At 42.1% G+C, this 57,671-nt stretch carries 56 protein-coding genes and 9 pseudogenes (2 of these 65 cut by a window edge); 18 read left to right on the top strand and 47 right to left on the bottom strand.

All coding sequences use genetic code 11. The features are described from left to right. On the bottom strand, positions 1–29 hold the start of the coding sequence (locus tag PVOR_RS06900; RefSeq protein ID WP_006208410.1) for a hypothetical protein. The gene continues 283 nt to the left of window position 1, outside the view; the window shows 29 of its 312 coding nt (coding positions 1–29); its start codon is at positions 27–29; its stop codon lies beyond the left edge, outside the window. A 449-nt stretch (positions 30–478) separates the two neighbouring features. Between PVOR_RS06900 and PVOR_RS06895 the strand changes: the two genes are divergently transcribed. After that, the gene (locus PVOR_RS06895; protein WP_006208409.1) at positions 479–1,327 is read left to right on the top strand and encodes a PucR family transcriptional regulator ligand-binding domain-containing protein; all 849 of its coding nucleotides are present in this window, start codon (positions 479–481) and stop codon (positions 1,325–1,327) included. A 287-nt stretch (positions 1,328–1,614) separates the two neighbouring features. Here PVOR_RS06895 and PVOR_RS06890 read toward each other — a convergent pair whose 3' ends face one another. The 6 genes and pseudogenes from PVOR_RS06890 to PVOR_RS06865 form a co-directional block, all read right to left on the bottom strand. Continuing rightward, a complete protein-coding gene (locus PVOR_RS06890) occupies positions 1,615–2,130 on the bottom strand; it encodes a DUF4241 domain-containing protein (protein WP_006208408.1) in 516 nt (171 codons plus the stop codon). 253 nt (positions 2,131–2,383) lie between these two features. Next, on the bottom strand, positions 2,384–2,725 hold the full coding sequence (gene mazF, locus PVOR_RS06885) for an endoribonuclease MazF (protein ID WP_006208407.1): 342 nt from the start codon (positions 2,723–2,725) through the stop codon (positions 2,384–2,386). Further along, the gene (locus tag PVOR_RS06880) at positions 2,719–2,949 is read right to left on the bottom strand and encodes an AbrB/MazE/SpoVT family DNA-binding domain-containing protein (protein ID WP_006208406.1); all 231 of its coding nucleotides are present in this window, start codon (positions 2,947–2,949) and stop codon (positions 2,719–2,721) included. Before PVOR_RS06880 ends, mazF begins: the two co-directional genes overlap by 7 nt. A gap of 234 nt (positions 2,950–3,183) precedes the next feature. Next, entirely contained in the window at positions 3,184–3,936 is a 753-nt protein-coding gene (locus tag PVOR_RS06875) for a superoxide dismutase family protein (protein ID WP_006208405.1), read from the bottom strand. Between the two features lie 195 nt (positions 3,937–4,131). Further along, entirely contained in the window at positions 4,132–4,572 is a 441-nt protein-coding gene (locus PVOR_RS06870; RefSeq protein ID WP_006208404.1) for a hypothetical protein, read from the bottom strand. 32 nt (positions 4,573–4,604) lie between these two features. Next, positions 4,605–5,268, bottom strand: a pseudogene (locus PVOR_RS06865) (hypothetical protein). A 202-nt stretch (positions 5,269–5,470) separates the two neighbouring features. Here PVOR_RS06865 and PVOR_RS06860 point away from each other — a divergent pair. From PVOR_RS06860 to PVOR_RS06850, 3 genes are all read left to right on the top strand, one after another. Then, positions 5,471–5,695 carry a hypothetical protein gene (locus PVOR_RS06860; RefSeq protein WP_006208402.1) on the top strand — a complete coding sequence of 75 codons (225 nt, stop codon included), beginning with the start codon at positions 5,471–5,473 and terminating at the stop codon, positions 5,693–5,695. A gap of 254 nt (positions 5,696–5,949) precedes the next feature. Continuing rightward, the gene (gene guaD / locus PVOR_RS06855) at positions 5,950–7,314 is read left to right on the top strand and encodes a guanine deaminase (RefSeq protein WP_006208401.1); all 1,365 of its coding nucleotides are present in this window, start codon (positions 5,950–5,952) and stop codon (positions 7,312–7,314) included. Positions 7,315–7,356: 42 nt separating this feature from the next. Beyond that, positions 7,357–8,709: a uracil-xanthine permease family protein gene (locus PVOR_RS06850; protein WP_006208400.1), complete on the top strand. Its 1,353-nt coding sequence runs from the start codon at positions 7,357–7,359 to the stop codon at positions 8,707–8,709. Between the two features lie 151 nt (positions 8,710–8,860). Here PVOR_RS06850 and PVOR_RS06845 read toward each other — a convergent pair whose 3' ends face one another. The 3 genes from PVOR_RS06845 to PVOR_RS31450 form a co-directional block, all read right to left on the bottom strand. Continuing rightward, positions 8,861–9,778: an EamA family transporter gene (locus PVOR_RS06845; RefSeq protein ID WP_040680296.1), complete on the bottom strand. Its 918-nt coding sequence runs from the start codon at positions 9,776–9,778 to the stop codon at positions 8,861–8,863. A 432-nt stretch (positions 9,779–10,210) separates the two neighbouring features. Beyond that, positions 10,211–10,639 carry a superoxide dismutase family protein gene (locus tag PVOR_RS31455; RefSeq protein ID WP_234972792.1) on the bottom strand — a complete coding sequence of 143 codons (429 nt, stop codon included), beginning with the start codon at positions 10,637–10,639 and terminating at the stop codon, positions 10,211–10,213. After that, positions 10,575–10,964 (bottom strand): hypothetical protein, encoded by a 390-nt coding sequence (locus PVOR_RS31450; RefSeq protein ID WP_006208397.1) that lies wholly within the window; start codon positions 10,962–10,964, stop codon positions 10,575–10,577. The genes PVOR_RS31455 and PVOR_RS31450 overlap by 65 nt, the downstream gene beginning before the upstream one ends. Before the next feature lie 603 nt (positions 10,965–11,567). Here PVOR_RS31450 and PVOR_RS06835 point away from each other — a divergent pair. Continuing rightward, positions 11,568–12,188, top strand: coding sequence for a hypothetical protein (locus PVOR_RS06835; protein ID WP_006208396.1), 621 nt, complete (start codon positions 11,568–11,570; stop codon positions 12,186–12,188). A 414-nt stretch (positions 12,189–12,602) separates the two neighbouring features. On the opposite strand, the gene PVOR_RS06830 is transcribed toward PVOR_RS06835, so the two are convergent. Then, positions 12,603–13,127 carry an SMI1/KNR4 family protein gene (locus PVOR_RS06830; protein ID WP_006208394.1) on the bottom strand — a complete coding sequence of 175 codons (525 nt, stop codon included), beginning with the start codon at positions 13,125–13,127 and terminating at the stop codon, positions 12,603–12,605. A 52-nt stretch (positions 13,128–13,179) separates the two neighbouring features. Then, a complete protein-coding gene (locus PVOR_RS06825) occupies positions 13,180–13,656 on the bottom strand; it encodes a hypothetical protein (RefSeq protein WP_006208393.1) in 477 nt (158 codons plus the stop codon). A 165-nt stretch (positions 13,657–13,821) separates the two neighbouring features. On the opposite strand from PVOR_RS06825, the gene PVOR_RS06820 reads away from it, so the two are divergent. Then, positions 13,822–14,070 carry a helix-turn-helix domain-containing protein gene (locus tag PVOR_RS06820; RefSeq protein WP_006208392.1) on the top strand — a complete coding sequence of 83 codons (249 nt, stop codon included), beginning with the start codon at positions 13,822–13,824 and terminating at the stop codon, positions 14,068–14,070. Between the two features lie 23 nt (positions 14,071–14,093). Here PVOR_RS06820 and PVOR_RS06815 read toward each other — a convergent pair whose 3' ends face one another. From PVOR_RS06815 to PVOR_RS06765, 10 genes and pseudogenes are all read right to left on the bottom strand, one after another. After that, on the bottom strand, positions 14,094–14,312 hold the full coding sequence (locus PVOR_RS06815) for a hypothetical protein (protein ID WP_006208391.1): 219 nt from the start codon (positions 14,310–14,312) through the stop codon (positions 14,094–14,096). Further along, on the bottom strand, positions 14,309–14,629 hold the full coding sequence (locus tag PVOR_RS30965) for a hypothetical protein (protein ID WP_200860823.1): 321 nt from the start codon (positions 14,627–14,629) through the stop codon (positions 14,309–14,311). The genes PVOR_RS06815 and PVOR_RS30965 overlap by 4 nt, the downstream gene beginning before the upstream one ends. A 41-nt stretch (positions 14,630–14,670) precedes the next feature. After that, positions 14,671–15,001, bottom strand: a pseudogene (locus PVOR_RS06805) (nucleoside triphosphate pyrophosphohydrolase). A 379-nt stretch (positions 15,002–15,380) separates the two neighbouring features. Continuing rightward, on the bottom strand, positions 15,381–15,578 hold the full coding sequence (locus PVOR_RS06800; RefSeq protein WP_006208388.1) for a hypothetical protein: 198 nt from the start codon (positions 15,576–15,578) through the stop codon (positions 15,381–15,383). Positions 15,579–15,910: 332 nt separating this feature from the next. Next, a complete protein-coding gene (locus PVOR_RS06795; RefSeq protein ID WP_040680281.1) occupies positions 15,911–16,915 on the bottom strand; it encodes a Gfo/Idh/MocA family protein in 1,005 nt (334 codons plus the stop codon). Positions 16,916–17,014: 99 nt separating this feature from the next. Continuing rightward, positions 17,015–19,342: an ABC transporter permease gene (locus tag PVOR_RS06790; RefSeq protein WP_006208386.1), complete on the bottom strand. Its 2,328-nt coding sequence runs from the start codon at positions 19,340–19,342 to the stop codon at positions 17,015–17,017. Beyond that, entirely contained in the window at positions 19,342–20,046 is a 705-nt protein-coding gene (locus PVOR_RS06785; protein ID WP_006208385.1) for an ABC transporter ATP-binding protein, read from the bottom strand. The genes PVOR_RS06790 and PVOR_RS06785 overlap by 1 nt, the downstream gene beginning before the upstream one ends. Positions 20,047–20,381: 335 nt before the next feature. Beyond that, complete coding sequence (locus tag PVOR_RS06780; protein WP_006208384.1) at positions 20,382–20,777, bottom strand: hypothetical protein; 396 nt, start codon at positions 20,775–20,777, stop codon at positions 20,382–20,384. An 84-nt stretch (positions 20,778–20,861) separates the two neighbouring features. Next, the gene (locus tag PVOR_RS06775) at positions 20,862–22,040 is read right to left on the bottom strand and encodes a DUF4317 domain-containing protein (RefSeq protein ID WP_006208383.1); all 1,179 of its coding nucleotides are present in this window, start codon (positions 22,038–22,040) and stop codon (positions 20,862–20,864) included. A 319-nt stretch (positions 22,041–22,359) separates the two neighbouring features. After that, positions 22,360–23,521: pseudogene (locus PVOR_RS06765) on the bottom strand (cobalamin-independent methionine synthase II family protein). Between the two features lie 1,072 nt (positions 23,522–24,593). On the opposite strand from PVOR_RS06765, the gene PVOR_RS06755 reads away from it, so the two are divergent. Beyond that, positions 24,594–25,037 (top strand): hypothetical protein, encoded by a 444-nt coding sequence (locus PVOR_RS06755; protein ID WP_138917774.1) that lies wholly within the window; start codon positions 24,594–24,596, stop codon positions 25,035–25,037. A 326-nt stretch (positions 25,038–25,363) separates the two neighbouring features. Here the strand turns inward: PVOR_RS06755 and PVOR_RS06750 are convergent, their stop codons facing one another. The 3 genes from PVOR_RS06750 to PVOR_RS30565 all read right to left on the bottom strand — a co-directional run bounded on the left by PVOR_RS06750 (position 25,364) and on the right by PVOR_RS30565 (position 26,851). After that, on the bottom strand, positions 25,364–25,861 hold the full coding sequence (locus PVOR_RS06750; RefSeq protein WP_006208378.1) for a hypothetical protein: 498 nt from the start codon (positions 25,859–25,861) through the stop codon (positions 25,364–25,366). Positions 25,862–25,941: 80 nt separating this feature from the next. Further along, positions 25,942–26,682, bottom strand: coding sequence for a hypothetical protein (locus PVOR_RS06745; RefSeq protein ID WP_138917773.1), 741 nt, complete (start codon positions 26,680–26,682; stop codon positions 25,942–25,944). A gap of 28 nt (positions 26,683–26,710) precedes the next feature. Beyond that, entirely contained in the window at positions 26,711–26,851 is a 141-nt protein-coding gene (locus PVOR_RS30565; protein WP_160163978.1) for a hypothetical protein, read from the bottom strand. 681 nt (positions 26,852–27,532) lie between these two features. On the opposite strand from PVOR_RS30565, the gene PVOR_RS06740 reads away from it, so the two are divergent. Together PVOR_RS06740 and PVOR_RS30325 are read left to right on the top strand one after the other, a co-directional pair. Next, complete coding sequence (locus PVOR_RS06740; RefSeq protein ID WP_006208376.1) at positions 27,533–27,715, top strand: hypothetical protein; 183 nt, start codon at positions 27,533–27,535, stop codon at positions 27,713–27,715. Between the two features lie 16 nt (positions 27,716–27,731). Next, the gene (locus PVOR_RS30325) at positions 27,732–27,935 is read left to right on the top strand and encodes a hypothetical protein (protein ID WP_138917772.1); all 204 of its coding nucleotides are present in this window, start codon (positions 27,732–27,734) and stop codon (positions 27,933–27,935) included. Positions 27,936–28,378: 443 nt separating this feature from the next. On the opposite strand, the pseudogene ltrA reads toward PVOR_RS30325, so the two are convergent. Further along, positions 28,379–29,771 (bottom strand): annotated as a pseudogene (gene ltrA, locus PVOR_RS06735) (group II intron reverse transcriptase/maturase). Positions 29,772–31,142: 1,371 nt separating this feature from the next. On the opposite strand from ltrA, the gene PVOR_RS06730 reads away from it, so the two are divergent. Both PVOR_RS06730 and PVOR_RS32975 read left to right on the top strand, forming a co-directional pair. Continuing rightward, positions 31,143–31,349 (top strand): hypothetical protein, encoded by a 207-nt coding sequence (locus PVOR_RS06730; protein ID WP_006208372.1) that lies wholly within the window; start codon positions 31,143–31,145, stop codon positions 31,347–31,349. Positions 31,350–31,579: 230 nt separating this feature from the next. Continuing rightward, positions 31,580–31,903 carry a DNA cytosine methyltransferase gene (locus PVOR_RS32975; RefSeq protein ID WP_082834299.1) on the top strand — a complete coding sequence of 108 codons (324 nt, stop codon included), beginning with the start codon at positions 31,580–31,582 and terminating at the stop codon, positions 31,901–31,903. Positions 31,904–32,194: 291 nt separating this feature from the next. Here PVOR_RS32975 and PVOR_RS33155 read toward each other — a convergent pair. From PVOR_RS33155 to PVOR_RS33150, 3 genes and pseudogenes are all read right to left on the bottom strand, one after another. Further along, positions 32,195–32,373 (bottom strand): annotated as a pseudogene (locus PVOR_RS33155) (SF0329 family protein); the annotation flags it as partial. A 381-nt stretch (positions 32,374–32,754) separates the two neighbouring features. Then, a complete protein-coding gene (locus PVOR_RS06720) occupies positions 32,755–33,744 on the bottom strand; it encodes a tRNA dihydrouridine synthase (RefSeq protein WP_006208370.1) in 990 nt (329 codons plus the stop codon). Between the two features lie 193 nt (positions 33,745–33,937). Then, positions 33,938–34,015, bottom strand: a pseudogene (locus PVOR_RS33150) (SF0329 family protein); the annotation flags it as partial. A 974-nt stretch (positions 34,016–34,989) separates the two neighbouring features. On the opposite strand from PVOR_RS33150, the gene PVOR_RS06715 reads away from it, so the two are divergent. The 4 genes and pseudogenes from PVOR_RS06715 to PVOR_RS31445 all read left to right on the top strand — a co-directional run. Next, positions 34,990–35,481 (top strand): hypothetical protein, encoded by a 492-nt coding sequence (locus PVOR_RS06715; protein WP_040680279.1) that lies wholly within the window; start codon positions 34,990–34,992, stop codon positions 35,479–35,481. Positions 35,482–35,522: 41 nt separating this feature from the next. Further along, positions 35,523–35,873: a hypothetical protein gene (locus tag PVOR_RS06710; RefSeq protein ID WP_006208367.1), complete on the top strand. Its 351-nt coding sequence runs from the start codon at positions 35,523–35,525 to the stop codon at positions 35,871–35,873. A gap of 176 nt (positions 35,874–36,049) precedes the next feature. Next, positions 36,050–36,172, top strand: a pseudogene (locus tag PVOR_RS32970) (IS3 family transposase); the annotation flags it as partial. 32 nt (positions 36,173–36,204) lie between these two features. After that, positions 36,205–36,249: pseudogene (locus tag PVOR_RS31445) on the top strand (hypothetical protein); the annotation flags it as partial. A gap of 13 nt (positions 36,250–36,262) precedes the next feature. Here PVOR_RS31445 and PVOR_RS06700 read toward each other — a convergent pair. The 4 genes and pseudogenes from PVOR_RS06700 to PVOR_RS06685 all read right to left on the bottom strand — a co-directional run bounded on the left by PVOR_RS06700 (position 36,263) and on the right by PVOR_RS06685 (position 38,506). Further along, positions 36,263–36,832 (bottom strand): annotated as a pseudogene (locus PVOR_RS06700) (SF0329 family protein). 420 nt (positions 36,833–37,252) lie between these two features. Then, complete coding sequence (locus tag PVOR_RS32465) at positions 37,253–37,408, bottom strand: type II toxin-antitoxin system PemK/MazF family toxin (RefSeq protein ID WP_231888107.1); 156 nt, start codon at positions 37,406–37,408, stop codon at positions 37,253–37,255. Between the two features lie 181 nt (positions 37,409–37,589). Next, complete coding sequence (locus PVOR_RS31440; RefSeq protein WP_006208365.1) at positions 37,590–37,892, bottom strand: hypothetical protein; 303 nt, start codon at positions 37,890–37,892, stop codon at positions 37,590–37,592. A gap of 254 nt (positions 37,893–38,146) precedes the next feature. Then, entirely contained in the window at positions 38,147–38,506 is a 360-nt protein-coding gene (locus tag PVOR_RS06685; protein ID WP_234972791.1) for a hypothetical protein, read from the bottom strand. A 261-nt stretch (positions 38,507–38,767) separates the two neighbouring features. On the opposite strand from PVOR_RS06685, the gene PVOR_RS06680 reads away from it, so the two are divergent. Further along, a complete protein-coding gene (locus PVOR_RS06680) occupies positions 38,768–39,841 on the top strand; it encodes an RHS repeat domain-containing protein (protein WP_052649261.1) in 1,074 nt (357 codons plus the stop codon). Positions 39,842–40,425: 584 nt separating this feature from the next. After that, positions 40,426–40,875: a hypothetical protein gene (locus PVOR_RS06675; RefSeq protein ID WP_234972790.1), complete on the top strand. Its 450-nt coding sequence runs from the start codon at positions 40,426–40,428 to the stop codon at positions 40,873–40,875. A 118-nt stretch (positions 40,876–40,993) separates the two neighbouring features. On the opposite strand, the gene PVOR_RS06670 is transcribed toward PVOR_RS06675, so the two are convergent. The 7 genes from PVOR_RS06670 to PVOR_RS31425 all read right to left on the bottom strand — a co-directional run bounded on the left by PVOR_RS06670 (position 40,994) and on the right by PVOR_RS31425 (position 45,461). Further along, positions 40,994–41,563: an SF0329 family protein gene (locus PVOR_RS06670; protein ID WP_006208361.1), complete on the bottom strand. Its 570-nt coding sequence runs from the start codon at positions 41,561–41,563 to the stop codon at positions 40,994–40,996. A 311-nt stretch (positions 41,564–41,874) separates the two neighbouring features. Next, positions 41,875–42,891 (bottom strand): carbohydrate-binding protein, encoded by a 1,017-nt coding sequence (locus PVOR_RS06665; RefSeq protein WP_040680275.1) that lies wholly within the window; start codon positions 42,889–42,891, stop codon positions 41,875–41,877. 341 nt (positions 42,892–43,232) lie between these two features. Beyond that, entirely contained in the window at positions 43,233–43,817 is a 585-nt protein-coding gene (locus PVOR_RS06660) for a hypothetical protein (RefSeq protein ID WP_006208359.1), read from the bottom strand. A gap of 745 nt (positions 43,818–44,562) precedes the next feature. Beyond that, complete coding sequence (locus PVOR_RS06655; protein ID WP_006208358.1) at positions 44,563–44,745, bottom strand: hypothetical protein; 183 nt, start codon at positions 44,743–44,745, stop codon at positions 44,563–44,565. 42 nt (positions 44,746–44,787) lie between these two features. Further along, positions 44,788–45,027, bottom strand: a complete 240-nt coding sequence (locus tag PVOR_RS31435) for a hypothetical protein (protein ID WP_234972789.1) — start codon at positions 45,025–45,027, stop codon at positions 44,788–44,790. A gap of 102 nt (positions 45,028–45,129) precedes the next feature. After that, positions 45,130–45,285: a nuclease-related domain-containing protein gene (locus PVOR_RS31430; protein ID WP_234972788.1), complete on the bottom strand. Its 156-nt coding sequence runs from the start codon at positions 45,283–45,285 to the stop codon at positions 45,130–45,132. Next, positions 45,285–45,461: a hypothetical protein gene (locus PVOR_RS31425; protein WP_006208355.1), complete on the bottom strand. Its 177-nt coding sequence runs from the start codon at positions 45,459–45,461 to the stop codon at positions 45,285–45,287. The genes PVOR_RS31430 and PVOR_RS31425 overlap by 1 nt, the downstream gene beginning before the upstream one ends. A 425-nt stretch (positions 45,462–45,886) precedes the next feature. Between PVOR_RS31425 and PVOR_RS06645 the strand changes: the two genes are divergently transcribed. Then, positions 45,887–47,293 carry a helix-turn-helix domain-containing protein gene (locus tag PVOR_RS06645; RefSeq protein WP_006208354.1) on the top strand — a complete coding sequence of 469 codons (1,407 nt, stop codon included), beginning with the start codon at positions 45,887–45,889 and terminating at the stop codon, positions 47,291–47,293. Positions 47,294–48,139: 846 nt separating this feature from the next. On the opposite strand, the gene PVOR_RS06640 is transcribed toward PVOR_RS06645, so the two are convergent. From PVOR_RS06640 to PVOR_RS06610, 7 genes are all read right to left on the bottom strand, one after another. Next, positions 48,140–48,448 carry an ATP-binding cassette domain-containing protein gene (locus PVOR_RS06640; protein WP_006208353.1) on the bottom strand — a complete coding sequence of 103 codons (309 nt, stop codon included), beginning with the start codon at positions 48,446–48,448 and terminating at the stop codon, positions 48,140–48,142. Further along, entirely contained in the window at positions 48,445–48,666 is a 222-nt protein-coding gene (locus PVOR_RS06635; protein WP_155984611.1) for a hypothetical protein, read from the bottom strand. The genes PVOR_RS06640 and PVOR_RS06635 overlap by 4 nt, the downstream gene beginning before the upstream one ends. 25 nt (positions 48,667–48,691) lie before the next feature. Further along, the gene (locus PVOR_RS06630) at positions 48,692–49,357 is read right to left on the bottom strand and encodes an HNH endonuclease (RefSeq protein WP_155984612.1); all 666 of its coding nucleotides are present in this window, start codon (positions 49,355–49,357) and stop codon (positions 48,692–48,694) included. 117 nt (positions 49,358–49,474) lie between these two features. Continuing rightward, positions 49,475–52,312, bottom strand: a complete 2,838-nt coding sequence (locus tag PVOR_RS06625) for a hypothetical protein (RefSeq protein WP_006208352.1) — start codon at positions 52,310–52,312, stop codon at positions 49,475–49,477. Next, positions 52,313–52,825 (bottom strand): phospholipase D-like domain-containing protein DpdK, encoded by a 513-nt coding sequence (dpdK, locus tag PVOR_RS06620; RefSeq protein ID WP_006208351.1) that lies wholly within the window; start codon positions 52,823–52,825, stop codon positions 52,313–52,315. Continuing rightward, the gene (dpdJ, locus tag PVOR_RS06615) at positions 52,822–57,393 is read right to left on the bottom strand and encodes a protein DpdJ (protein WP_006208350.1); all 4,572 of its coding nucleotides are present in this window, start codon (positions 57,391–57,393) and stop codon (positions 52,822–52,824) included. The genes dpdK and dpdJ overlap by 4 nt, the downstream gene beginning before the upstream one ends. A 46-nt stretch (positions 57,394–57,439) precedes the next feature. Next, positions 57,440–57,671, bottom strand: partial view of a hypothetical protein gene (locus PVOR_RS06610; protein ID WP_006208349.1) — the 3' portion only. It continues 473 nt past the right edge of the window; only the last 232 of its 705 coding nucleotides appear in the window; the start codon falls outside the window, past its right edge; the stop codon is at positions 57,440–57,442.

Genomic DNA, 57,671 nt, shown 5'->3' with positions numbered 1-57,671 from the left:
ATGGTGTGTACCGTCCCATAAAATTTCAAGCTTCTTATTTGTTGAAGGAATCCCGCATCGCAAGAGATGGCTGCGCTTACAACACAAACGGCTTCAGTACTGGTTTTCTTCCGCAGCTTCCCGTCATATCGCCTCCTTAGCTTACAAATGGACAAGTGCTGTCTTTTGTCAGGCTATCCCTTTGAATGTTTCATTCACCTTGGATCGGCCATGCCTTAGTTGTGGATAAATGACCTTAGAGCTATACTGAATTCAAAATTAGCCAATATATAAACGTCGAACATATAACAGGTGAATGACTTTCCACTGCCAAAAGGATATTTTGTGAATTATATCACAGTTGAAGTTACGAACCGCTCCTGACACCCTTATTGTAATCCAGGGCTACACTCCGGTCATTGTACAGCGAAACTAAAAACATCGCATATTCACTGTGCACATTGCACAATGAGAACAAAAACAAAGGTGTGTGTTAAGAATGCTTACCATCAGGGACATCCTTCAGATCAAAGCGATCGAAGGCATTAAACTCGTTGCAGGTTCGGCAGGAATTGATCACCAAATATCCATTGTGAATATTATTGAAAATCCGGATGTATTCGATTGGCTGGCTTCGAATGAGCTGCTCTTATCCACCGGATATATTTTTAAAGATAGCGAGGAGCTGCAGAATCGGGTCATTCATGAATTGGCCGAGAACAACTGCGCGGGCCTGTGCATCACAATGAAACGTTATTTTGACCGTATTCCGCAAAACATGATCGATCTGGCGAACAAGTATGGGCTTCCGCTGCTGGAGCTCCCTTTTGAATACACGCTGTCCAAGGTGATCGCGATCATTAATGAGAAGACCAATGCCGATTATGACGCGCTGAATCGCAGATCGCTCGACCTGCATAATACGCTGTTCAAAATTCCGCTGGAAGGGGGCGGTATCGAACAAATTTCGGCGGAGCTAGCCGACATCGTCCATAATCCGATCCTGATTCTTGATCAGGGTTGGAATTTGCTCTGCTATACAGATCATCCGGATAATAAGACGCCGCTGCATGAGTTCTTGTCGATCCAGAAGAACAGGCCCATCTTCCCGTCCGAGTTTACCGAGGCGATCCCGACATACGTAAGCGAAATCAAGAAATCGATCCAGCGCGACTACGATCACAAGCATCAAACCTTCAAATGCCGCATCATGCCGATCTCGGTGTCCAGCCATGTGTACGGATACATCGTCATCTTCCAAACCGTTCGCAAGCTGACCGAAGTCGATAATTTGGCGTTAGAGCACCCGACACCCGAATCAGTACCTCGGGCGGGACAAGTATTTTAGGCATTTGCATCCTCTCCAACGTTTCATTGGACCTTATTGTATCCGTCTTCCAGGATACGGAAAAGGTTCCAGAGTCCTTCATATCAAAAGGCGTTGGAGTATGCATTTTGGAAGAATCGGGCCTTTCATGCTCCAATATGGTACAGAAGCCCCGATATGCATTTTTTATCTCTAGCTTAGTGACAGCCTTAGTTGGTATTTTAGTGTTGTCCTAATAAAAACAGCCATAAAGGGATACCTTCCATGGCTGTTCGCGCTTGCTCATATTTCGTTTCACTGACCCTCAACTAGCTCTTAATAAACACAATTTTTACGCCAACCACCTGCTCCTGCCCATTCACGGCCTTATACACACCATATGCACCATCGCCCATGTCGGTACGAGATACGACGCCCCCATCCAGGACACCCGCTTCTTCTCCGCTCTCGGTGATGTCGCAGCAGGCATAATACCATTCCGTATCCGTATCCGAGCTGCCCGAGGTCGAATCCGCGTCAGGAATTCGGTACTTTTGAATATCAAAAATACCCGCCTGCCCGCTATCCACCCCAGCTACAAATGGACACTTGATCCACTCCAGGAATGCCCCCTGTTCAACTGCCGAGTGATGGTAAGCCGTTAGCTTGGCGTTGGCTTCGCCCCAATCCGGGATCTCCACCTTCTCCACTTCCCCTACCCACGTTCCATTCAATACGCCTTCCAACACGCCCATAATAATAATGTTCGTATCCAATTCATAACAAGGATCGGCCACAACCAATTGCCCGGAATTCACTTCAAAATCGCCCAGTTGAATGATCAATGAAGATACCTCCAATAACTCCGTATGATGGTTTTATTTTAGCACGTATGATGCGGAGAGTTTAAATGGGGTTCCTGCCTCTAATTTGACATGCCTCTCGAATCTTATTGCAAAGCTTCCGCAAGGATGACTTCCTTCGTGTGCTCCGCCTGGCTCAGGATGTTCGACTCGATGTATATCTTGATTTCGATTATAGAAAAACCGCTCCAATATAACCGAAACGAAGGAGCGGTTTGTATACAATAATTTTCAATTAATGAATCAATAAATCTACCTTAGACAAAACCTCATTCAAGGTCTCCTTAGGAACTCTGCAAATAAACTTGGCTTGGCGAGATTGCCAATCGAGACTCTTGATTTGATCAGAAAGAATAACCCCTTCTATCGGTAAATCCTGAGGAATAACAACCTCAAAGGGGTAGCCTTTAGCCTTGGAAGTAACCGGACAAAATAAGGCTAAACCGACCTTACCGTTATACGTTACAGGTGAGAGTACAAGAGCTGGCCGTTTCCCCGATTGCTCATGACCAGATTGAGGATTAAACTGAATCCATACCAAGTCGCCACGATCAGGAATGTATTGTTCTTTTACCATGACTCCCGTCCTTGCGGCTCACCCGTTTGAACCTCGGAATGGATATTATCAGGCGTTATTTTCGAAAGTAGATCTTCCAGTGTGTTGGTCCGTGGTTTGATGACGAGATGACCATCTTCAACGTCAAGATCGATTTCTGATCCCTCCTCAAGTCCTATCTCCATGGCCAGTGCCTTTGGGATGCGAATGCCTAAACTGTTTCCCCATTTTTGAACTTGCGACATGCTACCACCTCACACAAATGTTTATACAAAGTATAAACATTATTCGGAATGAAGTCAAATTATCGACCTTTAATAAATTATACAAGATCCTTTGATTACCTCCTGAAGGCAGGATTCGTTTTCTTCTTCTTCGTCCCGCTACACAATCACCACAAAAAACGCACCTCCCTATAGAGATGCGTTTTTCACTGGCTCTCATATGCTACAACCACATGTTACCTGTTGCTTGCAGGGTTACTCCGGGATATTCCCCCCGGCCACCCGGTCGCCGGAATTTCCGGATGGATCGGTTACTTCGTCATCCTCGCCGGCATGAATGATCAGCGAGCGTCCCAAAACGGAGTTCGGCTGGTTCTTTCCAAGAGTTCCATGCTGGATGATCATCTCCGCTTCCACGGTACCGTCTGCACCTACGACCAGATTCGGCATATCGCCAACATGGCTTCCTTGTGGATGCTTGAGGCCATGATGCTTGTCAGTCGGATTAAAATGCCCACCAGCAGATTTGAAATCTCTATCTTTGATCGTGTTCTCATGTACATGGAACCCATGTTTTCCTGGTGTGAGGCCAGATGCGGTAATCTTCACCTTTACCCCGTCATTGATCTGCTCCAAGGTAGCGGAGCCAACAGACTCTCCTGCCGCATTGTACAGCTTGACTACAAGATGCCCCAGAGTTTCCTCCCTGAAAGCCTGGTCCCAGAACACCGGTTGGTTAACCGGATCCGAAACCATGCGAGCGGGTACATCGCTGCTGCCGGTAGGAAACTTAGAATCCGAAGCCGCCGTTCCTTGTTTCGCAAACGGGCCGTCAGCGGTGAAGTTGTCCTTGCCGTTAACATAGTGGCTTATTTTAGACATCGAATGTTTTTTCGCATCTAAGGTTCCTTCGGGATTCGCAGCAGCGAACAAAATTCCTGTAAACAGCAGGGCTCCGGCCACAAATGCGCCAGCCATATATTTTAACTTGTTGGTCTTCTTTTTCACTTCATCGCCTCCTGAATAATGTTATTCATTCATCTCCCAATCCCCTGATTTTATACGTCTAAGTCGTTATTTTATGGGATGAGGCGTTCGGTAATAGTCATTAATTCCAAAGATATTTACAATCAATAAATAAACTCATACTTTCTATAATATCCAGATACTGAACAGAAAAAGAGAGGGGCTCCGATAACGGCTTTAACGCCCCTCTGGCAAAATGAGTTCTCTCATCCGATCCGTATGTTTGGCCGAAACCACATATACATCTTCTCCCCAATCCTTGAAACCGTAGCTGAACACACTTTCATGACCCTCTTCTCCCAACCACAGCTTGATGGCATGAATCGGAGATTGCTGGGCATAGATGACCATCACGTCGTAATCCGGGTCCGTTCGTTTGGCATCATCCGGCTGCTTGCGAGCGGCAAGGATCGCTTCCTCAAATGCGATTACAGCCTTCTCATCCTTGAAAGACAGCAGTGTATCCCCATTCATCTCGTCCCATGTCTCGAACGCTGAAATCCGGATTTCGGCAACCTGTTCGTCTAGAAGCTGCATCGTCTCCCAACCGGGTTCCTTATCGCAACCTACCAATAGAGCCGTTATGTAGAGCATCATGATCATTAATAAGCGCTTCATTAAACCGTCCTTCCTTATCTACGAAAATAACATTATTGGATGACCCCATGCAGCTTCAGCTTGTCCATCAGCATGGTTCTGTACGTCTCTTGATCATAAAGGGAGTTGTTGATTCGCTCCTTGTTCAGTCCGAGACTGTCCAAGATCCGGTGCTCCAGCTTGCGCCGGGCTTCCAATACTTCCAGCGTCCCTTCAACGCCCTCCAGCGCATCGTGCTTCACCATGCCGACGGTCACCGGATTCTGGATGAAGCAGCACTCAAAAATCATGACAACAGGTTCATCTAACGTCTGCTCCCCAAATGCCTCCCACCGCTCGGTGATGAGTCTCCTGTTGAGGTCCAGCGGAAGCTCGTAAACATCCTGCTTGGACAAGGAATGATATTTAGGTCATCCGGAAAAGAGGTACCGTATTCGTTCTTCAGCTTCTGGTAGGGCAGGAGATACCAGCGGCCTTTTGGGGCTTTGGGGCGGCTCGCTCGATCAATATTAAAGGCGCCTGCGGCTGCAGCAACTGCCCAAATTCTTCTTCAGTCACACACGCCGTTCCCTCATAATCCGCCGGATGGTCAACATCCCCTTCCAACACAAGCCGGGCCTCGATGTTTCTTTCGGTTAAAATATCATAAATCATACGGGACGTCGTCGATTTGCCGAATCCCGGCAGACCTTCGACCATGATCAATTTTGTCTTCATTACAATTCCTCTTCAAATCTCAAAAATAATGGCAGCTTCAAGTTATTCTGTGTGGGCCAGCTGATATCCTCTTGTTTATACAAAAAGACTCCGGACGTATTGCGTCCGCAGCCTTCTTTCATGAAGATCCACTCATCTCAATGGTTATCGGGCCGTAGATCACTCATTTAAATGCATATAAACAATTGCTGAAGCGCATACGGTGGAGACAGATATTGAGCAGGACGGAACCAATGAGATTGTTGCTACAGTTGGTACTGCTGCCCAAACATCAATTTACAAAATTAAGAATGCTCATATCGTAGCAACAAATCTAAACGAAACGCTGGAGGCACAGGAAGTGACATATGATAAAGAATCCAATACTTTTGTAAGCGGTGTGAAGATTTGGAGAGTCAAAGGTGAGGAATTAGTGAGTTCAAAATAATTCGAGCCTTGGCTCTTTTTTTTGACTAAAACATATTATCAATTACTTAAGTTTCATTAAACGTTGGATAAAACGAGAATCCTGAACTCCATACTCATCAGCCCCTATTTCTCTCCAAGGACAACCCTTCATACTTAGTGATCACCCTACCAGACCAGCGCTCATATCTATTCGCCTTTATACTATAGACATCTCTTTTTTAACGGACTATAATGACAAAAGCGCTCGAAAAAACGAACATTAAGGCGGTAAACATGAGTAAATATATGCAATTGTTTCAAGGGACTTCTTTTTCAAGCAAATCTCCCACCGAAATTCAAGTGTTAACAGACTGTCTATATTGCATCAATGCGGACGGAATGATTGAGCGAGTCGTGGCACCGGAAGACACCGAATATCAATCCTTGCTGGATTCGTATCAGGGCAGCGACAGCTTTCATCGATTAGAGGAGGGACAGTATTTCCTTCCGGGTTTTGTTGACTTGCATGTTCATGCCCCGCAGTGGGCTCAATCTGGAACCGCTTTGGACATTCCGCTCTATGACTGGCTCAACACCTATACCTTCCCGCTGGAATCGAAATTCTCCGATCTCGAGTTTGCGCAAAAGGTCTACGAGGATTTGGTAAGCACCCTGCTGGCCAACGGAACCACGACGGCGCTTTATTTTGCCACGGTGCATAAGGAAGCCAGCCTGCTGTTAGCCGAAATCTGTGCGGGCAAAGGCCAGCGTGGACTTGTTGGGAAGGTCGTCATGGACGATCCCGAGCAAAATCCGGATTACTACCGCGATGCAGACACATCCACAGCATTGGTGGATACGGAAGCATTTATTATCGCTGTTAAGGAACTCGCCAAGACCACGAAACAAGGCGTGTATCCCGTCGTCACCCCACGATTCATTCCAAGCTGTACCGATGCGGGGCTGAAGGGTTTGGGCGAGCTGGCAGCCAAATACGATACGTATGTGCAGTCCCACTGCAGCGAAAGCGATTGGGCACACGGTCATGTGAAGGATCGATTCCAGAAAAACGATGCGTTTGCCTTGCATGATTTTGGCCTGCTGCGTGATAAATCGGTCATGGCTCATTGTAATTTTCTCGATGATCAGGATGCCGAATTATTCGCTGACACCGGAACCGCTATCGCGCATTGCCCGATATCCAACGCCTATTTCGCCAATAGCGTCATCCCGGTTGCTCGCTTCCATGCCCACAATGTTGAGATTGGTTTGGGCTCTGATCTATCCGGCGGCTTCTCGCCCAGTCTCTTCGATAATATAAGACAAGCCGTGATGTCTTCGAGGATGCTGGAGGATGGCGTGAACACCTCCCTTCCGGCTGCCGAGCGCGGCGTACCCAAGTCGCGGATCACGGTCCATGAGGCATTCTATCTGGCTACGGCCGGAGGCGGTGAAAGCCTAAGCTTGCCGATTGGCCGTATTCAGGAAAACTACGTATGGGATGTGCAGGTGATCGATACGAGACTGCCGTCCGCGAAGCTGCCGATTTTTGATGAGTTGGAGGACGTACAAGATATTTTTCAGAAGATTATGTATCTCGCACGGCCTGAACATATTCGCGAGGTCTGGGTACAAGGAGAAAAGGTTCATTCACGCTAAGATATATCGCAATTAATCCAAACATTCGAGGTGTCCATCGGAGTGAAAACACAAGCAGACAAACAAGATAACACGCAAACGAACTCACAGCATTTAACGGTTCCGCCTGACGGTAAAATATCTGTCGGAAAATCCGCCATTCTCGGTTTACAGCATGTCGTCGCGATGGACGTTTATGTTGTTCCTTTCCTAATTGCCATGTTAATCGGCTTAGCGCCCAATCAATCCAGTGCATTAATTCAATCCACGTTTATTGCAGCCGGGGTTGCCACGATTGTGCAAACGTATTTCTGCATGAAGCTGCCGATGGCGCAAGGTCCATCCTATGTTCCTCTTGGTGCAATTGTTGCGATTTATGCCGCCAGCGGAGGCGGGGAGCTCGGTTGGAGCTCCGTGCTGGGTGCCAGCCTGGTGGGTGCAATCCTCGTGATGATTTTGGGGTATACGGGAGTTTTCAATAAAATCGTGAAATCCTTCATCCCGCCCATTGTCGGGGGCACCATCATCTTCATTGTAGGTCTGTCTTTATTGCCGGTTGCCATCCGGGACAATATTTACGGCGCCACGGACGCAACCATTAATCAAAACGTGCTGCTGGCCCTGATCTCAGCGGCTGCACTCATCCTGTTCGTGATCCTTGGATCCCTGTTCCGAACGCGAGGCGCGATATTCCGGGTTACGTCCGTCATGATCGCGTTAATTATCGGCTGTATCTCGGCCAACTTGATGGGTGTGCTGGATTTCAGCGCTGTCGCCAGCGCCAGCTGGTTCAGCATGCCGCAGATACCATTTAAGGATTTTGGCTTTTCGTTCGACTTGTCGGCGATTATCACCATGGTCATCATCTATCTCGTCCTGCTGGCGGAGACGACAGGTACATGGTTTGCCATCAGCAACGTCATTGATAAACCGTTAACGGATAAAAATATTAATCGGGGCGTCATCGGCGAAGGAATCAGCTGCCTGATTGCTTCAGGACTCGGCTCCACGCCGGTCACCGGTTACTCTACCAATGCAGGCATTATCTCCATCACGGGCGTGGCAAGCCGCCGAGTCTTTCTTGCGGTAGGCGGATGGTTTGTCCTCTTCGGTTGTTCAGGCAAACTGGCCGCTTTGATCTCCTCAATTCCAACCGCCGTCATCGGAGGCGTATTCGCCATCGTCTGCGGGATCATCTCGATTAACGGGATCCAGGTTATGAAGAACGAGAAAATCGGTGAAAAAGAAATGTACATTATCGCCATACCGATGATTTTGACGTTAGCGTTAGTACTCATTCCTAAAGACTTCTTATATACATTGCCTACATTCGTGCAGTATTTGTTCGGTTCACCCATACTAGCGGCTGCTCTTGCAGCGATTGTATTGAATAAATTGCTGCCTAGCGCGAAGTAAAATGGTAAGGCCATCGTAATCACACATGCTAAACACGACTGCCCCCAAAGGAACTACGTCAGCGTAGGCTTTAGGGGCAGTCTTTTACATATGAGCCTTGCGGTTGAGCGGGAATTACCGTCCCATGCAAAGCTACGATTCAGTTCGCAGTTTATAACTCTTCTACCTTGGGAAGTAGGGGGGTTGTGGATTTTTTCCGTATCCATATCGGCAGAAGCTGCGGCGTAGCAATGCCAAGCAGAACAACGATGATCCCAACCCATCGAAGCAACGACACCTCTTCATGCAAAATTAACACCGAAGCTACCACGGCTGCCGGAAGTTCCGCCGCACCCAGTATCGCGCCCAGACCTGAGCCCAGCTTCGGGACACCAATGGAAAAGAAAAGGACCGGAATCACGATGCCCAGCAGCCCTAAAGGAAGACCAAACTTCCAAAGTCCGTCTGGAATCGCACCATCATAAATGAAGGAAGGCGAGAAAACCATCAAAATAATGATCAGGGCACTAGTGGTCATATACAAGCTTTTATTCACCGCAGGCACTTGTGTAGCCACCCTCCCGCTTACGAATATATAGAAGGCAAACGACACGGCCGACATTAAGCCGAAAATAACACCTTTGGCCGTAATCCCACCAACACTTGGTTCAAGAATCCCCCCTGCTAAGATCGTACCGATAAGAAGGATGAGCATCGAAATGCATTTCTCGCGACTCGGGAACTTTCTATCAACGATAGCCTCCAGAATGACCCCAATCCAAGTAAATTGAAATAAAAGAACGATCGCAATCGAAGCAGGCAATTCCTCCACGGCAAATCCGTAGAATATGCCCGTCAAACTGATCGTGATGCCAGCAACTAATAACGAGAGGCCCAGCTTCATGCCCAGCTTTTTTCGCGAAAATAACAAGACCAACAGGAGCAGCATGACCCATCCAAAAAAGTACTGTGATCCTACCAGCTGCTGCATGCTGAATCCATCTTTCATTCCAAGCTTGATGATAGTAGAGAGCGATCCATAACTGCATGCCCCTAAAAAAACAAGTAAAGCATATTTCAGTAACCTCATATTCATGGTAAACCTCTTCCCTTTCTGGTCCATAACAACATAAAGCCCCTTGTCATTTCACTGACAAGGGGCGAATGAAACCAAAGAATATTTCTTTGACAAAGTTCCGCCACTCCATCCACAGGATAGAGTTTGGTTTATTCAATTCAGCAAGCCATTCATTTACAACAAGAGATATAATATGATAGATCACATACGATGTCAACTGGAAAATCGAACAGGCCCTTCATTAGAATAACCGCTGCACAATAACGGGTGCCCATGCCCCGTCAGGCCGCCGGTTCTAAGATGGTTCCTTCCATAAAATTCCTCATCCCGTCATTTTATTAGATATGGATGCACCATCATTAGAAAAAAATGCATCTCCCTGTGGAGATGCGTTTATTGATGGCATGCCTATGCTGCAAAAGCCATCCCCGAGCAGCTTACCAACTATTCGGGAATATTCCCGCCGGCCACACGGTCGCCGGAATTCCCTGATGGATCGGTTACGCCATCATCTTCACCGGCATGGATGATGAGCGAGCGTCCCAGCACCGAGTTCGGCTGACCCTTTTCAAGGGTTCCATGCTGAATGATCATCTCCGCTTCCACGGTTCCGTCTGCGCCTACGACCAGATTCGGCATATCGCCAACATGGCTTCCTTGCGGATGCGCAAGGCCGTGGTGCTTATCTGTCGGGTTAAAGTGACCGCCGGCAGATTTGAAATCCCCACCCTGAATCGCATTCTCATGCACATGGAATCCGTGTTTGCCTGGCGTGAGACCGGATGCGGTCATCTTCACCCTCACCCCGTCATTGACCTGCTCCAGGGTAGCGGAACCAACCGACTCGCCCGCCGCATTGTACAGCTTGACCACAGGCAGCCCCAAAGAGATCGTCCGGGACGCCTGCTCCCAGTACACCGGCTGTCCAACCAGATCGGAAACCAATTCGCACAGGCACATAGGTCGTGCCGTTCTGAACAATGGAGTCCGGGGCTGCCGTCCCTTGGTTCATAAATTGACCGGCAGGTGTCGAGTGATCCTTGCCGTTAACGTAGTAGCTTATTTTCGACGTTGTGTGTTTAATCGCATCCAAGGTTCCTTCGGGGCTTGCAGCCGCCAACGAAATTCCTGAAAACAGCATGGCTCCGGCAAGAAATGCTTCGGCCATATGCTTCAACTTGTAGGTCTTCTTGTTCACTTCATCGCCTCCTGATGATGGTATTCATTCATCTCCCAATACCCTGCTTTTATACGTCTCAACCGCTATTTAGGGGATTTGGGGCTTTCGGCGTTGGTCATTGATTCCGAAGACACGTACAAGATAAACCATAAACTTAGCACCCGATTGTAATCTGAGCCTGCCGGAACATATAGGAAGCAGCCGCTAACAGCTTTAACGTCCCTCTGGTAAAACGAGCTCTCTCATCCGATCGGTAAGTTTGGCCGATGTCACATATACAGCTTCCTCCCCATCACTGAGACCGTAGATAAACTCACTTTCCTGGCCCTCTTTCCCTAGCCATAGCGGATGGCATACGCCAGCGTCTGAATCAAAAACAGGATGCTTGGTAACTTTTTTCTATAAGTCGAAAGTATTCAGTAATATTTCTTTCTTTTTAAAAAAACGTAGCTTTTTATAATTGCAATCTTTAACTATATATACAAATTATGTAGTATTATATTGTGATGAAAAAAAACAAAAAATTGTGTAATGACTGCTAATGCATTAACTAGTATTGCACCTAATACAGAGGATAAAACACAGTTAAAAAATAAATGGGGTAACTAAGGAGGATCAGATATGAAAACACAGATAGGAAGTAAAATGAAATATACAGTATCGGCTATTGTATTAATACTTGCTTGTTTTTTTATATTTTTCTTAATTAAATTAAATAACCAGGAATTAAAAGTTATTAATTTTCCAGCCTCATATATTAGTTATGATTCTGAAAGTGATCTCAGTAAAAGTGCCGATATTATTGTGCTTGGAACACCTGCTGAAGAATTTCAATCAAGAAAGCACCAGGAGGTAAGACATGAAGATGGGTCTTTAGCCGATTTCTATACTCTAACTGATTTTAAAATTGAAAAGTTTCTAAAAAAACCAGAAATCGTTCACCCTAATACTATTAACGATGAAACTATCACATTCACTGAACCAATCAGCATTATAGATAATAACGGTGAAAGAGCAATAATCTCCTTAGATGGATATCAAGAACTTGAGTACGGAGAAAATTATATTGTCTTTTTAAAGGATAATGGAATGGGAAATTATAGTGTGATTAATATGAATGAGGGGAAATTCAATCTTCAAAAAGATGAAATTTCTCAATTAAGTTCCCATGAGGATAAAGAAGCTTCTGACAGACATTCGCAAATTCGCAGAGAAGTTCTAAAAAGATACATTAATAATTAAATTTCAAGCCGTTGTTCATATTATATTTATCTCAGGCCCGTCAAGTAGACAGTGCAGAAAATTAAAATTAATTAAGCGGCCTTTCCCTGATTTCCATTGGACTAAGGCTGTTTAATTTTTCTTTTGGCTTAAGTGCCGTATACCATTAGTTCGTTCCGGAGAAGCTTCATTAACGATCTCTCTTATTTTCATATGGTGAGTAGTTTTTGAGCATCATATCTAGTCGTTTAATTACTTCTTTGAAGTATAAATTTTGGATACGTATGTTCCTATCAATGCCTATTAAGTAAGCAATAATAATAACTGCAAGTATTATAATTAAAATGTCCATAATTTCTCCAATTCTCCGTCATTTAGTAAATCATAAATCGACAAATTTTTTTCTCACAAAAAATATAAATGAACCCCCCGCACTTAATCACTTAATATTTCCAATCTATCATCCAACGTCGAATAAAACGTATTGAATACCGGAACAGCTTGTTCATCCTCGTTGTCATGATCCCAAAAGATCGTCAACCAATCTTCGAAGCTGGATAATGTCTTCACAATGGCTTTTGAGCTTTGACTAATAAACCCTAATCTGTATTCGTTATTAGGGGTTCCATCCTCACATATGAATACCCAGTGATCATTGGAATTAGCAACGGCATCAAACATAGTAAGAGAAATAAGACGATGGGAGGCAATAAATTCATCTGTCTCTCGAATGTGTACTTTATCGGGAAGATCCGGAAGAATCACTTCCCCGCCGATAGGTTCACAATCCAGTAAAAATATCCCATTAGAGAATTCGCTTACAAAAGTACAGAACGATTGTGGCAGCTTCATCCCTAATCTATCCTCGAATTCGCTAATATCCTGATGATCTGCAACCTCATATCTATCCACATCAGGATACCTTTTTTGAAAGCGATTCGCAAACTCTCTAACGTCCATCGCAATCACCCCTCTTATATTTAATTACTCGAGAAGTAGATAATAACTAGCTTTATTTTTCAAAAACAGAGTGATATGTTTTATAGTGCAATTCCAGCTGGCTGGCGATTTGAAGAAGGAGCGCATCCGCTCTCTTGATCAGGTTCATTAAATATGTAGGTTGTATTTTGCTGATGAGGGAGCTCTCATGTGATAAATAGGATATGGTCTGTATAAATATCAACGATTCTACGTTTAGTCCTGAATGCTTAGAAAACATCCGCAGTATATCATCTAACACAATATTGGATGTTGGTCGCCTTCTCTCCTTCTTTATATATAAAGCATTGAGCATGGATTCTAGTGCCCTGTTGCATAACAATAAACTGACATGAAGCAAGTTTTTGTCCAGGAAGTGCAGGGATAAGTTCATATATTCTTGAGAGGAAATAGTACAAAGAATCATCGTATCGTGGTAAGAGTAATCGGCTTCCTTCTGGAATGGTGGATTCGCATTTGGGTCGGTCTCACTTGCTACCATCGATTTCATGAATTCCTTCGCTCCCTTTTAACTAAGAAGGTAATCTAGTCATCCAATTTAGTATTTTTCAGTATCTGTACTATACCATTGTAAACATTTTGTAGGCAATAGCCTACGGAAATTCCCTTATAGAACCACATAAGATGAATTTAACTATCAATAAGGGGTTATAACGTGACTAATCATTGTAATAAATCGATAGAGTTACTTGCCTTCGGCAGGGCTCTTCGAAAGACTCGCAAAGAAAAAGAGCTCACCCAAGATCAGTTAAGCCTCTATTCCCGTGTGGACCGGTCTTACATTAGTGAACTTGAGAATGGGGAAAAAGCGCCTACCCTGCTCACGATTACGGCATTAGCAAGGGCGCTTCATGTTAAAGCATCGCTACTGATTGAGGGGTATGAGAGGGAATTAGAGAAATAAAATGTTAGTTTCCAGTTTAAGATTCAAGGATCTTCTGAATTTCCTTCATCAGATACGTGTAGGACATCGCCGCAGCACAGAACCAGATCGGATTGACGATCCTGATTTGGTTTAAGAAGAAGCTCGCCAGTTTCCTGCATACGATACTCGACATCTGTATGATTGGCCTTGGCACCACCTGCAATCTTTCTTACATTTGTAAAATAGACTTTCCGAAGGAACTCGTCCGCTTCTTCCTTCACGTCTTCATAACGCTGCTCAACTTCACCATATTCCGTGAATCCATGCAGGATTCCGTACGTCCAACGAAAGGAGTACTGGCCAGGTACTCCTTTCTTTTAATTATCCCTTCTCTCTTACAAACTACTGCAGGTCCAGCTGCATGATGAAATTCGCCCACCACAATAAGATCAAATTCGTCCGGTGCGAATGATTCATGATGCTTCTTCATCCCTAACCTGTAGATTGAAGCACACGCAATCCGCGTTCCCTTCTTTTTTGAGACCGTTATAGATACTAAAAGTTCGGCCTTTGCATTCATAGCCAGGTTCAACTCCATCCCCAGCGAGAACCTTTACTTCAGTTCCCCGTTCGATCGCATTAAGCGTTGTCGTCAACATCAATTAAATACACCCGCTCCTGAAACCCGCCTCGAGCTTTCGCCTTCTTCTCCCTCCAATCTTCAAGCTCTTCCCATGTTCGCCCCATGCACGACCGCCAACGCCCGGATAACCTCAAGCATATCTGCAAGTTCTTCCAGCGACTCCTTTGGACTTGGAGCAGCAAAGTATTCCTCCGACTCTTCTTTGAGCTTTATGATCAATTCTTTCTTATACTCTTCCTCATCCAAAATCCGTGTGCGAAATTCTTTGCCTGTAACTTCAATGACTTGGGGAATCAGATCCCGAATTAGCTTATTGTAAACCGGCATAGATTCTCATCCTTTACATGGTTAATTGTATATTCATATTGTATCTTACCTTAGAATTAATGAACTATCTTCGATTTCTATAGAAAAGAAAGAGATGCCCCTATGAATGTCAGCCTGCGAGCTCACGGGATGCACCCTCAAATCAACATAGCCTTTATATCACTCAAGATCCATTAGTCGCTCAATAGTCTCCCTTTTTTCCAGGTAAAAGGATTTGACCTTTTTTTACAATAGGCGCTACGTTACTTTCTTTATGATCCTGCTTACAGCCTTACTTTCCCAGAAAAAATACATTTTCTGTTGGTTGCAATAGTAATAAAAAAGGAGTAGACAAATTTGTCTACTCCTTAATACCGACTTTATTAATTTAATGAATATATTACTCTTTTTTTTGATCTAATCGCCGACGAAATACTAAAGCCGAGACAGCGAATATAACGAAAGCTACTGTTGAAGCAGCAGTAACCATCTTCAACACATCTCCTTTTGGGGATTCGAACAATAGAGCGACCGAGATGATTAAAACAGCACCAGTTAAACCCATTCCTAAAATCGAGATCGCCAAAATCTTATTCATCTAGTCACCTCACAGGTAATTGAAACAAGCTACCGCTCCAGCGATACCACCAGCACCAATAACTGCATATGCACCAATGCATGTCACACATATCGGAGCAGTTACTGGTGTCGGTACTGCACACGAACCGCCACACGCAACTGCAATGCTGCACGTCCCTGTTCTCGGTGAACGGTCGTATGCGGGAAACCTCGTCATAAACCTACTCCAAGGTAGCGAAACCCACAAGCTCCCCAACCGCATTGAACAGCCTCACCAGAGAGACGCCAACTAAGATGGTGCTTTTTTTTTGCCCGAACATTCACTATCAGGGCTTAAAAATAAATCCAGCCTTATCGCCCCATCAATTGAGGCCTTACATCCGTAAAGCCCTCACCCGGCTTACGCAGAGCTTCCAAAACCACCTGCGCATTATACCCGTCATAGAAATCATAGATGATACCGGACTCTCCGTTCAAAATTTGAACGATTTGCTTCAGGATGGGCAGCGGACTGACAACGTCGTCCACAGATACAGGCTGCAGACCGGTATCCTTGCCGCCCTGGTACAGGTTGCGCCAATTCTCCAATGCCAGGGTACCTTCTGCCCCGTGGATCACCAGGGAAACACGCTCCTCCTCTTCCCGTTGGTCGGTTCCCGATAGATGAATCTCAATTTCATCATGTAATCTGAGAACGGCCTGGACACTGCTTTCGGACTGATTGGAGTCCGGCGGAAACTCGATATCGCTCTTCACATGCGTAATCGGCCCGAACAATTGCTGGATCATCTGGATCCAGTGAATGCCAACCTCCAGCAAATATCCGCCCTGCTGTCTTGATGTGATCCATGGATTCTGCTGCCAGGCCCTCGGCCACTGCGGAAACTCCAGGAATAGGTCCATTCTGTGGATCGGGCCGATCGCCTGCTCCTCAAGTAACCCCTGCAGCTTCAGTACGGCCGGGTCAAGCGGAAGCGAGAAATGCACCGCATGGAGCCTATTTGCCTTCTCGGCCAGCTCCACCAGACTCCGGGCTTCAGTCAAGCTGTTAGCCAGCGGCTTCTCACAGAAGACGTGGATGCCCTTGTCGAATGCGATCCGGGCCACGTCATAATGCAGAGACGGCGGAACCGCGATATACACGAGATCCATGGACACCTCGTCCAGCAGCTGACGATAGTCGGTGTACAGCCGTGGACGAATCCCTGCTTCTGCGACTTCCCGCTCCAGACTGGATGCATCACTGTCGCAAATCGCGACCAACTCGATCTTATCCGCATATTGCGGCAGTAAGCGGTGAATCATATGCCGACCCATGTGTCCCAAGCCGATGACGGCCATTTTTAGTTTGCTCATCCTGTTCTCCTATTCCATTCACGATAAAATTTTGTCATTGAATGCCACGCCCTTATTATAGATCAAGGTCCAACTGCGCGTACACTCAGATATTACCATTCACTCCACACCCTTCAACGACTCAATCATATGAATCCGCGTTACTTTTTTCCGAAGCATGAGGTTGGAGATAAGGGTCAGGATGAACGCCAATACAACAGATGCCAGGATGATAACAAGGTTTAATTGATCCGGGATTTGCTGATGGGTACTCGAAAGCGCCCTGATGATGATGGAATAGACATAACCGCTGATCGGCAGGGCAACAATGACCGCAAAAGCGGTTAATAACATATTTTCAGAGAAGATCAGCCGGTTGATTCTGCGTTTGGGATAGCCTAATACCTTCAGGGTGGCAAGCTCGCGATTCCTTTCGTATATGTTGATGGAAGAGATCGTGTAGATGGCACCGAAGGACAGAATGACCGCACAGATGATAAACATGATGAAGATAAAGCTGTTTTGCTTCAGCATATATTGCGCTGATTTCTTGAGATCATCCTTGTCTGCAATGGCATCCACCTTCGGGTCTTGTTCAAAAAAGCCGCGAATGCTCGCCAGATCTGCAGCGCTCTCGACGCTCACTAACCGTGAGGAAGGAGCGTAATCGATCCCCAAGCTCTTCATGTAGCCCGGTGTGCTGTAGAATGACGGATTCGAATACTGTGTGGATATGTCCAGAACCTTCATATCGACGCTGGTTTGATTAAGCTCCGGTGCTGTAAATTGAATCCGGATCATATCCCCTTCGGAAATACGATACTGATCCGCGTAAGATTTAGGTACCAGCACCCCATGATCTGCCAACGATAGCCGATTCCCTTTTTCGTCATAAAAGTGGATCAGCTCATTCTCTTGCTCCGTAACCACAAGCGTAGCCTGTTCTTTGTTCTCCCCTTGGATGAATTCCACAGGATAGGTGGACAATTCGTAACTGTCTGCAATGCCAGGGGGCAGTGTTACCGTATCCGGGAACGATCCCGTGTAATAATCGACTCGTAAGTCATACGTATTTACCTCCTCAATTTGACCGGCTACCTGGAGCAGGGCCGTCTGCGTGCCAAAAGCCGTGATCAACAAAACGGTACTGACCACAACACCAACCGAGCTTGCGAGTGCTTTTTGTTTATTTAAGAATATATTTCTTAGTATGATCTTGTAGCTGTATGGCAGCCGGCGCCACATCCCGGGAACTTTCTCGATGAGCAGCTTCTTCATCTTCTTGGGCGGTTTCGGACGCATCGCCTGAGCAGCACGTTCTTGTAATATCGCTCTGCCGCTTAAATAACAGGACAGCATGCCAAAAGCGCTGGAGCATATCATCGGAGGAAGGAGTGTTAAAAATGAAAGGGTGAACGTCAGGTCAGGCAGGGAGTAGGATCTTCCAATCGACGTTGTTATGAGCGGAATGAACAGGGCGGCGGCGATGGCGTAACCCAGAATGGAGCCGATAACACCTGCCAGCACAGGGTAGCCCATGTAATGAAGCAGGATGCTTCTATTTTTCACCCCTAGTGCCTTCATAATACCCACTTGATTGCGCTGGGAATCGATCATCCTTGACATGATCAGAAACAGGATCACCGCTTCAATCAAGAAGAGAACGATCGGGATCACCCGGCTCATCAGTTTATTGTTATGGATCGTTTGATGGATTTGGGAATAATTGAAGGTCCGTTCTTTGCTCATCTGGCTTACATAAGGGAGTGAATCGGAATTGGCTTCAATGGCCTGCCCTATCTTGTCAATGTCGTAACCATCCTTGGCATCAATCAGGATCTCATTGTAAAAAAAGCTGCCTGCGATTTCAGATATGGTCTCCTCGGGGATATAGGTTGCTCCATAAGCTTGATGATCCTGGGTTTCGTTCTTTTTGGCATGCTCCACATTCTCATTCAGGCCGCTAATCGTGAACGTCATATCCTTGTCATTCACACGGAGGCTGAGGGGATCACCGACACGGTAATGATGCGCCTCGGCATAATGGGAGTCCAATAGAATCTCATTTGGCTTGGTTGGCATCCTGCCCTCAATCATCTTGGGCGTGTTAATTTCATTAGATGCAGGGATCGAATGCAGTGTTAGTGCAGCTTTAGCATCTTCAAAGGACTGTGTGGCATGAACGGTGTAACGCCCTTCGATATGATGAATGCCCTCCATACTGTGTAGACCAGCGGCGTCCTCCGCAGAGATTTGACTGTAAAATACGTTCAGATCGCTTAAATTATGCTCTTCAAAATACCCCTTCGTATAGGCGCTAAGATTGTCACTTAAGGTGACCAGCCCCGTGTAGAAAAAGGCGCCCACCGCGATAACCAATACAACGGCTATGAATTGTCCCATCGATTGTTTCATATCCCTTAATAATTTCAACGATAAAATCTTCATCACCACTCGATCCCTTCAACGCTTTGTTTGTGATCATTAATCGTGATGCTCTCGATCCTTCCGCTCTTGACGCGGATCACTTTATCCGCCATCGGCGCTATGGCCGAATTATGGGTGACCAGAACGACGCAGGTCTTCGTTTCCTTGTTCAAATCCTGAAGGAGCTTTAAGACTGACTTCCCTGTCACGTAATCCAAAGCACCGGTGGGTTCGTCGCAGAGCAGAAGTGCGGGATTCTTGGCAACCGCTCTCGCGATCGCAACTCGTTGCTGTTCGCCGCCAGAGAGCTGGGAAGGGAAGTTCTTCATGCGATTCGCTAGTCCAACCTTATGTAAAATATCACGGGCGTCCAGATGGTCCTTACATACCTCTGTCGCAAATTCAACGTTCTCCAGCGCATTCAAATTCGGGATGAGGTTGTAGAATTGAAATACGAAGCCAACCTGCTCCCCGCGGTATTCGGTTAATTTCTTCTCGCTCCATCCCGTAATCTCTTGATCCCCAACAAACACATGTCCTGAGCTGGCGGTATCCATCCCGCCGAGAATGTTCAAAATCGTGCTTTTTCCCGCCCCGCTGGCTCCTAAAATAACGACGAATTCCCCCTCTGATATGGAGAAATCAACGCCCGCAAGGGCTTGAATCTTCACTTCGCCGATTTGATATGCCTTGGTTACTTTTTTGAATTCGATTAACGTTGCCACTTCTTACATCTCCTCGTATTAAAAATTTCAGTTGGCCTTGATGCGTCTACTCTCTATGTTACACCCTACGTTACAAGAGACACCCGACAAGCGATGTATTCCATCATCAGCCTCAAGAAGGGTTTTGCTCAACTACTGGCTAAGGGATTTCCCCTCCATTCCTGAGGAAACACGAGCCTCAAGCAAACAAAGAACCCTTCCGAAGAATCCGGAAGGGCCCCTATCTCACATTGTTTCTCCTTCTGCGCTTACAATGGCTGAATCCGAACTGAATTTTCCAAAGGCGAAAAAAAAGACCGCCATCCGACTGAGGGATAGCGGTCTGTTCCATTCTTCTAACTGTTTTCCAAAATATCATTGAAGAGTTGTCCGCCACCATCGACATCAATGATTTTAAGGCGACTCGTGTTCTTGATAAAAATGGTCTTGTATTTCTCCTCACCGTCTGGGTTCGTGAGCAGAAGAATGCGTTCATTTTCGTTATCGGTTACCGTTCGAAAGGTATAATCTTGCGAATCTATATTCCGAACAATCACGTCATATTCGGGAAGTGCAGACCACGCGCCGTGGTCTAGGCTTTCCTCGGCTGATTCATTGTTTTGCTGCGACGTCTCAGTCTGCGCGGATTGTTCGTTATTGCCAGTGGCATTCCCGTCGTTATCCGCTGGGTTCGATTGGCAAGCCGTCAGCAGCGTTGCGGCCGTAATCACAATCAAAAGCATTTTGTTCATTCGAAGTCATCTCCTGTTGCGTTAGTGCTTTTTATTAGGTTATTTGGTGCGGCACCTGACCTATGCCATGCAATGAAACGCGGCTTAACTTAAAAGCGTCTCTGAAGCGAGCGTAAACCCTTCAATCGCGACATCTTCGTCCACTTCAATCATAATGCAGCGTTTACCTTGGTAATTAACCTGTTTGACATATCTTAAATCCTGCGGGCTAATCGAAATTGTAGCTACCTTGGTTTCGATCTTAATGGATTTGGAAGTAAACTTCGGCAGGACGCTGGTTGCTTTCATCTCATAGTTCTTGTTGTCCACGATCGTTTCGAATGCCCGCTCCACCTTCTCGGTTGTCACATCCTCTACGCCGCTTGCGTTCAGTACGCGTTCCAGATCTTTATAATCCAGCTTCGGAGGTTCTTCCTCCTTCGTCTCTTCGTTAATTTCGATCACCCGGTTGATTTCCTCGTACACCTGGGCAATGGTGGCTGAATCGAGCTGTTCGCCGGCTACTTCCTTGACGATATCTTCAAAGATCGCTCGCTCTTCTAGTGCCGTCACGGATCTTTCCCCGTTCAAGACCTGTTCGACAAAATGCGGATCCGGAAAATTCGATTTTCCCGTACAATACAAAATACGATTCACATCGGAATAATTGTCCGTCACGCTAGGGTACAGGAATCCTTGCTCCGGCGTACTTAACTTGATAATCGGATCTACAATGACATTGTACTTGAACTCCCTCTCCACATAATCGAACAGGAGCGTCTTCCGTTGTTTCTCCGTAGAATTCACACTGCATAAAATGAACGGATGAGCAAACACCTCGTTCTTCTCGCTCTCTTCCGCTTCATCGTTTCTCGCCTTGGTCGGCATATAATACTGTCCCCGAACGAACGTGACCACCATATCCCGCTCATATTTGGCATCCGCCAGCATTCTCTCGACAAGCATCAGCATCAAGTCCTGCCATTCTTCCGGGTCACCCGATACGAGAGCTTGGTGAAGCAGTACCTGCGCCGGTTCCTCCGCTGCTTCCTGAAACCTCAATTCGAACAATTTTTGATCCAGTTCGCCGGTCAGCAGTTTTTTGAAATTACCCATATATAACTCCTGCTTCTCCCGATCCACCAGCTCGAACGGCAGACGCTCCCAGTGATAGATTTCATTCGTTTCCTTCGTAATATAGACATTGAGAATATCGTAGATATTCAGTAGATCGTGATCCAGCTTGAATTGTTTGCGTATATTGGCGACTTCTTTTTTGTTCATAGCAGACTCTGCAGCTCCTTAGATATATTCTGGCTTAATTAGTATAGATTATTGGAACATAGATTTATCAGCGATCTTGCGGATTGTATTGCTGTGCCTAGGGTCAATTCTCCCGTGCACCTGATCTTCTATTGTGGCATATTTGAAACCCTGAGTCGAGTACATATCCTTGTGGGAATCCATATCAAAACAACGAAGGCTTCTCCTGTTCGATGCTGCAGATGCTGCAACACGCTGCATATAAAAAAAGATGACTCCTAGGGTCCATAAGCGGCCCTTTGAGTCATCCCTATTAGATCAAGATGATGTATATCCGGATTTAGTTGTTCCAATATTGCTTGGCAATCTGTTGACCTTGGTTGATCTTCGCCCATTGCTCGACTTCGCTTAGCTCGTTACCGCCATCGCAGGACGCAAAGCCGCATTGATGCGAGAGCAGCAGACGATCCTTATCAATGATTTTGGATGCTTCGTCAAGCAGACGGATGACGCGTGCTTCATCATCAAGTGTACTTGTTTTGGAAGACAGCAAGCCCAGAACAACCTCCGTTTCCGGTCTGTCCTTGAAAACCTCCAGTGCTTCAATCGAACCCGCACGATCATCATCCCACTCCAGGAAGAAGCGATCATATTTCAACTGCTTCAGGAACAGGTTGGCGATTTTCGCATAAGATCCACCGCCCATGTTGCGGGAATCATAGTTACCGCGGCAGTTGTGTGTCCACATTTTCAAGCCGAGACTATGACCGAAATCAATCACGGTATTATTAATATCAATAAATTCGGTGGCGAGACCCTGTACTTCCACTTGATTAATATGCTCCCCTGTGAACGGAGAGTTCGGGTTGTCGTCTGCAAACAGCTCCCACAAGCAATCATCGAATTGCAGGATTTTGCCGCCTGCCGCAGCGAATTCCTCCACGAATTCCTTATACGCCTTCACAAGGCCCGCTTTAAGCTCCTGTTTGTTCTGATAAACCGCATCCGTGCCGCCAATGTTATCCGACCAGGAAAGTTCACCGTAAATATGGGAAGGAGATGGGACGCAAAGCTTCGTCTCCTGATCGCCTGCCGTATCTTGGAGCTGTTTGAACAGCTTAATGAAGTGATGATTCTTTCCGCTCAGTGCGCCCGTAATGCGCAATCCAATATCTTTGCGTGTTTCATATTTCGATGTTCCGTCCACATCCCGGAAGAAGTAGCCATGGTCCGCGATATAACGCTCAACTCCGCCAAAACCCCATACAAAATCCAGATGCCACATCGATTTGGAGAATTCTCCGTCTGTAATAACCGACAGGTTATGCTCGATTTCCTTGTTCACGACCTGTGTGATCGCCTCTGTCTCGCACTCGGCATACCCTTCAAAATTCTCATAGAACGGATACTGGATATCATCACGATGCTCAATTTGCGTTTTATATTTCAGCAGCTCTTCGGGCCGCTAACAAACTTCCTACGATCTGGAACTTATCCGTCATGTACATAACCCCCTCGTTGTATAGCGATATCATATCACGACGAGCAGAGTTAGAAGGCATACCAAATGATCATAACTAGTTATAGTTAAAAGCTATAGCGAGAATGATGGCAGAGATTTCTATGGATACTGAATTCAACTGGATATCGTACAGGAAGACGTTAATGATGCAAAAGAACTGGATACTACACTGTCATACTTGGCGACGCTGATCACTATCTTGGAAAAAGGTAACGAAACTCGTGGGTGAGCAACAAAGTACGTTGGTCCTTCGCCATTTACGCCGACAAGAAGATCAACCGGGATGCCTACAAGGTGCCATAAATCAAGGAAGATTAGCGCGGCACGGGTATTCAGCCGATAACCGGCCAACTGGAGCAGTCGTTTCGATTGCAAACCTGACTGAGTGTTGGTCAATCGGAAGAGACTATCAAAGTGGTATGCCGCTGCTATACAACGGTGCCGACAGGCAAGACAAGTGTGTCAGTTTAAAAGAGGATAAGTTCAGATATTACTCCCGTGGCCGTTATGCTTGGAAAATGTCCGATGTGCAGCGCATTTCGGAGACGATTCCTGCGAAAGGGCAGTAAGGGTTCTGGAATTGGGAAGGGAGGCGGCATGACAGAAGAACCTGACAAACCGGCAGACTGATGCTCTGGAATTTATTGACCACGATATGAACACAAATTGACTCTAAAGTGACTCTAAGTTGAGCACCACATGAAAGTTTTCCCGTGATAGGATGTAACCATAGAAAAAGGCGAGAATGACACTCATGGCTGCATGAATGCGGCATATGACCGAAGAGTACCTCTTTTCGCCTTTTTTACTTAGTAAATCAGTATTACAGTCAGAATTAAGGTAGGTTTGAATATATAAGTTGTGGGGAGTTTGGGATTAGCGATAGTTTTTTTAGGCAGGTCAGGAGTGATGCCTTGACAACTCTTGCAGCAGCTTTTAAGTAGTGAGAAGTCCCATCCCTGTTGCAGATATAGCTAACGATAATTCTTATCTATGATTTCGACTGAAATATATGGTAGCTTAGAAATATGAATTTAATAGTGGAGGTTTACATGATGCGTGTTACAGCATTACTAGGAGCGGGTGCAAGTGTAGACATAGGTGGACCACTATCAGTAGACCTCACTTATAGGGTGAGGGCAAGAGTACAGGAAATATATGATCCTAAGACTCAAAATATCAACAGAGTGCCATTTTTAAATGAAGTTTCCACGAAATTGGATAATTATTTTTCACCAGAAAAAAGTCATTTTGAGGATATATTTTATGCGCTTGAAAGCCTCTCTTCATTCACACGAGGATGGAGACCAAGGACTATTAAAAAATTCAAACCTCATCTAGGATCTTTGTTGAGTCCTATTAATGAACGTTTTTTCGACGAATTGTTATTATTACATGCTAAAAGAGATTTGCTTTCAGAGGTAGGAGATGCAATAAACGGTTATGATAGTCTTTTTTATAGAAGAGAAAACTATATAGGGTATGAAGTTCTTTAAGAAGAAGCTGGTATAACGGACACAAACTTGACTCAACCTGCAAAATCACCAAAAGACGAACCCAATTACGGGTTCGTCTTTTTTTCTGATATCATTTGCTATGTTCAGACAATAAGTTGATCACGAGCTCTATCAGAGCATATTTCAATGTTTTGTTTTACGAACAACATCATGAGAATTGAGAAAAAAGAAATCAAAGAGAGCTCATGTTTTCCTATTCTAAAGTGGCCTACTCTTTTTGGTTTATCGTTTAATTTTTGAAGTAACTATACAAAATAAATCCTGAGTACTTTAAATCAAATCCATTTTTTATTGAATGATAGTTCTCAACTGGTACTCCAAATGAAAAATCCTGAATTCTCTTCAAATGCAATCTGCCCCAGTGGTATGATTTCTTTTTTGCTGGTCGTAATTTCAAAAAGGTTATTTGGAGTATAAGCATGTGATGTTCCATCTGCATTGAATACATTATTAGACAGAAAGACGCTATCGTCTTTATTGATCTTAGTTGATGTTTTAAAAGTGAAATATATATCATTTTCTCTATATTGAACATTCTCCAATATTATTTTCGTGTTATTTTTTTCTAAAATGGTTACTTCTACTTTTTTCGTGTTTTCAGTTTTATTTGCGATCCACTCTGGTTTAATATGAACATTTATTGAGACTGGTTTCTGAATTTCTTGAATTTCATATCCATTATTTTTTAACCTATTTTCAAAACCTTTAATTTGGTCTTTTTTTGAAAACTGCACTACAACTAAGATGATTATGAAGATCAGAATAAGCATGACTGATAAACCTAGAAGTGTTTTTTTACGCATAACTTCCCCCTGCAATTTAAATAAGTCAACAGAGATGCATAAAGCAGCTCTGTTGACTATAATACTCTAAAATAAAATTATTAAAAAGTTTTATCAGCATTACTATATGCTGGGAAACGGTTAGATGTGCTTGAGAAGTTTATTGTCACTCCATAGGTAGATCCTGTACCGCCAAACGATACACTTGAGATTCCAGTCGTATTCCAAGTATGTCCATAAAAGCTTCGTGCATACCCGTGGTAATTGGTGAACGTGCTTGAATATGTGGCTGAGGCTGCGAACCCTCTACCTAAATATGTAAAGGTACTTGGATTAACAGCAATAAGTTTGGCGTTGTCTTGATAATCAAAAGCAACTCCTTTTTTTCCATCCCCGTGGCTAGGGCTGGTTGACTCAAGTGTTCTTCCACTATGATCAGTAATATATGCAGAAGACCGTAGCATAACAGGAGCAGTGCCACTGGTATTATAGAAGGTAAAGCCCACTGTGTCATAAGAGCCTACATTTTTAACAGTACCTACCCACTCACCAAAGAAAGATGGGAGATCATTTACCCAGTTGTTATTGTTCCAACTTCCGCCACCTGTTACTGTCCACCTTTGTGTTTGCGCGTCGTAACTAATAGTTACATTAGACATCGAAATATCAGCTGCCTGGGAAAAAGGCGAAACTTCTGACTCGATAACAGGTGTATCTAATACATAAATATCATCTTGTTCAAGAGTTGCCTTCATAACTGATAGAGGCACATCAGATGCGGCCATTTGATTCATTTTTCGTTCTACTTCTTTACTTCTCTCATCTTTTTCTTCTTCAGTCAAGTTGGGGTTGTATTTACTTTCGTATTTTTTAACTTAGTGCCTGTTTTGCTGACAATGCATCAGAACTAGGGGAATCTGTTAAAGGACTACCCATAACCGACTGCGCAGAAAATATAAGAAGAAGAGGTGTTAATAAAAAGGCTTTTTTAATTTTGGATTTAATATTCATTGTTTTCCTCCTAAATAGCATGATTTGATTACTAATTATCCCTTATTTAGAACTGTATGTGATTACAATTTTAATTATAATATATATAATGTGTAAATATTGTCGAAAATTGTAAATAAGAACTAGGTATTTAGTTCTGTTTATGAAATAATAATCACTACCAAATGGTTTGAAAGATTTACTGAGCTAATTTGAATTTAGATTTACATCATATAACCAGCCTCTTTTCAATAATTGTGTTTCATATAAATAAACACACAGTAAAATGAAAAAGTTGGTATAAAAATATATTTTCTCAATTATTTAGAGTGTACTCCCTACAATGTAAGGAATCGACATCTCCAAATAAAAAAGCAGTACGTATTTAAGCTGCTTTGTATCTATTTAGAGTTTAAGAGTACCTCTTCATTTAAATTGGAACCAGTATTCTTCACATTGCCTCCCTCGACCTCCCTCGACCTCCCTCTCCTTTTATATGTGACCTTCTCTCTCTTTTGATGAAAATCAAAACAAGTTATCCAGGTAAGCCAGGATAACCGGCGAAAAAATTGAATGATACAAGAAACAATCCGAGATAATGACCATCATGCTTGCTTTCACGGTGGTTTTGGGAACAGTTTATTCAATTATTGCGGCTCTCTCTATAGAGGTCCTACTCTCAAGCTACTGGATGTTATACATATGACAACAGAAACAAAGGAACTGCAGGCACAGCGTGAGCGTTATAATAGCGGCCGTGATAACAAAGAGCTTGCTTCAAGGAACCGAGAAGCTTTTAAAACGATCTTGAACACTATGCAGCTTAATGATAATGCAGAAGTACCTATGATCACCGTTACTATGATGGATGTATCCCAACTATGATGATTTGGAGCATAGCATGACTGAAGATGAATCGAACTTTCGTATTAAGCTTCTTGAAAATGCAGGATTGATCTCAGTACGTGAAGCCTCATTTGGTGCTCAATACATCTATACTTATCATAATAGATTCTATTTTAATGAGAGACCAAACTATACTTATGTAGATACAATTGGGCATTCTTGGCAGACTAATGCTACTCCCAAAAATTCAACTGGTTAATACTATGTTCAAAACTTAGCTAGCCTTAAGAAGTGATTTTGGATTCAAAAGTATCGATCAGTCCTCCTTAACAGGAACTAAAGATGAAGTTGATCTTCGTGCTCTTACTGGCCAACATATTGGAACGCTGACTACAGAAGTTAGAATTCCAGTATCCGACCAAGGAAAGACAGCTGCATTTGCAAGTGCTTATGCACATTCACAAACTAATAGTTTGATTTATATGGCCTTAGGTGTAGCTGGTATAACTTTTGGTTCACAACCAGGAGATAAATGGGGCTGGCGAGATAGTTTCAAAATAGGTCCCCCTGCTCCTTAATTTTTCAATTCAATGAATTATAGTTTGAAATCTCACCCGTAGAAAATCGAGTAGGAGGGGGCGGCTAACCCCCGTCCTCTCACACCACCGTACATGCGGGTCCGCATACGGCGGTTCCAAAAGGTTAACAAAGCTCCAGATAACGAGAAAAGTAAACTTTTCAGCCCTTTCGCTACCCAATACGAAGTTGGAAGAGCGTTATTTGTGTTCCGAGACATTTCCCAGGCACCTCGGCGGGAATTTGCCATCCTGAAAGCTGCCCAGTCTGGTACGCCAAGGGCCCGTAATTCGCGCTGACGCGTCCGCACTCGTTTCCATTGTTTCCACAAGCACATTCGGAGTCTTCTCCGAATCCACTGGTCGAATCTCTCGCAGTGCTTCTTGGCAGAAGCTATCCGGAAATAGCCCATCCAGCCCATCAGGTATCGGTTCAATCGGGAGATTCGCTCTTCCATCTATATGGACCGGCTACGATTCGTTAGTTCTCGGACTTTCTCCTTAAACCGGGAGATCGTCTTTGGGGCCAGGCGAATCGTTGCCTGTCTGTTCGACAGGAAGCTAAAACCAAGAAATTTCCGGTTCCACGGCCTGTCCACTACGCTTTTGTCCCGATTTACTTTCAGTTTCAACTTTCCTTCTACAAAGTGAGTTATCGATTTTAGTACACGTTCGCCTGCTCGTTTACTTGCGACAAAGATATGGCAGTCGTCCGCATAGCGAACGAATCGCAATCCACGCTGGGTAAGTTCTTTATCCAAATCATCCAGCAGAATGTTCGCCAAAAGCGGACTCAGCGGGCCGCCTTGCGGTGTTCCTTCCTCCGTCTTCTGGCAAACTCCACCCTCCATGACTCCAGCGTTCAAATAGGCCCGGATCAGTTTCAGGACGCGCTTATCTGTTACCTTCCTTGCCACTCTAGCCATGAGGATGTCATGGTTCACTCGGTCAAAGAACTTTTCTAGGTCCATATCCACGACCCATCTCAAGCCGCTTTGGATATAGCGCTGAGCTTGCTTTACCGCATCGTGCGCTCGCTTTCCCGGTCTAAAACCATAACTGTACCAGGAAAAGCTCGCATCCAAGATCGGATTCATCACTTGCAGAAGCGCTTGTTGGAGAAAACGGTCCATCACGGTCGGGATTCCTAGCAGCCGCACCCCGCCTCCGGGTTTGGGGATTTCCACCCGTTTGACTGGCGCAGGTCTGTAAGCTCCCACCAGAAGTTCGGTTTCCACCGTCTCCAAGTATGTTTTCAGGCAAGCTTGTAGCTCAGCTACTGTTACACCGTCCACACCGGGGGCTCCTCCGTTTTGGACTACTCGTTTGTAGGCACGTCGAAGATTACCGCCTTCGAGCATTCGCTCCAACAAGTCATTCTGTGCTTCGCGAGAGGAAGCGGCGACTTGTGCCGACGAAAAACTCGGCACTCCGGCATACCCTGACGGCTTCACCTCTTCTCTTTGCCGTAAGCTCTCTTCCGAGATATTCTGCTGTCGTTGCTCTTCATGCGAACGCATCGGTTTCCTCTCTCCTTTCGGTTCAGCCCTTCCGGTTTCCGGCGTCCCGTACTATGGCTTCTGCTGACTCCTGCGGGTTCAGCGTAACCTTTCGGTTACGGTTACGAAATAACTTCGCGTTTTTTTTCCTCCCGCAGGCCTCCCCAGATAAGAACGCCATCTTTCTGCCCGCGACCACTGGAGTTTACAGAAATAGTCCTTTGGCGGCTTAGGATTTCGTTGTGTTTAGGCAACTCATCCGGCTACCTCTGCCTCAAATCCAGTTCGTGTACCTTGGCCCGTGCTTTTGCCTCCGGCTTCCTTCAGATTCCACCTCGCGGTGGACACCCTTGCCCTTGGCTAACGGTAGGCGCTCGCCAGCCCCCGTTCGGGACTTTCACCCTAGAGATGACGCCCATGCTGGGCGTACTGATAGTAACAGACTGGATTTTTCCAGTCTGTTTTTTTGTCAATGTCGCCTATAGACGTAATAAATCAACACTCTCTCATTTCGAAACAGACTGATAATTGCAGTTGTGTGGAGTAAGTGGAACGAAATGGTTCTATAGTAGACGACGATTGGTGAAGAAGAGAAAACCTTCCTGATGTCGAAATGTTATCGGAGATTTAGGAGGGGTGTAATGCAATATTTAAGACATCAAGCAGTATTCGGTGATCCTTATTGAAAGAATCCTATGATTATATTGCCGATTTTGAGTTCGTTAATGAAAAATCACCTGGAAGATTAACAGATAACGAAAAATTCGCTTATTTTTTACTTTGTCTAATGCTCATTATTCCAGGCATTGTATTTACGATATACTGCGTTTACTTCTATCAGTAAGTGATGATTAAAGCACCCCAGTGGGTGCTTTTTCTTTTGCTCTTATGCGACGAAATATAAGCTGTTTTAAGCCTGATTGTCAATTGTGGACGATTAGAAGATGACCAGAAAACTTCAGAGAGGGGGCATAGCCTGGCGTATGCTCCTATTTGCCTTGCATCCGTCTAGGGTCCAACTCAACTAATTTCAGGAAGGGCTCGGTGCTTTTAGTAGGGGCCTCTTTTCGTTTAATGGATAGCGTTACTTTCTTAAGGATGAGGATTGTTACAACATACATTATGAAGAACAGCAAATATGGCGTTGTCATAAAGCACTCACTCCTTTCTGGTCTTGACGAACTAACTATCGGAATGACCTAGCGTTTAGTTGCAACCGAAAACTGATTTTTTCAAGTGATGCAAAAGAGATTTTCATCAGCGGGCATCCCTACTATAGGTAGTCGTTCTTGCTCGGAGAAACGATGCGAGGGAATTTCCCCTTCAATTACTTATAAGGACATGTCCATGACTTTATTAAGGGGCCCTCAAAACATTTACGAGGTGATAGAAGTGAACATTCGAATCGTGCCGATTAATCAAATCAATGCAGCAGCTTACAACCCAAGAGTGGATTTACAACCGATATATTCAAAATATGGAAATTTGAAGCGTAGCATTGAGGAATTCGTCTATGTAGAGCCGATCGTTTGGAACAAGTGTACCGACAACATGGTCGGCGGTCATCAGCGGTATAAGATCATGGTCCATGAACAATGACATATGGAGTTGGCCGTGAGTGTCTTCGATCTAGATGATCAACAGGAACGTCATCTTAATCTCGCACTTAATAAGGTGTCCGGCTGTCAGCAGTTAGATGAATCAATTCTTTGATTTCTCGATTGGCCGAGAAGCTCCAGTCCCGTGTGATCGTGGCAGAGAACGTTAAAGGTAAGCTTATTGGTAAGGCAAAAGGATTCGTTAGTCTGGTCTTATAGGGCACGAGACAAATCGGATACAAGCCGCAGTTATTCCTACTTAATTCAGCAACGATAGGGGTCCCACAGAAACGTGAGCGAGTCTTCTTTGTGGCCGCACCGGAAGACACACCTTTCCCGAAACTTAAATTGAAATTCAATGAGGCGCCTATACAGTATAGGGAGATTCGGGCCGATCAGGGACCGCCAACTAATCCAGAAAGTAAGACTTTCCAGCGTTGGTACAAGAAACGTCCTCCTGACCAAAACATGGGAGATGTGACTGAACGCGAAGAGGGAAAAACTAGCAACTTCAACACTATACTGGTTAAGAATCAAAAATCGCGAACACGCTAGCCAACCATCCTACGCGATGACGTACCGTAACAGATCTCTGATACGGATATCATTTGGATGCAGATCTTTCCGAGCAACTATAATTTCATTGATTCGGATGTACATTACGTGTGCGGTATGAGCGTTCCGCCGTTTATGATGCAACGTATCGCTGAACAGATTCACCTTTGATGATTTAAGGCAAATTAAAAGGAGGACGCAGTAACGTCCTCCCCCATAGACAAAGGTATCTCCGGCTAAGATAGCGGCCCGCCACGCGTGGCATTTTGCAGGCATCCACTATCTCGCATATCATCTTAACGGTTTCACAAATGTACTACGCCGTAATCCATAAAAATACTGCACGAGGCTGGATGCTTTAACTTTATTTTCTTGGATATGTTCAGAACTCGTTTTTTGCCAACTCGTCTGTCTTCCAAAGGAAGATTATTCAACAAGATAACATGGCTCTCCAGACTTACCTCTATACTGTAAAATTGCTCCTCCTTGTTTGATATTCATAACCATCCTTGAGGTGGCCTATCTATATCCATCAACAATAACCAGCACTTATCCTCTATGATCAAATTTGAGAACAAATAAGGTAATGTATGCTGTTGACGGAGTTTCTGTTCAATAAGTCATTCCTCTACCAGTATTTCTGCTAATCATTCTTCTCTGCTGTTTCCAAAAGAAAAAACACAGCCAAGTCAGCCATGTTTTTCAAAATGTTACTTGTTCTCTTGAAGCACCCTGTTCCACTCAACAAATACATAGCTATGCGATGAAAGCGGCTCCATTTTTTGCCAAAGCTTGAGTATTCACAAACAAAAAGCTATGCCACTCGTTTGTTGTTTCTCCAGCCAATTAATTTAATTTCCGCGTTCATCTGCCTCATCATGATCCTTGCTTCCAAACTCATCGAGCAACGCACGTACTTCACGTGTGGACTTAGCGTTCATTAAGCTATTTCTGAGTTCACTTGCTCCTCGGAATCCACGGACATAGATTTTGAAGAAGCGGGCAAGAGGGCTGAACGAACGTGGCAGCTGTGCAGAATAGTGATCATGGAGATCCAGATGCAGCCGCAGCAGATCAAGCAATTCCTCACTGCTGTGTTCCTTCGGCTCCTTCTCAAAAGCAAACGGATTCTGAAAAATGCCGCGGCCAATCATAATGCCATCCACGCCGTATTGTTCAGCGAGCTTAAGGCCAGTCTGACGGTCCGGAATATCTCCATTAATGGTTAGCAGTGTATCGGGTGCCACCTCATCACGAAGCTTCTTAATCTCCGGAATCAGTTCCCAGTGAGCATCTACCTTGCTCATTTCCTCTCTTGTTCGCAGATGAATGGACAGATTCACAATGTCTTGTTTCAAGATATGGGTTAACCAGCCGCGCCATTCGTCTACGCTGCTAAAACCGAGCCTTGTTTTTACACTGACGGGAAGTCCCCCGGCTTTGGCGGCCTGGATAAGTTCCGCTGCAATGTCGGGACGGCAGATCAGACCGCTTCCCTTCCCATTCTCAGCTACATTCGCTACAGGACAACCCATATTAATATCGATGCCTTTAAAGCCTTCCTTCGCCATGCCGATACTCATCTGACGAAAATATTCCGGCTTATCTCCCCAGATATGGGCTACCATGGGCTGTTCATCCTCTGTAAAAGTCAAACGTCCGCGCACACTGTGGTTCCCCTCCGGGTGACAGTAGCTCTCGGTATTCGCAAACTCCGTAAAAAACACGTCCGGCCTGGCTGCTTCACTTACGACATGGCGAAACACAACATCCGTCACATCTTCCATGGGCGCCAGTACAAAAAAAGGTCGTGGCAAATCACGCCAAAAATTATCCGTCATATCCAATACCCCTCTTTAAATAACCAGGAAAAATCTTTATCCCGAAATAGTAAATACAAACTGTTCAAACTCTTGCTTTTTCCTAACTTATAGCATGTTTAAGCAACATAAATCAAACGGCAGTATATGTTAATCGTAGCAGCAGTGAATACACTCCTAAAAACGATGTGCTCACGTCAATGCAAGTTCATGTTCATAACGTATTGCGCCGCAATTCATAAAAATACTGCACAATCGGATGCTTTAACTTCATCATATCTGCCATGTTTAAACCTGCCGGCTCTTCGCACTCATTGAACAGACCGTTCGATAACCAGTCGCCGATTGATTACCGATGACTGGCTTCTTAATTTGATTGGTGTTTTGACCCTATCTCACAAATGGATGTCCGCCCCGTAGACTTTCTATATATAATAGGTAATATAGCATTGACCAGAGTTGCCAAAATATATTAGGACACGCGGGTAATTCTGATCCTTTCGCTGCCAATATTGTACAAAGAGAGATAGTAAAGTAAATCTATCATTTCAAGATCAGCTAATCGTTTTCTAAATGAGTAAGTAAATATAATTATAAATCATCGAGATATATTAATCACGAAAAGGCTTTCCCATAAGTAGGTTTGCTACTTTCCGTCGTTTCTTTTCGTTCGTAACAAACCGTAGTTTGTGCCCAGCGGCGCATTCTCCAAACGTCATTAAACTATGCATGGTCTTCATCAAGTTTGTCCTCTTTCTCCTCCGCTCATTTTAGAACGGAATAGAAGCCGGCCAACGAATCATGAATGCCCCAGCATTCACAGTTCGGTTTATTGACATACTTCTGGATATTCAATTCCAACTATTCTCATCGTTCACGTTCACTCACCCTTTAATGTCCGATTCACACAAAATAAATTCCTGGTCGTACAAAAGAAATTTAAGGATTGGGATTTCCCAAAAGACCCGATACTACTAACAGCGACCAGTCCCTTGTGGCTTAACTGTCAAAAGATATCACTAGACGTTGTTGGTTATGGTTTGACTAGAAAATATTTAAATTTATGCGAGATCAATAGGGGGCGAGAGGTACGACTACACCGACTCAAAGTTGATAAAACGTCTATAATATTGAGAATATATTACTTTATTTGCAAATATAAACCTTTATGTTAAACTTGTTTTGTGAAATATTCCCAAATGATATAAGGTTGTGACATAGTACTACACTGGTACCGCCCCTAATGCAGAGGCTGCTGAAAGCAATTTGGCAATTTTTTTTCCGCTATATTCTGAAATTGTGAATTCAGACTCAATTTTAAGTGATCTTACTGAGGAAGAATATCACGAGGCAGTAAGAAATGCTATTCCTATAGAATCATTGATGGTAGAACCCACAGAAACTCAACCAGAAGGAAATATTAAACCTATGGCTAATATGTCTTGGGCTTTTGATAATTTGCAACCACCCGGTCCATCTGGTGGGGCCCACTTCTCAGGTGAATTCACTTCTTCAGCAACTAAATTCAAGATTACTGTTGTTCAGTGGGCTACTAATAGTAACAAAGCCCCCTCTGTGAATTATACACTCGTCAACAGAGATTATTTTGAAACGCCAGCCCTCATCTATGGGAGATTTACACATACGAACGAAACAAAAGAGATATGGAACGTACCTCCTGGTACATACCAAGTAATGGTGACTAATTTGAACGACTTTGCGATTTCTGGAAATGGATATATCGATGGTATCTTTTAAGTTTTTTAACAATTAATAACAACTCAGACGGGGTGATGATCATGAACAAGAAGCGTTTAAGAATATCTATAATCATTACATCATGTTGTCTTGTATTAATGGGCGCATTTTTTATAATCAGAGAACTTATAGATACTAAGCAAGTTGTAGACTCGACTATTAATGACACCACTCCTCCAAAAGAAGCATTACCAGATTGGAAAATTGAATACGATAGAAAAGCTCGAACAGAACCGGTGGAAAGTGTAGTAACTGAACATGGAGAATTTTATTATGCACCTTTTCCAAAACAATTTCCACGAGAGGAAGTTGTTAGAGGAGATATTGGTGAGGAAGTGACCGAAGATACAAAGCAGTTGATAATAAGAGGATATTATTACGAAAAAAAATAAAAATAATATCATCGGATACGTTTTCCCTGGTCTAACATTCAAAGATGAAGGCTAGAAAGTGAAAAAGGTTTCCAAGAAGCAAGCGGGACTGACCCTATAGCGTAAGACAAATTAAAACACCTTCAAGTGATAACCATGTCGTAAGATATGGAGACCACCTTGGGGGTGTTTTTGCTTTGGCAACAAGAGTCAGCTATCCGGTAGAAGTAAAGGAGAAAGCCATTGAAATGAGATTGGATGGTATTCCAGTGAAAGAAATAATGGAGCAACTGAACAGTCTGGTTGTCACCGACGCGCAGATAACGCTCCTTAGGAGTCTTTTTTCGGTCATATGAAAGACCACGTAAAGAGTCGAAACTGCAAATCTATAGCTGAGTTAGAGCGAGAAATTAAGCGCTATATTCATTACTATAATAATCACAGATACCAATGGGATGCTTTAACTTCATTTTCTCGCTCATGTTTAAAATTCGCTTTTTGCCAACTCGTCTGTCCACCAAAGCTAAAATATTCAATAAGATATCATGACTCTCCAAGCTTTCATCTATAGAAATCGATAAAAACTTAGTAGCTACTACGACAAAATTGGATTTACTTAATACGGCCTGTGCTGACAAAAGCTCTTTTGCAAGCTCTGAAATTTTTCTGCTTCTTGCAATGACTTTAAGACGATCCTCGGGTACGGTCCCCTTGGTATCCTTTCTGATCGCTTCAATTTCATCATGGCTGATAGGAATTTGGATATCCGGATCATTCTTAATTTCCTGCTCCGTCTAATACCATCGGATGGAGCCCGTTGTATCACTCATATTGAGTATGTTCTTTTTATCTACGGCAAGATAACAAATTCCGGATTTAGCAGGTAGATAGCGATAACTGGTTGCCCGGTATTCGACCCTACCAAGTAACGTAGGAGAGAGAAAGCTCTCCAGTTGTTGCTTTAATTTGCTCCAGGACATCTATCCTCCTATGTTCTCAAAGCCTTACTACCCGTATTTCGCGGTAGATTTATGGCAATGACACCTATAGTGCCAGACTAGTTTGATATAAAATAACAAAATTTCTAAAGTTAAAATATTTCCCGTGGGTGAAGATCTATCATACCATGATTATGGTCATGTATAGAAACAAGAGGAACCGCCATGAATGGCAGTTATAATAGTTCGATCCTACATTCTTTAAAATATTTCAATCAATTTCTCATTAAATTTCTTATACTGTTGCGTCACTTTTCTTTAGGAGATGCTGGTCGATGTGTTTCTTGCTTTCCTAAAATCAATTTATGATCATGCATATATACCTTCTAAATGTATTTTATAGGGAAAAACCGCTCCATTAAAACTCAAACGAGGGAACGTCTTGTATATCATAGTGTACGGTTAGTGAATCAACAAATCGACCTTATGCAGAACCTCATCCAAGGTCTTCTTTGGAACTCTGCAAATAAACTTGGCTTGGCGAGATTGCCAATCGAGGCTCTTAATCTGATCAGAAAGGATAACCCCTTCAATCGGTAAATCCTGTGGAATAACCACTTCGAATGGGTAGCCTTGTGTTACTGGCCCTGATCTCAGCCGTTCGTGATCCTGGGCTCTTTGTTCCGAGCCCGTGGATTGCGAAAACGGCCTATTTCTTGTCCCTGTCACTACTTTCCGCCCTTAATGGCGGCTGTTGTTAGAAGTGAGCATCTTCATTCCTCTGTATTGCATTACATATCTATCGATCTGCTGAAAGATTCGTTCGAAACGTAGGCAAATTGTTTGCCTTACCCATCTCGCTCAGTAAATTCTCCATGCTCGCTCTCTGAAAGGACGCCAGGTATACAGCCAACAGTTCATCCGTCTCCTCTTCGGATACGTCGAGTTCAAACACGATCAGCACATCGTCCTTCACGTAGATTTTCCACGCGTTCAGTTCTGATCCTTCCTCCATCTCATGCTCCGGTTCCTCTAAACACATACATCTGCGATAATCGGACAAACTCCACATGCTCTCATCGAAAATGGCCCAATATGGCATCCGATCCTCGACACCTAAATGCACGAGTGCCTTGGCAGCGAGAAAACGTTGAAGCGATCGATTTTCCAGCTGTCAGTCGGGGGAGTTCCACGCGCACAGATAGACCGGCGGGTCTTCCTTCTCCAGATCCTGAATTCGGATCCCGCAATATATCACAGATTCTCTACTTGATAGAAGATCAAAAATGCCTTGTCTGTCGTAAAAAACGTGATACGCTTCGTAACGAATTCAATCTAATTTATTCAATCTAACAATCACGAATTTAATAAGTCTGATGCTGAAACCTTTTTCCAGCCTTCAAGTCCTATTAAATTTAATATCCGTTCTTTTTCTGAAGCATCAAATTTGTCCGTATCTTTTTTAAGACTCCCATCAAATTCCTTCATGTAATGCTCATTATTCGTATCCGTAATGTACATGTAATAGACATCTTGGATGGTATCACCATTGCGAAATTGAAACTGAAAGACATACATTTGTTTAATTTCTTGAATATTAGGCAACGGTTCGGGTTCTCCACCCTGTGCCCATTGTGCGGCATTCCTCAGCAAATCAGGGTCACTTTGAACATTGATCAGTTCGGGTTGAACGCGACTGGAATCATTACGGTACATATAAATATTTATCATATCCAATTTTACGGATTCTTCTATTTGATCCTGATTTCTTGGCGAACAGGAAGTTACGATCAAAGCAACTAGAACAACGCATAACAAAACTTTTTTTAAGTTAATATGAATCACCCCTATAAAAAATTTTTAAACAAAGAATTAATTTACCATTAAAAAGAAGAATATGTAATTTGTATCGGTATTAGCCAAAAGGAGTTGGGATTTTGAAGAAGTTTTTTTTCGGTCGTTGCCTTAGTCCTATTGATGCCAAATCTAGCATCAGCTGATCAAATCGCTGTACCACAACAAGAAAGGTTATCCTCTATTATTCAGATCAAGGAATACGTTTTGACAAACAGAGACGTTAACGTAATGTTATACGATGAAAACGGGAATATTCTTAACGAATTCCATAGCGATGGTAATGTTATTAATTACCAGTATGACGCAGACGGCGAAATGATATCTTCAACAGATTCGTATAACGGGATGCAGATCTATGAGCTTGACAAAAAAACGAATTCTCTAAGTATTAAAACTTATGCAAACTCGGCTTTTGTGAATGAAAAGAACCTTGTTAATGAAAACGAGCAGGTTCCATTAGACACATCAGAAAACATTCCTATTCCCTATCCCATAGTTCCCTTTGCATATGAAAGTACAGTTATTTCGGGAGTTAATATGAATACTCTAATAACAGATACTGACTTTACCAATTCTTCAACCATGAGCTCATCAGCTATTCAGACATTCTTTGAGAATAGAGACTCAGTTTTGAAAAATGTTGTTCTAATCTATTATTTAGACTCGAATGGTAATCCATATTTTAATGGTCATACCATCAATGCCGCTTCAGCTATTAGTACAGCTGCCACAACAAACGGAGTTAATCCCAAGGTTATACTCGCAACTCTGCAAAAGGAATCTTCTCTAATTTCTGCTAAGCCAGGATCCGTTGATTATAGTTCTCGACGGTTCTATTATGCAATGGGTTATGGAGCAACCGATTCTGGTGATGATCGATCAAAAGGCGGATTTAACTATCAGATTTCCGGTGGAACACAAACTCTTAAAAATCGTTATACCCAATCACCATCATCTGGGTACCCAATAAAGCTACCTGATGGCACTGTTACTAGTATTAATTTTGGTAAATCTGTAACTTCCGGCGGGGTAACGTACAAAAACTATGTTTGGGTAGATAATAGAGCCACCTATTCTCTTTACCGTTATACACCACACACCATCGATACCTCACTTTTACCAACTATCGGGGGTGGAAATTACCTTTTTGTAAAAATTGCAACTGGTTGGTGGGGCTCATCAACTTGGAAATGATTTAAATCTATCCGTCACCGTTGGCAAAAGGTAGCAGATTATATGTTATGTTTGAAAGGGATTATTCCGAATGAAGTTAATGCACAACCCAAAAACGGTTGATAAAACGACTCCAAAGTGAAGCAAAACAAAAAGAGAAATAGGCCGTGAGTGAATGGGGTATCGACATATTTCTAGTCCTGCAACTGGCACCGCCCTCAAGGCTGATATTGTTAAGAGCGAGGATGTTAGCATCCTCGTTCCTTTTTACTATCAGCATCGTCAATGGGAAAATCCAGTGCCACCATAGTTCGAATCAATGAGCCACATCCTTCCCAGCCAATAGTCAACGTTGAGATGATCATCTTCTCCACTTCATGCTTCAGCGATCGAATAAGATTCCTTCTTAACGGCTTCAAACATCGCTTTCGAATACATAATCGCAACAAAATGCGACCACTTGATTAAACCTACCCTGACATGCTGATAAGGATGTGACTTAATTCGCAAAATGACCAAACAACATAAAGAAAATAACAGCTAAAATCATTAATCCTATGGAATAAAAAATCAGCACCATTCTTGCGCCGCCATATTCTGAAATCGTGAATACAGACTCAATCCTAAGTGAACTTACTGAGGAAGAATATTACGAGGCAATAAGAAATGTCATTCCTATGGAATCATTGATGGTAGAATCCACAGAAACTCAACCAGAAGGTAATATTAAACCTATGGCTAATATGTCTTGGGCTTTTAATAATTTGGGCCCAAACGATGGGGGCCATTTCTCAGGTGAATTCACTAGTAGATCGAAATTCAGGATTACTGTTGTTCAGTGGGCTACTGATAGTAACAAAGCCCCCGACGTGCATTATACACTCGTTAACAGAAATTATTTTGGAAAGCCAGTCCTCATCTCTGGGAGATTTACACACACGAACACCACAGCAGAGATATGGAACGTACCTCCTGGTACATACCAAGTAATGGTGACAAATTGGAACGATTTTGCAATTTCAGGGAATGGATATATTGATGCTATCATATATTGATCCTATCTTATAAGTATTTCCTCAACAACAAACGGTCATATGAAAGACCACGTGAAGAGTCGAAACTGCAAATCTATAGCTGAGTTAGAGCGAGAAATTAAGCGCTGCAAGTTCATTTTTATAGCGTACTGAGCCGTAGTTCATAAAAAAACTGCACAATGGGATGCTTTAACTTCATTTTCTCGCTCATGTTTAAAATCCGCTTTTTGCCAACTCGTCTGTCCACCAAAGCTAAAATATTCAATAAGATATCATTGCTCTCCAAGCTTTCATCTATAGAAGTCGATAAAAACGTAGTAGCTACCACAGTGAAATTGGATTTACTTAATGCGGCCTGCGCGGACAAAAGCTCTTTTGCAAGCTCTGAAATTTTCCGGCTTCTTGCAATGACTTGAAGACGATCCTCGGGAACGGTCCCCTTGGTATCCTGTCTGATCGCTTCAATTTCCTCGTGGCTGATCGGAATTTGGATATTCGGATCATTCTTAATTTCCTGCTCTGTCTGATACCATCGGATGAAGCCCGTTGTATCACTCATATTAAGGACGTTCTTTTTATCTACGGCAAGATAACAAATTCCGGATTTATCAGGTAGATAACGATAACTGGTTGCCCGGTATTCGACCCTTCCATGTAACGCAGGAGAGAGAAAGCTCTCCAGTTGTTGCTTCAATTTGCTCCAGGACATGTAATCCCCCTATATTCTTAAAGCCTGATTCACCCGTACTTCGCGGCAGATTTATGGCAATGACACCTATAGTGCCAGGCTAGTTTGATTAAAATAACATATATTCTAAAGGTAAAATAATTCCCTTGGATGAAGGTCTATCATACCATGATTATAGCCATATACGGAAACAAGAGAACCGCCTTGAATGGCAGTTCTCTTAGTTCGATCCTATATTCCTTAGAATTTCTCAGTGTCTTGTCATAGTTCGTCTTCTTAATTTGTTTATAAGATTGTATCCATACTGAGGCTATTCTTCATGGCATAACACCTTAATTCTTTCCGCCATAGACCTTATAAGTAGCGTAAACTGCATCTGCATATTGATCTGCCAGAATAGGACGGCCATAAGAATCCGTAGCTCCCGGATACCAGTTATCTCCACCGTTGTAGTGTAATAATCCGTTGTAGATATTTCCAAACTTCGTAATCTTCTCATTTAAAATCAACGCACCCAGATATACCTGATCTTGTTCACTGCTATGATTATACGCACGGCCAAATTTTGAGCTGAATTGAGATAAATACGCATTGCGTGTGTTTGGTTCTACCTGCATCAATCCGTCGCCGGCCGATGGACTACCTGGTAAACCTGCTCCAAAGCTGCTTTCCTTTTTGATAACAGCACTTAGCAATAAAGCAAAATCTCCCCCTTTCCCATAGGCATTGTCCGCATTCATGACATATGTCCATATATGGCTCGGAACCTCGGCAGGCTTTGTTACTATAGGAGATGGTGAACCCGTATAAATCTTGACCGATGACATTTTGTCATTGATCGTGTTGCCAACCCAGGAAGAATCTGAAGTAAAGGTCCACTTTGTTCCTCCAAAATTATCATTCTCATATACTTCAACCGTCCAACCGCTTGGAACCTTAAGAGACGACATCCAGTCATTCGGAATTCCGTTTGCGTTCAACTGAGACAGTGTATAATTGCCTATCCCGAGTGTCACTGCTTTTCCTCCATAGTTTATATCTGCATAGAATGTTACTCCATTCGTTGTCGGTGGTGGGGTTGGTGGCGTAGTTCCGTCGCTACCGCCTTTCTGCCATAAAGCGGGAACATTGGACGGTTCCCAACCTACGAGAGAAGTATGTGCCTGAAGACAAGTATAAGTGCTTCCACTATAGGTTACTGTGTCATTTACTGCATATGCGGTATTTGGAGCCCATGCTCCTCTAGCGGCTGCGTTTACTGACGGTAAGGCTGCACAGAATGTGAATAGAAATACTGCTAAAATTACCAAAAGTGATAAGCGCTTAAAAGGAAACCTTTTATTAGTCATTTTCAAACCTCCTTGTTTTTTTATTTATCTGTAGCGCTCCCATGAGACATGCCACAGGTTTTAAATGTGCTATGATCTTACTTTATTTCCGTTTTTTTAAGTGAATTCCATAATTTTTTTAATCAGATTATTACAATTCAAACAATACAACGGCATGAAAAGCGACCGGCAGACTGCACCTGATCATTAGAAACGGCAGCGGACGTTTACCAATACGTCCAAACTTATAAGGAGTAATATCCGGAAGTCCGCATTACTGCCGATCCTGAGATAACGAATTTACTTAAACAACAACAAGGCGGCTCCTTACGAGGAGCCGCCTCTATTTTTTTGTATGGGTTTTAATCTATATTTTCAATACCCCATTCTCCTGCTTCGTTTTTAGTAAAGAAGTAGGTAATTCCTTGATTTTCAACACTCCCGTCTGAGGATTTTTTTGCAAAGCGCACGCCTACTCTAATTTGTTCTGGCTGATCGACTTTTTCTATGAGATCCAAATCATAGAACATAAATTGATCGCTTTCGTTTGTGTAATAGAAGCCTTCTCTTATAGATTCCAAAGACTCCTTATTCAGATTCTCTTTAAACTTTTCTTTGTTGTTCTCCACAACCGATTCAAGATTGTTCCTTAATTTGGAGATAATGTTGTCGTCAAAGAAGCTGCCTTTATATTTGTCAAAGTCAATAGAGACGCCTTTCTTAAAATCGGCCGCTGTTATGTCCTTAATTGCTTCTTTCTCGTCTGGTTCGATCAGACTTTCTGTGTTTGTTGGTGTATTGTTGTTGGTTGAAGGTGCTGGGCTTGTTATGTTAGTAGGTTCTTCACTATTGGAAAGAGTGTCAGTGTCATCTGATTTCCCGCATGCAGAGAGAAGTAATGCTCCGATTAAACATAAAGATAAAATACCGCGAGAGAGATTCTTCATTAGGTTGAATCCTCCTTGTAATTTTCGGTATATATGTAAGAGGGAAAGGGAGAAAAAAGTTGCCTTTACATTGCGAAACGATATGCATCATCAGCAAGTAACAGACCTATTAACGTGGGAGCAACCGGGGGTGTTTACAACATGGTTGCAGCTACACCTTCTTCTTGTTAAGGACGGGGTTTCCCCGTCCTTTTTTTCTGTGTAGCGTACATAATAGCCGATCGCTCAGGGAGATCAGGATAGGCCAATTACATACAACCGTATTCTTTTTTATTCTGACGAATAGCTGTTTTTAATGTACTTTGATGAAATGTTCTAACCAGCAGATTCATCGTCTTATCAAGCTGAGCCCAACGCTTCTAAAGTGCCAGGTTATTTTGATTTAAATTAACTAAATTTCTAAAGTATAGGAAGATCGAGCGAAGTGAAGGATTCCACAATTAGTAATTTCATTTGTATTCGTTGGGTGGCCTTCCGCTGCGCTCCAGTTTACTCCCATGGGCTTCGACATAGCCTTTCCTGAACAACAGTGTGCAACATCCCACATGCACTATATCTCCTTAGGATTAACTCTGTCGCACGTATTTTCCTGAACCTTTGTACTTATTGGTCTTTGTACTCCAGGTGAATATTCCCTCTGCCAGATCCCAGCCGCCTTCGATTCTATGATTCTTCCAGTACTGATGTACTTTACCCTTTGAATCAATGTAAACTCCCAGATCTCCCATCAATTGAAGAGTTTTACTCAAGCTCCCATGCTGAAGTCGATATACAGGTCATCGGTTTTGACGATCTTAACCACTTCATTAGGATACTTTTCAGCAAGGATATCCTTAGGTTTCCTTGCTGCAGCAGATACACTACCCGTAAACGAAAAGAAAACTGCCAAGCTCAGCAATAATGCCGTTGTAGAGAATTTGCCTTTCATAAATATGCCCTCATTTCTAGTGTTAACATATCTCTGTTGATATTAACGTAATTTCACCTTTTCCACATGCTCAGCCCGAATCTTCGAATCAGTGATGTTCGACTCAAGCAAGGATTGATAGATCTTCTGAATATCAGCTTCCTTTAGAACGGTATCCACCTTCTCCGCTTGAATCCGATTCATTTTGCGCTGAATATATTCGGACAGTTCGACATCGTACACAATCAGTTCGTCCGATTGGATTTTTCTTAGTTCCGGATCTACGCTGAATCTACAGCGCATTGTAAAAGAAACCAAAGAAATGTAACGGCTCTTTTGGTAGTCAGGGAGCAAACTTTTGATTGCTTGAATATGGCCGTAATTTTGCATAAAGGGATTATACATTTAAAACCGGTTACTAACTGTCCATGACTTATTCTCTCTTGTTCCCTTAATCTCTCCCGTGTAGTTCTTCGTCTCGATGACAAACAATCCTTGTGGCGTGATCACTACATGGTCGATCTGCGAATAGCCCGTTCGGGACTTCGAATTCGTGACCATTAAATCATTTGGTCTAGTTGAATATTAATCTTATGCTCACCCAGCTCACCAATTAGAGTAGGCTGAACCTTGGGTTTGGCGTTGTTTCCTGATGTTTTGGCTTTATTCGTATGTTGAGCCGGCTTTTTCTTTGGCATATCAGAGGATTTGAACAAGGATTTTAATTTTTCAAACATAAGAGAGCTCCGTTCTTCATGTAATGGTGATTAACTCTGTTCAGCAGATAATCTTGCTACAGTTGAGCAAGTCCTAGAAACATTAGTGATTTTTCATATATGGATAACGTGATCACCTACCGCCATCTTATAAGCCGTATATTAATAGGTCAACCAAAAACCAGTATATTCCATCAATACTAAAATACTCTATTAATACGGCTTAAAAAGGACGCATTTCAGTACTCTGTAAATTTTTTAAGAATCGATGCTACTCCCCCAACGCTAGATTCGTAAGAATTAATTACTAACTACGTATTTCTGTTTAATTTAGCTTATCTTTCTAATCCTACTATAAAGTTATTGACCAATGGTGTATTATGCATTAAATTACTTATATACGTCATTTTCCTGAATATGGAATTTGAATCTGGAGGGGGATATCCTTGATACCTACAGACACAACGATAAGTACGGAACTATTACGTTACCTGAAGAAGGAAAATCTCAGCATTTCCTCTTTTGCAAATAAATCGAGGATTAATTCAGGAACTCTCAGCCGATTCATAAAAGGGCAACAGCCCCTTTCCGTCTCCAACCTGGATTTAATTACTGAGGCCATGAATTTGGAAGAGGGATATTTTTATTCCTTATATGCGAATGAATGTATCATTCAATCATCTCCAAATTGGAGACGACTTGGCCCATTTATCATGCGTTGTTCCGAACTAGACAAACTCAAATGCTTAGATCACGTTATTGGTATGATGATGGATAATTTAACTTATTCTTCTTTGCTCTTTGATAGCGCAGAAGCGCTATATCGTAAGGGAGATCGAGAAGCAGCCCTGATCATATACAAGAAGGTTGCCGAGAGTGAAAAATACCAACATTCCGAGAGATTAGGCATGTGTCAATATAGAATATTTACATGCTCCTTAAACTCGGATCAGGAACATAACTTAGACTGTACAATACAGTTTGAAGCATACGTTCAGCGCCTTCCTGAAGTAGTACAATTGGACGCTCTAGAAGATCTAACAAATACTCTACTTTCCCTCCAAAAATGGGATAAAGCTAAATACTATGCCCGGGAAATGGGGAGAATTTCGAGATTTCTTTATAACGCACAAAATCATAACAAATCTAAAAATAAGAAGAACAATTCAACTCCTAAAAAACCTTTATTCGGTTATATCCTATACTCTGATTTGCTACTAGGCTCAATAGCAGCAGAAAAATCTAATTATAATGAAGCTTTATTCTATGTTTCCTGTTACGAAGATCAAGCTTGGATCAAAGAATCAGATAAAGTTTCCGAAGATATTAAGAAAAAATTCATCAGGTGGGCCAAAGGAAATCGCTATCTATATCAAGTAATGAATGGAGACTTTCAAGTAATCGACGAGTATATTGAGTATATTTCTTCTCTTGAAAATGAAATATTAAGGGCTCTTTTTAGAATTATACACGCAGCTATTGTACATCATTGGAACATTGATAAGTATCTAGAACAATATGAGAGTGTTATAAGAGAACATTATGAGCAGGGATGCGTGGTAGGAAGTTATAACCAACAAATAATAAATGATCGCTTTGCCATCTTCCTCGCCGAAATTGGTGAATATTATATAAATCAAGGAAATATCCATAAGGGCACAGGATTTATATTGGATAGTTTAAATGTTTCGTATAAAATTAATAATACAGCTAATATAGTAAAATGCTGCTCGACAATCGAACATATTCGGCATGAGATCGATCAATCAGATCTCCGAAGATACTCCCAATTGATGAAGGAGGTTTATAATCGTAATGAGAAAAAAGTTGATGGATATTGCGTGCATTCTTAGTTTCATATGTGCATTTGTATTCACTAACAATATCACTATCCCTGCCAATGAGGATCAATTAATCCCCCCCTCTCCTCCTCACATAATTACTACAAATAGTCATGGTGAGGGTGGTGGGTGGTAATTATTTCGTAGTAATAACAAACATGTAAGGTGAATTAGGCAACAGAAGATAATTCCTATAATCTTGAACCATGACCCACAGATAGGGTCATGGTTCAAGATTTTTTTTCAAAATGTGAGATAAGAAAAAACAACTCCAGTGAAACAGTAAAGTGCGTTGGTGTGACAATGTAGAGTTCTCAACATCACTTCATATATCAGATAAGTTGAATTTAGAGAATCAAATGATTAGGTAAATAAGAAAATTTATGAGTTTGGGATTGAGTAAGATCGTAAATATGGCTGTCAAGTTAGCTCAGATCAATCTTGATACACGAAGAATTGTTTGTTAAGATATTAACAAACATATGTTCTTATTTTTAGAGTTGTGGCTAAGCAGGAGATCATGACTTTTGCAAAATTTCAACAGAAATTTGATACAAAACAAGTATGCCATATGCATCTGTTTCAACTTAAATGGCCAGCTGGATTTTGCTGTCTAAATTGTCTTTATTACGATTATTTCCAGATTAATACATTAATACTCCCCTTATTACAGTCTACAAGCTGCGTTGCCGCCTTAAACTGGCTGACTATTTTTCCATTAATGTATGATGTGTTACTTAATAATCAGTATGGTCGTCCAGATACTAGTCAGTGTGGCGGGTTATCTCTATACACTCCATAACTCATATGTAGAAACATAACAAGATCTTCGGCATACTTCAGCAGCTACCTTACTCATTAATGAAAGATCATAAAATACCGGTCTTTTATTTCTTTTCCTTCAATTTTTAATAATTCAATCCTTTCTCTCATTTCTCTACCTACAATTTCAAGAATTAAACTTTTTCCTGAACCATTTTTCCCAACAATAGCTGTAATATCTGAAATGCTTTTTCCATAGAAGTTTTTAAAATACTTCGGATTGTTTTTAATCAAAATTTTATTATAAGCTTTATCGTACTCAACTATATACTCACTGGAAAAGTTGAAGAATATATCTCTAAAAATATCACCTTGTGATTCTACATACATATAAAGTAACTTCATATTTTTTTGTTTCCTTTCACTATCCCCAACTCTTTACCAATATCTGAGATCATTTTGGACAACGGCCTTTTTCCATAGTTCTCAGAGTCAACATATGCTCCTATGATAAGTTGTTCAAGTTCTTGTTTTGAAGCGAATACCCCTCCAAATTCTCGAAATAATTGTACCTGATACTCTTCAGTATAAATCTCTTTTTTTATTAATAATTCTTGAACCACATCTTTATGAATCTGATACAATTCCTCAAGTTCTAATATTTCTATCCTTTTTATCCAATATTTTGTTTAAACCTAAATCAATTAATATATGTAGCTTTGACAAATCAGATAAGTATTCAACTCCTTTAATGTCATAACTAAAAGTGAGCATGTCATCTATTTCAATAGTGTTATCATAAGGAGAATAAGAAAAATCCTTAGTACCCTTTTTATGGTTACAACTACCACAGACGGGAACTAAATTATAAAATGATACTGATAGAATAGGATAATCGCTCTTATTAATAAAATGATCTAATTGACAACTTGTTTTCCTTGAACTGCTGTTAATAAAGTTTCGATTACAATAGGGACAAACCGTTACTCCAAGGTCCCGAACAAAAGCAAGCCGATCTATATTACACTGGTACACTGTTTTTAACAAATAGTTCTTTAAGCCATCTGTCATTTTGATTTTATTAGTATCAATATAGTCTCTAATGGAAAGCAATTTTGTTAGATCGGCTGTTACGATCTTCTCAAAAGAAGCTATCAACTTTTCATTTTTTTCATCAGGAAAAAGATGGTCAATATCTAAATTTATATCGCACCAATTATTCACATTTTTAATGTAACTACCTTGGCACCTTCCCCTCAATTTTTCAAAGTAGTTTTTTACTATCTGTTGTCGAATATTAACATCTTTTTTCATGAAATTTAGTTGGATCAATACTATGCACCACTTTTTCTGTAATTATTTCCATATTAATGACATACAACAAAACTGAACTGTATATAACTCAGTTCAGTTTTGTAATATTTATTGTACTCAACTCGCATTCGAACTCATAGCATACTCTTCAAGTCGTGCAATAATCCCCGCCTCTCCAGAACTTCTCGGATAAATTGGTTCATACGACAAATGGTCTTTAATGCCATACGTTAGGGCATGGGAGATACATGCCGTAACCACAATTGATAAATCGGAATTTCTAGCATATGCCGTCGTTTGATCTGTAGCACGATCACTCGTACAAACATTAACTGTAATAAGGGAATTTCGTTTCATTATTTGGTCAGCCGCGCGATTAGCTGCCTTTTCTCTACAGGAAAAAATGGTGATTTTCATATTTTGCAATTTTTGTAGTGGATCGCTGTTATCTTGTACAATATCCTGAACCTGTTTACGAAGGAGTTCCAATACGTCATAATTACCAGATACCTCTTCACCAAGTAGAATCAGATAATCTCTCAATGAATCCATATCTTTTTCAAACTTGTCATATAGCCTACCAACCCACTCATCCCAAACGGGCTTGATTTCCATTCCCGGAACGCCATAGTCCTGAAATAACTCCATACAGTCAAATATAGAAGATAGCAAACGTAGAATCGGCTGAAATGTTAGCCATTCTTTCATGTAGCGCCACTGTGTGTCAGCTTCTCCCGGTTTCTTAAGTAAAAGACCATCCAAAAGCTTAATTAAGCCCTGTAACGTCTCCTCGTTCTTACTGGAAAATATACGCATTGCTTCAGCTAAGTTTTCGTAGAGATCAACATCATCAATTCTTGGAAAATCACGGTATTGAACAATGAATTGAACAAAAGGTAGAAGAGCACGTGCTAGTATTGATCTTTTTATAGACTCAGGCTCTTCAACAATCCAATCAATAAAATAATCATTGACTCGCAGTGCTGACGTAGGTGTCCAATCTATATCCTTATTTTGAATCTGCTCATACCAATCTGCTAAGAACTGATAGTCATTTTGGGCAGAATGCAATAAACCAAAATATGTGTCCCAATCCTTTGGTATTAATTTATCTTCAACTTCTGCCCATTCTTCTACCCCAAAATTTTTATTTTTGGATGCCAGATCTTGAACCTGATGTACAAGACGACATCTGGATAAGAGATCTGGACAAGGAATATCTGCAGATTGACTAAGAACTGGCACTAAAGTGCTAAAATACTCTCTAGATGCATATTTTCTCCACGTCACTGTCAGATCTTCAAATAAACTTCGATATTGATCTTTTGGTAAGCCTAAATTAAGTAGTGTATGCAACCAAACTGACGAGATTTTCATCTCTTCTGAGGTCCCCTGCATATGAGAAAGAAATATTCGATGAAGTTCTCCATACGTATCTTTTAATTCTTCGCGTGGCCATTGTGTATCTTCAGAAAAGAATCGCAACAAGTATAACATTGACAAGTTCAATGTATCTTGTGTGGTCTTACTGCCATCTTTCAAAAAATTCTTAAACTTATCCATTTCAGCGGAATTATCTAGAAATCCATCTCTATGCCATTCCACTGCCCCACGTCTCGCTAGCATTGTTGCTTGATTGAGATCAAAATCCTCTATCTTATCAAACCATTCATTCCATGATCCCGGAAGCGTAGCACTAACATTAGATTCCTGTATATTAGATTTTTTATCATTTGAAGGATATAAATACTCGAAACAGGTGCGCAAATGTCTGGTAGTTAGTATTGATTTCCAATCTATTATTGTTGTTGACTGCGATATTGAATCCACTACTTGTTTATCTATGGTCAGATCTTGTAGTTCATAGGCACATATTAACAATAACTGAATCTGTTCTTTGGACAAAGGCAACTGCACAGCTAATTTAAATGCTTCTTCATATCTACTATTATCCGCTAGACTTTTTGCTTCCTCTAAAGTAGATACCACCACTTCTAATGTTTCTATTATAGAAGTTGAACCGTTTGTTAATGATCGAAGTAGCGGTTCAATTGCTTGTCCAGAAGCCAATGACAATATTTCATTACGCAATTCATACATTGGTTCCTCTGACATGATCGAGCGTAACATGAAACACATTAAAACATGAGGATGTGTTAGGGAACCGCGTACTCGAAACAATGATTGATACACCGGCCAAATCTCTTCACTAAAGACTTTTTTCATACTCTCAGAATCTGATTCTATCGTCTTCAGATACTCCGAGTACACCGCACGTATGATCCCTTCAGTTACTCTTGCCGGTCGTGGCGATTTTAATAAATCTTCCATTTGTGGATGAATCAAAATTTCTTTCCAACAATTTAATCTTGATAACATTTCAATTCGCATAAACAATGCATTACGAGGATCAATTAAGTTATGACGTTCTAGAATTACTATTTGTGCTTCAGCAAGACCATGTTCACCAGCCTGTAAAGCTAGCTCAAAAGTTCTTAATAACGGACTTGGGTCAGTCGGTATACTTACTCCGCGTTCTGGTCGTTCTCGGAGCAGACGAAATAAATCTAGAACCTTCTGCCCAATGGCCTTATCGTTTCCACGAAATTTAAAAAAATGTCCATTAGTAAAATTTCTAACATTTTCATCTTGAATATGATTAAAATTATCTACTTGATAAAAATCCATACTACTGTATGTGGTTCCAACAAAAGAACGAATCACTTCTCGCACTTGTGTAAATGAGTTTTCGTTAAAAGCGATTGCAAACCATGTGAATGATTTATCTTGCTCCATGTAAGGCAATACTGTAAATGAAGGATACTTTCCTTCTAATCTAGCTAAATATGGTTTAAATTTGTCTCCATAGTCCCCTGTATTAATTTTGTCCCATATGAGCAAATTAGGTAATGCATAAAATCGATTTAGAAAATCCTGAACTATCTGAGATAACATCTATTCTCCCCCCTTCCCCCATGATCGTCCCCATACAATTCTGTTCTCCGAAACTTCAGACGGGTCAACCGTATATTGGACAAACTCTTCAAGTGTAGTAATTCCGTTATTAGTAAAGTTCATTGATCCACTCAAAAAGTAACTGTCTCCTAACAACCCTTTACGATGAAGAACAGCATTTTGATGAAGGTTATTCCATGGTTTGGTAGTCTTGCTCTTAATATTATCTATGAATTGCTGATTTGATTTAACGGGGCGTGTTTCAAGAAAAAATTCAGTTCCCCTCTCCATTAACTCCACAATGACATCAGTAAAAGTAATGTTTTTCCGAGCCCATTCTGGATTAAGTAACATGAATTCATTGGCTCTATTATTGATGACTGGAATATCTGAAATCCATGGTGAAGCAAGGAAGAGCCAACGGCTCGGCCTAATTAGTTCGGCGACGAGGATGCTTTGTAATAAATCCGGTATCTCTCGAGAAGCAGCATTGGTATATATATATCGTGTCATAAAAGTGCCTCCCGAATTTCAAAATGAATGATAAACATTCCATTATCTCTCGTAATTCCTTCTACTCGAGGGTAGGAATGTAAAAAGCCTAGGTCAAGAGGTTCTGCAGTAAGACTTAGAATAATATCATTGATTTCTAGTTTGTTATCCTGCGGAACAAGCAACTGAACAGATCCATATGAGATAAGAAATTCTATCATCTGATCTCTCCAATTAGGTGCACAATATTCGACGCGTTTATGGAGTTTCACTGTATTCAACAATAATTCACGATCCGTCGGAATCGGAGACGTAAATGGATTGTATGACTCTAATGCCCTACGACGAATTTGTGAACCTCTTGGCCAAATCATGCCGTAAATCACATTAAATCGCCAATTAACATCATCAGATGCACGAGGATCAATGTGATCAAGTGCTGATATTAAATTTGCGGACTTCCCACTATCTACACTAGCGACATAAGCAAAGACACGAGCATCCATTTCGATACCAAGTCTACTTTCTTCTCTCTCCCATAATTGTAATAACTCGAACATAAAACAATCAGTTTGTTGATTACTTCCAGGTCTTAGCAGACGATTAAATAGTCCATTCATCACAGGTTGTGTCACTAATATTCCAGAACGCTCCATAACTTTCTTAATTCCCTCTACCGCTTTAGTAGTTTCCTTATATCCATTAGCGTTACGGAACTCGTAAAGTTGACTTTGAAGTTCTTCATTTATCTGTGTTTCTTTGAGTATACGTGACAACTCACTATGAACAATTTCGGCATCACACGGTGTAAGAGAACTTTCTATTAATCTGAAAAACCTCCGAGGATCTCTTTTATACTGCTTAATAATCTCCTCGATAATGCCACTCCCACCCTCAATTGTTTCCGTAACCCAGATCTCTTGATCTTTATCCAACCAACTTCCGTCATCTTGTCTTTGAGGTCCACCACCAATATCGAGAAGCAATTCACCATTACGATGAGGACCAGCAATTTCTAAACATGCTGCCAATATTGCTTCACCTAACGTAGCGATCCAACGCTTTTTAGCCCATTTTTTCCAGTCTTCTGTTTCCTCTGACCAAAGAATAACCGCTAATGATTTTAATCTTTCGCCTACTAATGGGATCTCGAATAAAGCTTTTAACTTGAGATGAGTCCGCTGATAGTGAGCCTCCTCTTCAATATCAGAGATCTCTTCCTTTTCTAATACTTGAAAAATAATATGCATCACATTATTCATTATCTTTGGAAAATCATTTGAATGAATATAGTCACAAGCTTCTGTTAAAGAGAGATCATTGATTAGTGCAATTTGTAACAAAGCAGACAGGTAGATCTCCGCCATACGCTCCAGCACAAACATGTTCCCTTGTTCCATTAAGCATGGATCATTCATAACAGAATGCTGAAAATACATTGTCCGAAATGATCGAAGTTTCGCAGTATTTAAATCAGCAGATGAAATAATAGTATCTGGAATATTCATCAATTCGAAGCGAATACCATCAACTTGTTGGACAAATCCTAAAGCCGCCGCTTTTCCAGGCTCTAAACCAAATCGAATAGAAAGTTGCACCGGATCCGATTGAGTAACTAATCTTACAGATGCTTCCGAACCGATAGCAAACCTTCTTACTGTAACAGCGCTAAATGTATCATGTGTAAAAAAACGAATATCCTTTAAAAGAGATGACCAATACAGTCCTGTAGGAACTTCTACATCTCTACCGTATTCGCCATCATCAGAGGGTGTTTTTTCTTCATTTTCAATAAATGCTTGTACAGACGGAAAAATCTGAGACTTCCAAACCAAATGAGCATTAGATTTAGTATCAACATTAAAATTAGATTGTGCAGGTTTCAATTTCCACGGTCGGATTACTGGCAGTTCAACAACACTACCGTCTTTGTTAATATATGAAAATATGCCAAGAATTCGATATTCGTCTTCATTACAAAAAGTTGAGATCATTAACTCTGATGACTCTCCAGTTTCACTCGGTTTAAGCGTAGGTGGGGCAATCCAATGACTTTCTCTACTATGATCGATTCCAAACCTTCTAGATACACGTCCTGGCGCAAAAGTATTCAACGCCTGTAGAATATCCATTGATTGATCTTCAACTTTATCAGAAGGCAGAACAATGCTGACCTCTGGCAGGCTAAGTTCACTGAATAACGTCGATGGCACAAACTCTGGTAGTGGATGATTAGATATGTGTGTCTCTTTAGCGCGAGAATCTCCTACTACCCCCCAATTCGTTTCTAACCGCCTAAGCAGCGTTGGAAGAACCTCTAACATAAGTGAACGAGGAGGATCCCATAAAATAGCTCTAGCATCTTGCTGGGATATACTCAATGCTTTCCGAATATAAGTTCCCATTCTAGCCCGCAATGAGCTATCATCTATCACTTTCTTAATTAATTTACGTGTTTCTCCCCGTGGTTTTTGATACTGATCTTGATGGCTTTGATCAAGAGGTTGTGCAAACATTTGCCACAGGCTTCCTACCTTAATTTTTTCCTGCCTTAATTCATAAGCGATCCAATCCATAAAAGCAAAAACAACTTGAATCCGCAACACATAACGATTCATAATTGGTAACTCTTGTCTCTCTAGAACAGGTTGAAACAGTGTTTCATAACTTTGATACATGTATCTATCTCGGCCAAAGTCAGATAAGACAGTGACCATCCATGGACGCATATCTGGGCCCCGACCAGCACGTCCTTTTCTCTGTACAAATGAAGCCAAATCACGTGGGGCTTTGTGCTGAATAACTGCTCCAACTAATTTATCGTTGAAACCCACTTCAAGTGAGGGAGAAGCTACAATAACTTCCGCTTTTGGATCCACACCTGTGTCCTGTGAACTGGTCCTTCCAACAATTAAAGATTGGGCCAAGTCGTGACCGATATCTTCAGCAAATAACCATGATTGCCCATTCTGCATTCGTTGTTTTGTCTCATCATTATTATGACTCCGTAAAGCAGCAAGTGGATCTCGGTCAAGTTTTATTGGATAATTGTTCTGATTGCTATCTCTAGCTTCAACATCAAGAAGTGTGTGAAATAGTCTATTGGTAACATCCAAGTCGTCCGTAAATAAAAACAATTTTGAACCAAATGTAGTCCCATTCCCATCTGGTGGTGTTCTATCTAACATTCGACGCAGTAGCATAGCTGTCTGAATTGTTGTTGAGAGCAACGAAGTACCCGATGCCGGATCTCCACGTATTAACAACTGGTACTCCTTTCCCTTTTCTTCAGAATCACCATATGATGAATCAATTTCAGCAACTTTGGAGCGTGCCAGCCCTGTTAACTGGCTAAAAAAGTCACCTGAATCCCGCAATGTTGCGGATAAGCCAACAAATTGAAGCGGCACTCCACCTAGAGCATGCTGCCATCTGCGTAATAATAGTGCAACTTGTGCACCGTGGGTTCCAGTATAGGTATGAACCTCATCAAGTAACACAATTCGAGGAGGTTGAGATGTACCAATTCCAATAAGCGAACCATAATTATGATCACTCATATAACGATTCATCATTTCCGTTGTTGTAAATAAAATATCTGGTGGGTTTCTTCGCATTTTGTTTCGGGTTAACGGTAAAACTTCACCCTCAATAACAGTATTACATTCCCTCTTAACACAAATTAGTCGTTCGAGATTACTATCATGATCTGACTTACTCCAAATTAGATCACTTTTGCAACCAGGGCATTTCAGGAATGGACAGACATAGCCTTGCGCTGTCATTTTCCATTTACTTTTTACCTGATTTTGATTAGTAGGTGTGTCTCCAAAAACTGCACCGATTGAGATAGGACGTTCCAAAGATTTCATTTTATTTAATTCGAGAACCTCTTTAAAAGTGTCCATAAACTGATCTTTTAAAAGTTCATTTCTTGGATATAAAGCAACTGCTTTTATCCAATTTGTAATATCAATGCGCGCAGCAATCCACGTTAAAGCTGGCAAATAAAACGACAATGTCTTACCAGTCCCGGTGCCAGCTGTCACGATAAAGCCTCGAGATTGTTCATCTTGAAGATCTTTAAACATTTGAAGAGCAGCTTCTTGCTGAAAGTCAGACAACTTATAATCAGAGCCCTTGCCTTCCAAGAAATAACGAAGCACATCAACCTCTAATGAATTTAATAATCCTTTAGTGGTGTCGATTAGTGATTGGGCTTTGATATGTCTTTTGGGATAAATACGCAACCTCTCCTGAAAACGAAAATCGGCAACCAAAGTTGGAGAGGATTGCCATGCCTTTGTAGGAAACCACTGCCGCAAACGTGCGATTAATCTAACCGTTTCCGCCATGCGCGTTCGCCATACCTCACCATCTCTAGATGGCAACATCGAGATATGCAAGTCTTCAAGCAATGCATTTATTAATTCCTCTGCTGAGAGATCATGAATCTCATGCCTCTCAATAAAAGATTCGGCCAAACTTGTCAATTCTTCATCAGTGAAATATCCTTCCACATATCCCCAAGAAAGATATTTAGCTTCTTCTGCTTCCAACTCATTCAAGAATAATTGCTTCCAGTCCATCTTAGGTCCCCTCAATTCAATACATCATACTATAAGCAGTTAACGCTTAAATCCGAATAGTGCAATCATTATAAATCCCATGTTCATTAAGCCATTTCAATACATCTTCCGTTAAAATTGACAAAGGTGCTCCCGTCGAACTTCCTGCCAACCTGAGAAATTCTAGTATGTTCGGAGGAAAATTCCCTTGACCAAACTTAATCCAAAGTTGATGTAGCACTTTACTCACTTCTCTTAATTTTTCAATTTCGGCACTATCATTCGGTAATTTACTCTTA

Origin of the sequence: Paenibacillus vortex V453, from assembly GCF_000193415.1 — a bacterium.
Taxonomy (GTDB): Bacteria; Bacillota; Bacilli; order Paenibacillales; family Paenibacillaceae; genus Paenibacillus_AQ; species Paenibacillus_AQ glucanolyticus.
Note: the sequence above shows the minus strand (reverse complement) of the source record. Positions and strands in the feature narration are given on the sequence as shown.

Coding starts and splice junctions, on each gene's coding strand:
- PVOR_RS06895 (WP_006208409.1), top strand. CDS start 479: ATGCTTACCATCAGGGACATCCTTCAGATCAAAGCGATCGAAGGCATT.
- mazF (WP_006208407.1), bottom strand. CDS start 2,725: ATGGTAAAAGAACAATACATTCCTGATCGTGGCGACTTGGTATGGATT.
- PVOR_RS06880 (WP_006208406.1), bottom strand. CDS start 2,949: ATGTCGCAAGTTCAAAAATGGGGAAACAGTTTAGGCATTCGCATCCCA.
- PVOR_RS06870 (WP_006208404.1), bottom strand. CDS start 4,572: ATGAAGCGCTTATTAATGATCATGATGCTCTACATAACGGCTCTATTG.
- guaD (WP_006208401.1), top strand. CDS start 5,950: ATGAGTAAATATATGCAATTGTTTCAAGGGACTTCTTTTTCAAGCAAA.
- PVOR_RS06845 (WP_040680296.1), bottom strand. CDS start 9,778: ATGAGGTTACTGAAATATGCTTTACTTGTTTTTTTAGGGGCATGCAGT.
- PVOR_RS06835 (WP_006208396.1), top strand. CDS start 11,568: ATGAAAACACAGATAGGAAGTAAAATGAAATATACAGTATCGGCTATT.
- PVOR_RS06830 (WP_006208394.1), bottom strand. CDS start 13,127: ATGGACGTTAGAGAGTTTGCGAATCGCTTTCAAAAAAGGTATCCTGAT.
- PVOR_RS06825 (WP_006208393.1), bottom strand. CDS start 13,656: ATGAAATCGATGGTAGCAAGTGAGACCGACCCAAATGCGAATCCACCA.
- PVOR_RS30965 (WP_200860823.1), bottom strand. CDS start 14,629: ATGGAGTTGAACCTGGCTATGAATGCAAAGGCCGAACTTTTAGTATCT.
- PVOR_RS06800 (WP_006208388.1), bottom strand. CDS start 15,578: ATGAATAAGATTTTGGCGATCTCGATTTTAGGAATGGGTTTAACTGGT.
- PVOR_RS06795 (WP_040680281.1), bottom strand. CDS start 16,915: ATGAGCAAACTAAAAATGGCCGTCATCGGCTTGGGACACATGGGTCGG.
- PVOR_RS06790 (WP_006208386.1), bottom strand. CDS start 19,342: ATGAAGATTTTATCGTTGAAATTATTAAGGGATATGAAACAATCGATG.
- PVOR_RS06780 (WP_006208384.1), bottom strand. CDS start 20,777: ATGAACAAAATGCTTTTGATTGTGATTACGGCCGCAACGCTGCTGACG.
- PVOR_RS06775 (WP_006208383.1), bottom strand. CDS start 22,040: ATGAACAAAAAAGAAGTCGCCAATATACGCAAACAATTCAAGCTGGAT.
- PVOR_RS06755 (WP_138917774.1), top strand. CDS start 24,594: ATGATGCGTGTTACAGCATTACTAGGAGCGGGTGCAAGTGTAGACATA.
- PVOR_RS06750 (WP_006208378.1), bottom strand. CDS start 25,861: ATGCGTAAAAAAACACTTCTAGGTTTATCAGTCATGCTTATTCTGATC.
- PVOR_RS30565 (WP_160163978.1), bottom strand. CDS start 26,851: ATGAATATTAAATCCAAAATTAAAAAAGCCTTTTTATTAACACCTCTT.
- PVOR_RS06740 (WP_006208376.1), top strand. CDS start 27,533: ATGACAACAGAAACAAAGGAACTGCAGGCACAGCGTGAGCGTTATAAT.
- PVOR_RS30325 (WP_138917772.1), top strand. CDS start 27,732: ATGACTGAAGATGAATCGAACTTTCGTATTAAGCTTCTTGAAAATGCA.
- PVOR_RS06720 (WP_006208370.1), bottom strand. CDS start 33,744: ATGACGGATAATTTTTGGCGTGATTTGCCACGACCTTTTTTTGTACTG.
- PVOR_RS06710 (WP_006208367.1), top strand. CDS start 35,523: ATGAACAAGAAGCGTTTAAGAATATCTATAATCATTACATCATGTTGT.
- PVOR_RS31440 (WP_006208365.1), bottom strand. CDS start 37,892: ATGCCATATTGGGCCATTTTCGATGAGAGCATGTGGAGTTTGTCCGAT.
- PVOR_RS06685 (WP_234972791.1), bottom strand. CDS start 38,506: ATGTACCGTAATGATTCCAGTCGCGTTCAACCCGAACTGATCAATGTT.
- PVOR_RS06680 (WP_052649261.1), top strand. CDS start 38,768: ATGCCAAATCTAGCATCAGCTGATCAAATCGCTGTACCACAACAAGAA.
- PVOR_RS06670 (WP_006208361.1), bottom strand. CDS start 41,563: ATGTCCTGGAGCAAATTGAAGCAACAACTGGAGAGCTTTCTCTCTCCT.
- PVOR_RS06665 (WP_040680275.1), bottom strand. CDS start 42,891: ATGACTAATAAAAGGTTTCCTTTTAAGCGCTTATCACTTTTGGTAATT.
- PVOR_RS06660 (WP_006208359.1), bottom strand. CDS start 43,817: ATGAAGAATCTCTCTCGCGGTATTTTATCTTTATGTTTAATCGGAGCA.
- PVOR_RS06655 (WP_006208358.1), bottom strand. CDS start 44,745: ATGAAAGGCAAATTCTCTACAACGGCATTATTGCTGAGCTTGGCAGTT.
- PVOR_RS31435 (WP_234972789.1), bottom strand. CDS start 45,027: ATGCGCTGTAGATTCAGCGTAGATCCGGAACTAAGAAAAATCCAATCG.
- PVOR_RS31430 (WP_234972788.1), bottom strand. CDS start 45,285: ATGGTCACGAATTCGAAGTCCCGAACGGGCTATTCGCAGATCGACCAT.
- PVOR_RS31425 (WP_006208355.1), bottom strand. CDS start 45,461: ATGTTTGAAAAATTAAAATCCTTGTTCAAATCCTCTGATATGCCAAAG.
- PVOR_RS06640 (WP_006208353.1), bottom strand. CDS start 48,448: ATGAAGTTACTTTATATGTATGTAGAATCACAAGGTGATATTTTTAGA.
- PVOR_RS06630 (WP_155984612.1), bottom strand. CDS start 49,357: ATGAAAAAAGATGTTAATATTCGACAACAGATAGTAAAAAACTACTTT.
- PVOR_RS06625 (WP_006208352.1), bottom strand. CDS start 52,312: ATGTTATCTCAGATAGTTCAGGATTTTCTAAATCGATTTTATGCATTA.
- dpdK (WP_006208351.1), bottom strand. CDS start 52,825: ATGACACGATATATATATACCAATGCTGCTTCTCGAGAGATACCGGAT.
- dpdJ (WP_006208350.1), bottom strand. CDS start 57,393: ATGGACTGGAAGCAATTATTCTTGAATGAGTTGGAAGCAGAAGAAGCT.